Raw genomic sequence first — 57671 nt, forward strand, 5'->3', positions numbered from 1 at the left:
CAGAGGACTTGGGGAGGGGATTAGCAGATGTAGATTTTGATGCAGTTTATTCTAGTGATAGCGGACGAGCAGTCGAAACAGCAACCTTAGTATTGAAAAATAATGGACAAGAAAAGCTTTTAGATACATTACACACTGACAAACGATTACGTGAATTCAACTTTGGTACCTATGAAGGAATTCCCAATCCTGAAATGTGGAGCGAAATTGCCAAAGAACAAGGAAAAACGTTAGAAGAGTGGCAAAATGAAATGGGTGAAGAAGGATTCGTCAAAACAATCCAAGGTTTTGCAGACACTTTACATGAATTAGATGAAAAGAAACTTGAAGAATTAGGAAAAGAGCATGATGTCGCTGCTGATGAAGTGAGTTGGCGAGCAGAGGATTATCAAACAGTTATTGACCGTGTTTCGAGTGCAGTAGCTGACATTGTTAAAACAGCTGAGGAAAAAGGGCAAGATAAAATCTTAATCACTTCACACGGTATGACAATTGCTTCATTTGTCGCATCAATTGATGAATCGGCAGAAGTTCCGCCAACTGGCTTAAAAAATGCCAGTGTTTGTAAAATTATTTATCAAGATGGTAAGTATACAGTGGAATCAGTTAATGATTTATCTTACTTAGAAAAAGGTGCAAAAGATAAATAGTCTGCAGATGAAAAGTAACTTGCTCAAAAAAGTTGTGGCTCCAAGCGTTCTGCTTCGAAAAAATAATGAACAACTGACAAAAATAGCTTTCCATATTTTTGGACAGTTATGAATTATTTCGAGAAGTTGCTTGGGGAACACTGTGGATGAGGCTGTGGCTCCAAGCGGTCAGCTCCGGAAAACTAAAAAATAACTTTTGATTTTTCACAAGCAAATGGTATGACAGATAAATTCGTTCGTACTATTCTGGAACTGTGGGGGGAAGTTTATTTTTTATACAAGGAAGGAGATTTATCGTGAGTAAAAGAAAAGTTATCATCGTAGGTGCATCACATGGCGGACATCAATCTATTTTAGAATTATTATCTAGATATGGTGAAGATGTGGAGATTACGTTATTTGAGGCTGGAGATTATATTTCGTTTATGTCGTGTGGAATGGAACTTTATTTAGAGGACCAAGTAACGGATGTAAATGATGTCAGAAACTTTCGACCAGAAAACTTTCCAGAAGAAAATGTACACATTTTGAATAATCATTTAGTAAAAGCAATCAATGCAGATCAAAAGACAGTGACTGTCACCAATACACTGGAAGATCAGACTACTGATTATGTATATGATAAATTGATTTTAAGTTCTGGTGTCACACCAAATTCGCTTCCAGTTCCAGGTGCCGATTTAGAAAATGTTTATTTGATGCGTGGGTATAACTGGGCAACGAAAATCAAAGAAAAGCTCAATGATCCTGATGTTAAACATGTAGCAGTTATTGGTGCTGGATATATTGGTATTGAAGCAGCCGAAGCTTTTTGTAAAGCTGGGAAAGAAGTAATCCTTTTAGATATGATAGACCGTCCATTAGGCACTTATCTGGACCAAGAAATGACAGATATTTTAGCAGAGCATTTAACAGAAAAAGGAATCCAAGTCATGACCGGCGCAAAAATTGAAGCATTTTTAGGCAAAGGAAATGTTTCCGCTATTCAAGTAAACGGTGAAGAAATCCCAACTGATTTGATCATTCAAGCAGCAGGAGTAAAAGCCAATACTGAATGGTTAGAAGGAACCGTTGACTTAGATCAACGTGGTTGGATTGTAACGAATGAATACCTTCAAACCAATCTTCCAGATGTGTATGCCGTTGGTGATGCAACACTTGCTTATTCGATTCCGGCACGTGCCAAAATGCCAATTGCTTTGGCGACAGTTGCCAGAAGAGAAGCACGTTATGTTGTGCAACATTTATTTGAAAGCATTCCAAGCCAACCTTTTGGCGGAGTAGTTGGTTCATCCGCATTGAGTGTATTTGACTATCATTTTGCTGCAAGTGGTTTGAATAGTTTTACAGCGGGTAAAGCAGGAGTAACGATTGCCTCTGCTTACTTTGAAGATACTTTACGACCAAAATATGTACCAGAAAAATTTGGAAATACGAGAGTTTCTGTTCAACTATTTTTCGATCCAACGACCCATCAAATTTTGGGTGGAGCTGTGTTATCAACTTATGATATTACTGCTCAAGGAAATGTGTTAGCTTTAGCAATCCAACAAAAATTAACACTAGAAGATTTAGCTGAGGCAGACTTTTTCTTCCAACCAGGATTTGACCGTCAATGGAGTCTGTTGAACCTAGCAGCACAACATGCTTTAGCTGAAAAAGAATTTATTGAATAAGTTTCGTAAATTTATAGGATAAGTTCTATCTAGTTAATCAAAATAAAATGAATCACCTTCCAGAAGTTCGTTTAACTTTTGGAAGGTGATTTTTTTATATTTAAAAAAAAATAGGTGATGAGATAAAGGCATCATATATAGGCAAACAGTTCGTGCGTGAACTAAGCTGATCAAAAGTATCGGTATTCATGACCAAAATAGAGATGCTCATTTATTTTAACTGATTTGGATAACTTTAATACCAGTATTTCGAATGTCAGTCAAAACTTTTTCAGAGCAAAATTGATCGGTAATCAGATAATCAAATGCAGAAATATCCGCAATTTTGAATTTCGATGTCAGACCAATTTTCCGATGATCAGCAACTAGAATTTTACACTTGAAAGTCTGACGAATCATCATTTCGTTGATGGTTGATTCATTTAAAATTTTTGTAGTCACGCCATTATCGAGACTTACTCCGCTACATCCAATGATACAAACATCAGCGTTCATAGAAGAAATTGTATTTAAAGCGATATCACCAACTAATGCTTCCTTAGGAAAACGCATCTCACCGCCAGTTAAGATGTAATTGCAGTTTTCTTTATGAGAAGAGTAGTTGACCTTTACATTATTTGTCACAACTGTTAGATGGTTTGCACGAAGAAATTCAAGTGTTTTTAAGGCAGTTGAGCTTGAATTTATAAATACAGTATCATAATCATTGATATATTTACTTGCCTCGCGAGCGATTGCTTGCTTCAATCGTTCTGGTCCAGATTGATCGAAGTCAGTATTGTTCTTATAATTATAAGAACAATAACCATACGTTCGGATGATCTCATTTTTTTCCTCTAGTAAGTTTAAATCTCTCCGAATCGTACTGATTGAAACCTTTAGACTCTCGGACAACTCAAGAGTAGTCATTTGCTCTTGTTGCTGAAGTAAGTCCAAAATATTTTTTTGCCGTTCATCAATATTTGCCAGCGAATTTTTCATCCTTTAACCTCCCATATAACTTTCTTTTTAAAATAAATGATTTTTCACCTCTAAACAATCATATAAAGTTCTTTAACTGCATCTATCCTACTAAAAAAATCATTAAAGCTGTAAAGAACGTCATATAAAGTTCAAACAGTCATATAAAAGGGTTCTCATATCCTTTTTGACACATTATGATTTAAATGTAATTAAGAAAGGAGCACTGAAGATGAGCAAGCAGGTCACTGACGTAACAAAAGAAAGCTGGATTCTAGAGACATTTCCGGAATGGGGCACTTATTTAAATGAGGAGATTGAAAGAGAAGAAGTCAAACAAGGAACATTTGCAATGTGGTGGTTAGGCTGTACAGGTATTTGGCTAAAGAGTGATAAAGATACGAATATTTTATGTGATTTATGGTGTGGGACGGGAAAACGTAGTCATGGAAATGGCAAGATGAAAAAAGGACACCAAATGATGCGGATGAGTGGTGTGCAAAAAATGCAGCCCAACTTACGGACACAACCATTCGTAATTGATCCATTTGAAATCAAAAATGTAAACGCTTTAGTGGTTACGCATATCCATTCTGATCATTTGGATATCAATACGGCAGCAGCAGTCCATCAAAATTGTCCAACAGCAAAATTTATTGGACCTAAGGAAGTAGTAAACACTTGGTTGAAGTGGGGAATCCCTAAAGAAAAAACAATTATTGTTAAGCCTGGTGATGAAGTGAAAATCAAAGATATCACGATTGTTGCACTAGAGGCTTTCGATCGAACTGCATTAGTTACTTGTGAAAATCCAGAAGTAACATTAAAAGGAAAAATGCCACAAAATATGGATGAGATTGCAGTGAATTATCTATTTAAAACGTCTGGAGGCAATCTTTATCATGCAGGAGACTCGCATTATTCGAACTTGTTTGCCAAACATGGGAATGAACATAAAATTGATGTTTGTCTGGGTGCGTATGGAGAAAATCCACGTGGTATTACTGATAAAGTAACATCTGTTGATATGTTACGAATGGCGGAGTCTTTGAATGCAAAAGTAGTCATTCCTGTTCATTATGATATTTGGGCAAACTTTATGGCTGATCCAAAAGAAATTACTGAAATTTGGAAATTTAAAAAAGATCGTTTAAAGTATGCGTTCAAACCTTATATCTGGCAAGTTGGAGGCAAATTTACTTATCCAACAAATAAGGATGATTTGGAATTCAATTTTTACCGTGGCTTTGACGATGTATTTGTTGTAGAAAATGACACACCGTTTCCATCATTCCTATAGAAACGAGGTAAAATAACATGTTGAAGTATTTTTTCGATAACGGCTTGGTAAAGTATTCTGATAAAGAAATTACTTATTGGAAAGAAGCAATCACTGAAAGCTGCCAACTGTTATTAGATAAACAACTAATTGATCAAACCTATATTGATGAAATCATTCAGTGTGTCAAAGAGTATGGTCCTTATATCGTCGTTGTTCCGCAAGTAGCGATGCCTCATTCTTCTGAAAAAAGCCAAGGCGTTTTTGGTACAGCTATCTCATTTACAAAAATGCAGGAAGCTATTCAGTTTGAAAGTGACGGCGAAGAGAAATCAGCTATTTTATTTTTTACCTTAGCAGCTAAAAATCCTGAGGAGCACATGGAAAATATTCAACGTTTATCTGAATTGTTGATGACAGATGGTTTGATTGATCGTTTAGCGGCGACACATTCGCTTGAAGAATATCAAATGGTGATGCAAGAGTATCAGTTATAGGAGGAAAAGTAATGGCAGACTTTTTATTAAGTATTTGGACATATTTTGCAACAAACATCTTGACTCAGCCGGCTTATCTTATTGGTTTCATTGTTTTGCTAGGCTACCTCTTATTAAAACGCCCACTTTATGAGTGCCTTGCAGGTTTCCTAAAAGCCACAGTCGGCTACTTCATTTTGATGGTTGGTTCTGGTGGTTTAGTTAACAATTTTCGACCGATTTTAGTTGGTTTAAAAGAGCGATTCAACTTAGATGCGATGGTTACTGATCCATATTTTGGTCAAAATGCGGTAGATGCCGGTTTAATGGAAACTTTTGGTCGAACGTTTGGCGATGTGATGATCCTATTGTTAATTGCTTTTGTCATGAATATTTTACTTGTACGTTTTCAAAAATATACCAAGCTACGTTCAGTTTTTACCACGGGAAATGTCCAGATTCAACAATCTGCAACAGCATTCTGGATTTTACTATTCTGTTTTCCAGATTTAGGTAGAATCCAAGTTTTGATTTTTATGGGTTTAATTTTAGGTTGTTACTGGGCTGTTGCATCTAATTTGACCGTGGGAATTACGCAAGAGTTGACAGAAGGTGCTGGATTTGCGGTAGCGCATCAACAAATGTTTGGTATTTTTATCTTTGCAAAATTAGCTGAATGGATGAAAAAACAGGATAAGAAAAAAGATAAATCCAAAAAAGTCGATAAAAAAATTGAAGATATGGAATTGCCTGGATTCTTGTCAATTTTCAACGAAAACATGGTAGCAACCTCGTTATTAATGCTTTTCTTCTTTGGAATCATTTTATTGGTATTAGGACAAGATTATTTAATCCAAGCTGAGTTTATGCAAAAAGGTCAAAGTTTCTTATTCTATATTATGACAACTTCACTAAACTTTGCGGTTTATCTAGCTATTTTACAATTAGGTGTCCGGACATTCGTTGATGAGCTGACACAATCATTCCAAGGAATTTCAAATACAATTCTACCGGGAGCAGTACCGGGAATTGATGTTGCTGCTACATTTGGTTTCGGCTCCCCAAATGCTGTAACGATTGGATTTTTATTTGGCGCTTTAGGTCAATTTTTAATGATTGCTCTACTCATTTTGTTTCAGTCACCAACGATTGTAATTGCTGGATTTATCCCACTGTTCTTTGATAATGCTGTAATCGCCGTTTTTGCCAACAATCGTGGAGGCTTTAAAGCCGCTTGTCTTTTCCCATTCATTTCAGGGATTATTCAAGTTGGGGGATCTGCCATTTTTGCAACATGGATTGGTATGTCCAAATTTGGCGGGTATATTGGAATGTTTGATTGGGCTACGGCATGGCCGCTCTTCACCATTATTATGAAGGTGCTAGGATATGTTGGAATTGCCATAGTTGTTATTGGTTTGTTGATTATTCCGCAATTGCAATACCGTAAAAATCCAGATGGGTATTTTATGATTGTCGATGATTACGAACAATACGCAGAAAAATATCAAGAACAAAACTAAATAGATAAGAAAATAAAGAGAACATTTAGGAGGAGAACAAGATGAGAATTTTAGTATCTTGCGCAAATGGATCAGGAACAAGTTTGATGATGATGAGAAGTGTGGAAAAGGCGATGAAAGAACTAAGTATACCTATTACTAAAATTCATCATTGTTCTATTTCAGAAGGGAAAAGTTCTGCTACACAATATGACGTAGTTTTTACACCAGTCAATTTTTTGGCTATGTTTTCTCAAGCGGAGAAGAAGGGAATCACCGTTATCGGCATCAAAAATGTTATGTCAGCCAAAGAAATCAGTGGGAAATTTGCTGAATCAGAACTTTATCAAAAAAATAAGTAAAAGAGGACAATGAAATGAGTAGACCAAAATTACAAATTGCTTTAGATCACAATAATTTAGAACGTGCATTAGCAGATGTTATCAAAGTCGGAGAAATTGTCGATATCATTGAAGTTGGAACAATTTTATGCTTGCAAGAGGGCTGGAAAGCTATCAGCTGTATCCGTAGTATGTTTCCAGAAAAAATAATCGTTGCTGATACAAAATGTGCAGACGCAGGTGGAACCGTAGCTAGAAACGTTGCAAAAGCTGGTGCTGATTTCATGACCGTTATCTGTTGTGCCACAATTCCTACCATGGAGGCCGCCCAAAAAGAAGTTAAAGAACTGCAAGTGGAATTATATGGTGATTGGACCTATCAACAAGCAGCCGAGTGGCGACGGATTGGTATTAAACAAGCAATTTATCATCAAAGTCGTGATGCATTACTTTCGGGTGAAACTTGGGGTGAAAAAGATTTATCAAAAGTCAAGAAATTGATTGAAATGGGGTTTGAGGTATCTGTTACCGGTGGTTTAACCACTGATACACTTCAATTATTTGCAGGAATCGACATCTATAATTTTATTACTGGGAGAGGAATTTCTAGTGCAACTGATCCAGTTAAGGCTGCAAATGACTTCAAAAGAGAAATCATTCGTATTTGGGGGGAATAGTCGTGGCTCAAATTGGTATTTATGAAAAAGCTTTACCAAAAAATATCTCTTGGAAAGAGCGTTTTGAATTAGCAAAGGAAATGGGTTTTTCCTTTATTGAAATGTCGATTGACGAAACATATGCGCGCTTAGCTCGTCTAGATTGGTCAGCTGAAGTTACTGCTAAGCTACGTGAAGATATGTTGGAGACAAACGTCCGTATCCATTCGATTTGCTTAAGTGGTCATCGAAGATTTCCTTTTGGTTCTTCGAACAGAGTAAATCAAAAAAAAGCAAAAGAAATTATGCAAAAAGCAATCAAGCTTGCTCACGAATTAAATGTCAAGATTATTCAAGTAGCGGGGTATGATGTTTACTATGAAAAAAAATCAGTACAAACGCGGGAAGCTTTTCTTGAAGGGCTGAAGGAAAGCGTCAAAATGGCTTCGGAATATGGCGTAATTCTTTCCATTGAAATTATGGATGATCCATTTATGAATTCAATTACTAAATTTTTGGAAATCAAAAAACAAATTCGTTCACCTTATTTACAAGTATATCCTGATTTAGGGAATCTTTCCGCATGGCCAGAAAACAATCCGGGTGTTGAGTTGGAGCAAGGGGTTGACTACATTACCTCTATTCATTTAAAAGACACATACCCGGTAACTCATGATTCCAAAGGACAATTTAGAGATGTACCATTTGGGCAAGGGTGTGTGGACTTTTTAGGTTTATTAAAAACGCTCAAACGTTTAGAATATGATGGAACTTTTTTGATTGAAATGTGGAGTGAAACAAGTCCTGATTTTAAGAAGGAAATTGAAACGGCAAAAAATTATCTCTATCCAAAGTTAAAGGAGGCAGGTTATGCTATCGCGTGAGCAAATCATCAAAGAAATGAAACAACGTGTGTACGAAGCCAATTTGAAACTGCCTCAATACGGATTAGTGAAATTAACCTGGGGCAATGTGAGTGAGATTAATCGAGAACTTGGTATAATTGTGATTAAACCAAGTGGTGTAAACTATGAAAAAATGAAGGCGAATCAAATGGTTGTTACGGATTTGGCTGGAAATTTATTAGAGGAAGATAGCATGAAGCCATCTTCTGACCTACCAACGCATGTAATCTTATACGAAGCATTTGAACAAATCAATGCGATTGTTCATACTCACTCGACGAATTCCGTGATGTGGGCGCAAGCTGGTCGCGACTTACCCGCTTATGGAACGACCCATGCAGATGCTTTTTACGGAACGATTCCTTGTACGCGCCAATTAACGAAAGCAGAAGTCAAAGAGGCGTATGAGAAAAATACAGGACGTGTCATCGTTGAAACCTTCCATGAAAGAACTTTACAAGCAACTGAAATTCCTGGTGTGTTCGTCTATGGACACGGGCCGTTCACTTGGGGTGAGACACCTGCGAAAGCTGTAGAAAATAGTCTGATTTTAGATGAAATCTGTTTGATGGCAAAAGAAAATGAAAAAATCAATCCAGACATTCATGAAATTCCACAATATTTATTGGATAAACATTACTATCGTAAACACGGTACAAATGCTTATTATGGACAAAAATAGGAAAAGGGATCAATCAATTGATTGATCCCTTTTCTGGTTTCTTTTAGTTGTTAGGAAGTCTGATTTAATCTTAGGTGTATGCCTATGAACATGTGAGGAAAAAATACCCTAAAATCACAGGTTACAGCAAAACTGTCAAAATTATTCCATTTATAACATAGTTATCATCAATCAAAAAAAAGTTGCACTACCATACATAAACATAAAGGATAACAAAAACATGTTATCATTTTTATGCAGTCAGAGCAGTTATTCAAAAAAAGAGGAGGAATTGCATTGAAAAAAGAAATTAAGTTTGGACTAGGTCTTTTCTTAGTTATGGTATTTGGAATTGTAAGCGGTAATCCAACAGTGGCGGCGAGTGCAAATGATGCTGGAGCGAAATACGACGATAAAATCGTTACAATTCAGAGTTTATTAGATCCTTGGTGGGTTGTTGACTACGATACAGAAACATTTGAAGTCTCTACCCATTTGAATCAAGGAATTGATAGTCAAAAATGGCTCATGTCTTATAACGAGCAAGAAGATACTTACACAATTAGATGTCGACAAGATCGAATCATAATTGTTGGAGATGAGCAATTCAAAAATCCCTTATATTTAACTGTTTCTTCTGCGGAAGACGAGAAAGGAAATGAAGTTATCGGCGTAGAGCCTGAATACCCTAATGAACGAAGATTTTGGCGATTAGTTGAGGATGACGTACATATGGATGGGGAAGTTTATTACTTAGAAAACCTTTATAATGGTGACGTAATGGATGCACCAGGTTTGAATTTAGGCAAAGAACATCAATTGATCACATTCCCTAAAAATGGAGAGGATAATCAAAAATGGATTATCCAAGTAGAAGGAACTGTGGCTCAAAATTAAGTCAATTTTTTAGCACATAAAGATAATTTACTCAAATAACGAATGATGACTTGCATATAAAAAGAGTGCCGCTTCAGGAAACCCTTAGACCTTTGTTTGAGGGGATTCATTCATGAAACAGCGCTCTTTTTCTTAACGAATAGTACCTAGAAACATTTCAAAATTTTGCGTATCAGCTATTTTTTGTTGTAGTTTTCGGTCTTCTACAAGATCAGATAAATACTCAAAAAAAGCTTGGAGTTTGTCTTTGTCATCTTCAGCAACGGCAAGTAAAAAGATGATTTTTACGGTTGCATTCGGACGCCAAAAAATCGGTTCTTTTGAGATGTAAACAAAAATTTTTGTTTTCTGGATGGAGGCATCAATAGCATGAGGGATTGCGATCAACTCAGTGATATTTGTTGGTGCAATTTCTTCTCGATCAATCACTTTTTCAATAAAATCTTCAGCGACAATGTCTTGTTCTTGTAAAATAGTTCCGATTGACTGGATTAATTCGTCCCGTGTAAGTTGCTGATTGTTGACAACGAATAAGGCTGGATCAAACAAGCTCAAAAAATGACGTTTTTCTTCTTCAGCAGCTAAAAGTTTTTCAATTTTGCCCATCCCTTGTTTAATATCTAAAAAGTCGATTTGGATAACAGGAATCTGTTTATCTTCGAGAGGAACTGTTGAGATAAGAAAATCAACGTTTGTTAACTTTTTTGTTTGATAAGTTGCATAGGAAATAGTATCGATGATTTCTAATTGATCAGAAAAACGCTTCTTGAGCATCGCTTCAATCAACCGACTTGTCGAAACGCCTTGACCACAGACAACCAAAATTCGTTTTTTATCTGCTGTGTGCGCTTTTTTTCGCTCAATCGCTGCCGCAATGTGTAAAGCTAGGTAACCAATGTCATCTTCGGTAAACTCAAAGGTGCTTAGCCACTTACTATTGTTTGTTGCCAAAACAGCTAATTCAAAGGCATACGAAAAATTCTTTTTGATCTCCGATAATAGGGGATTTTTTTTATTTTTCATAATTTCCTTTAATGTCAGGTAACTAGAAAAATGGATAAAGAGATCTTTTCGTAAAATCTCATCTTGTTGCAGGTCTTCACCAATCATTTCATTAAGTTCCATCAACATCTGATCAATAAATTGATAGATCTTAGTTGTTTGGCTACTGGAATGTTGCGGCTGTTGTAAATCTAAAAAGAGATGGTTCTGTAACCAGATTTCGTCTTGAAGGTCAAAGCTGATTTGATTCTTTTTTTCGATAGCTGCCAAAAGTTCTCTGATTGAAGACTGAATCTTTTCATCAATAATAAAAAAACTCGAAACAGATTCAAGATGATGCTGATTTTTCACTCTAAGGATAGCAATGGCTAGGTGAATAACAAAATTTTTTCGATGATAGTCAGAAATTTTATACAGATTAGGTGGAAAGTAATCTGTTACTAACTGTGATAGTTCGACTAAGTTGATTTCGTGAAACAGTTCATACTCATTACGAGAAAACTGCGAGATATAGCTCTCAAAATTTTTTTCAATTAATTGATCTGAGATTACCTGCCGGATAGCTGATTCTTCCCCAACGATTTTATACCCAATGTTTACTTTTGAAGTGATTTTGATCTCATAAGAAGCAAGTAATAAGCGAAGCTGGCGAATATAACCTAAGATTGTCGTTCGCCCGACATATAATTGATTGCACAGTTCATCTAGTGATATTTCTTTCTCTGAAAATAAGAACAGAAGTAATAATTGCTTGATTCGATCTTCAGAAGTTTCTAGTTGATGGGATGGGGTGGTTGATTGTGAATGCAGCTCGGTAAATAGTTCTTGAACATTTTCTTTGTGTAACATTTCGTATCCAATACCTCTTTTGAGCACGACTGTGGCATCGTATTTCGCTAGAAAATCATTTAACTCCTTCAAATCATTTCTGATTGTTCGTTTAGAAACTGAAAAGTCCGAAGCCAGCTGCTCACTGGAACAATTTTTTTCGGTATAGAGACGTTGAAACAGCTGGTTTAATCTTTTATACGCAAACATAATTAGCTCCCCCCTTAATTGTTATCATATATAGGAATGAGCTGAATTACAATTGGCAGATTTTAATAAGAAATCCAAAAGAAAGAAAAGGCTTACAGTTTCAAGGCATGATGGATTCGTTTGAAGGTGGTCAAATGATTTCCATTTAATAACGGAAGTCATTGAACTAAAAAATTCAGCTCTTTCCACTTTGAAAAGGAAAGAGAAGTGGTATCGAATGTATGCGATTTCATTTATAGTATGGATAGCGAGGAGGTAATCGAGTGAAAGAAATCGAACAGCACTATTTATGTGAAAATCATCTAGCATTCAAATCAAAGGTTGCTAACTGGGAAGAGGCAGTGAAGTTAGCCGCAGAACCTTTACTACGAGAACGAATCATTGAAGAAAAGTATATTCAGGCAATGATCAAAAACGTTCGAGAAATGGGTACGTACATGGTATTAGTACCACGAGTTGCAATGCCTCACGCCCGACCAGAAGCGGGCGCATTAGGAACAGGATTTAGTATTTTGAAATTAGTTGAGCCGATTTCTTTTGGTGATGTAAAAGATGTGTACTTAATTATTTGTCTAGCAACGGATAATAATGATGCTCATCTGGCAATGCTTCAAAAAATTTCCGCACTAATTGATGAAGAGGAAAAAGTCAATGCATTATTAGAAACATCGACAAAAACAGCATTTATTAAACTAGCAGAAAAGTTTATCAAAGAAGAGGAGGAATTATAATGATCAAAATTATTACAGTGTGTGGGAATGGAATTGGTAGTAGTAATTTATTGGCAATGAAAATCAATCAGATTGCGAAAAAGAATGGGTTTGAAGTTGATGCGAAGTCCAGTGATTTTAATGCAGCGTTGGGAGAAGAACCCGATCTGTTTGTAACAGTCGATGAATTTGCCAAACAGTTTCCTGCAAACAAAAAAGTCGCTGTCGTTAGAAGCTACGCAGACAAGAAAAAAATTTCGGAAGACATTTTACCAGTATTGGAAGAATTAAGTAAAGGGTAATCATTTATCTTATATGGCCATATGAGAGGATTAAATAGATTCAATAAAACAGGAGGATTCATAATGGAATTTTTGGAATTTCTCAAGGATATGTTTAGTGAACCAGCAATTTTGATGGGGTTAGTTGCTCTGGTTGGCTTGGTTGCAATGAAAGCACCTGGACACAAAATCTTAACCGGAACATTGGGACCAATTCTTGGTTACTTGATGTTAGCCGCAGGTGCAGACGTTATTAGTGGAAACCTTGATCCACTTTCTCAGATGATTGAAAAAGGATTTCACATTACAGGAGTAGTGCCAAATAATGAAGCTGTAACTTCTGTCGCACAAAAAATTCTTGGTGTTGAAACAATGTCGATCTTAATCGTTGGACTGATTGTCAATTTGTTAGTCGCACGCTTTACCCGTTATAAATATGTCTTTTTAACTGGTCATCATTCATTCTTTATGGCGTGTTTATTATCGGCAGTATTAGGTGCAGTTGGCTTTTCTGGAACCTCTTTGATTTTAGTCGGCGGGTTTTTCTTAGGTGCATGGAGCGCAATTTCTCCAGCAATTGGTCAAAAATATACGCTTCGTGTCACTGATGGTGATGAAATAGCTATGGGACACTTTGGCTCGATTGGTTATTACTTATCCGCTTTTATTGGGAGCATCGTTGGAAAAGGTTCAAAGTCGACAGAAGATATTCAAGTGCCAGAAAAATTTGGGTTCTTACGAAATACGACAATTTCTACTGCATTAACGATGGTGATTTTTTACTTGATTTCCGCTATTGCGGCAGGACCTGAATTTGTTTCGACTTTATCAGACGGAAAATCACCCTATTTATTCGCGATTCTTTGTGGATTGAAATTCGCAGTAGGCGTTACAATTGTTTATTCTGGTGTCCGTATGATTCTTGCTGATTTATTACCTGCGTTTCAGGGAATTGCTGATAAAGTCATTCCAAATGCTGTGCCAGCTGTTGACTGTGCGGTATTTTTCCCATATGCACAAACAGCAGTTATCATTGGGTTTATTTCAAGTTTCGTTGGTGGCTTGATTGGTATGTTTATCCTTGGCGCTTTTGGTGGTGTATTGATTATCCCTGGATTGGTTCCGCACTTTTTCTGTGGTGCAACTGCCGGTGTTTACGGTAATGCAACTGGGGGACGACGTGGTGCAGTGGTTGGCTCATTCGTCAATGGCTTATTCTTAGCCTTTTTACCAGCACTTTTATTACCAGTTTTAGGCCAGCTAGGATTTTCAAATGCAACCTTTGGTGATTTTGACTTTGGATGGATTGGTATTTTATTAGGAAAAGTTGGTGGTCAATTTGGACAAACGGGAATCTATGTCATCATTGTGGCAGTTCTAGTCGCTTTGATTGCTCCAAGTATTATTCGACCATCTAAAACAGCAATTAATAATGAAGAAATGGAGCTTGATTAACATGAATTTTAACCTTGATATTTATTCAGATGGTGCAGTGATTGAAGAGATGTTGAAGATGAAAGCTGCTGGAATCGTTTCGGGATTTACAACTAACCCTAGTTTGATGAAACAGGCGGGAATTACGAATTATGTTGCTTTTGCAAAAGAAGTATTGGAAAAAGTCGAAGGATTACCTATCAGTTTTGAAGTTTTTGCCGATGATTTTGCAACGATGGAAAAAGAAGCTTTGAAACTCGCTGCATTGGGCGACAATGTTTACGTCAAAATTCCAATCATGAATACGAAAGGTGAGTCATCAACTGAATTAATCCAGCGATTATCAGAAAAAGGATTGAAACTTAACATCACAGCTATCATGACTTTAGAACAAGTAGAAGCCACAGTTGGTGCATTAGCGAATGGCACTGAAAACATCGTTTCTGTATTTGCTGGACGTGTTGCTGACACAGGAATCGATCCCTTACCATTGATGGAAAAATCTTTGAAAATTTGTGGCCGTAAAGAAGGAACTAAATTACTTTGGGCAAGTTCAAGAGAAGTTTACAACATCGTGCAAGCAGAACAGTTAGGTGTTGATATTATTACTGTGACGCCTGCAATCCTTTCTAAATTGTCAATGTATCACATGGACTTGAATGAACTTTCGTTGGAAACCGTCAAAATGTTCAATCGAGATATCCAAACTCTAGGATTTACTATTTTGGATGAAGAATAACTTAAGCAATAAAAAGAGAAGCTTGAAGCAATCGACTGATTGTTCCAAGCTTCTCTTTTTATAAGATTTATTGGACTAGTTAGTAGTAACAAGTTTATTATTTACTTTCTCGGGTAAGTCTTTTTGATCAATTGTATTGGGACCTTCGATAATCCGCTTTTTACTCATTTTTACTTTGACATATGAATTTGGAATCAATGGTTCCGCATTGTCATTAGAGATCTGAATCTCTCGTTTTTCAGTTGAGCCGTCTTCTTTAACAAAAGTAAGGTCGTAGTCGTAAGAAAACCAAGGACTATTGTCACCAATAGCACTTTCACTTTTATGTTTTACTTTAGCCGGGACTTCGTTTGGCACATGGGCATAGGCAACTTCACCAACATAAGTATCTTGATAATATTGATACCCTTTAAATCCACCAAATGCCAGTAATGCTAAAAATATTACGCCAATCACTTTTTTCATCTTATCACCTTTTTCTCCTAGAAATATGTTCTAGTATACCAAGGGTGATCCAAGATAGGGCTAACAGGGTGCTAACAGTTTTGCAAGATAAGCAAATGTAAAAATAAACTAGATCAACTAAATTTACGAAGAAGTGTTTATATCGTTTTCCTTATTTTTGCCTTCGGTTTAAAAGTAAAAATGAAGGTTGAAGTGGATAGAGGGTGTATATGAGATATAAAAAAAATCACTGAGAAAAAAAAGTGATTTTTTTTACAAACAAATTTAGTTTTAAAGCTAATTTTTTAATCTATTAAAAGTCAGACCAATCAGACTCATCATTTTCTACCGCGTTTGGTAGTGGCTCTGAAGAAGCTGTTTCTAACCCAGTAGAAGGAGAGAGACTTTCTAAGTTTTCAGCTTCATTTTTAGAATTGCGTTCAGCAGAATATTTATCTCTTAAATACTCTTTTAAAGTATCTCGATCCCACAATTCAACATTTCCCTCTAGTGCAAGCTGTTTTGCACTTGCAGAAAAATAGTTGTTTGAAATTACACTAACTTTATCAAGCTTGTAAAATGTTTTGCCCGCAAGTGCTTGTTGAACCACGCTGTTTCCAAGTACACTAGAGTGTTTTCTGCATTGAAAACCATAGGATGTTGTTCCCATTGTGGCAAGCAAATCCAGTCCTTGATTATCTGAATTAACAGTATTATTAATGTCACTGTAGCCGATTTTTTCTAAAAGTTTCTCACAATATCGACCAAATTCAACTTGAGTTAGTTGATCGATTTGTTGTAGTTCATATTCAAAACTCTTACGCTGTACACGATCCATCTCATGGACTATTTTCTTTTTTTGTTTGTTTAAGTCTTGAAGTTCATTTTTTATATGTTTTTTTTCAGCAGTTGAGTTCTCAATTTTTTGATTGATTTTATTTAGGTGATTCAATCTTGAATGATCAAATCCTACTTTCTCTAATAGCATTAATCGAAGAAATTTTGGCAGAATAAAGTAAGCAAATACAAGGCTAATCCCAAAACCACCAAGACGTTCACTTAATGGACTACTTGCATCAAATAAAAGAGCAAACCCCGAAATACCAAAAAGTGCTGCCATAATAATTCTAAAAGTTTTCATTTAATATGCCTCCAGTGTTTATTTTCTTTTTCATAGTAAGAACATAACTATCTAATCTTTTAAATAGGCATTCAGAATTATTTGTATTCCTAAGGTTCTTATTTTCTCATAAAGGAGAAGAAAGGGGCGCTAAATAAAGTGAATAATTCGTTTTCTTTCCTAAAAAATGGACTAGAATATTTAGTTATTAAAAAGCATCGTTCTTGTTATTTCTTTTTTTAATTATACACTAAAAAATTTTGTGTTTTAATAAAATAAAGATTTATGTAGCGATTAAAATTCAAAAAATATAACAGCTTACAAAAAAAAGCAGACCAACAAGTAGTCCACACTTAAAGTCCTAAAATCGTTCTTCTCTTATATCTTTATTATACCGCAAAAAAAATTGTAATTGTAGCCTTGTTTTTGAGTGGATGTGGCTGTAAACTGCTATTCCGTAGATAAAACATTTACGGATCATTTTTTAGTAATTTAATGAATAGGCAAAGGGCGTGTTTTCTTGAAGAATGTAGAGAAAAAAGAACAACAGCATTTAACGTCAGTTTATCAAGAGTTGAAAGCAGAAAAAAAACGATTGCTGCAGTTGGTTCAACAAAAAGATCAGCATGGGCGACAGCATATTGAAGAAATGACTGGTGATATTCGTTTAAACATGGACAATATCACTGATAATTTAGACACCTTTGCCAATATTGAAGCCTTGAATCGGCAAATTGACCAGTACAATATTCAACTGGATTCCGCTAGAAAGAATTTAGAAAAGGTTGAGCGATTACTAGCTTCGCCGTATTTTGGTAAAATTTCCGTGGATTTTTTGGAGGAAGAACCAGATGAAGATTTTTATATTGGAATCAATGGTTTTACCACTGAAAAAGGATCGGATTTAATCTACGACTGGCGTTCACCGATTGCTGAACTATTTTATAACAATGAACTAGGGAAGTCTCATTATCAAGTGAACAACCGAGAAATTGAAGTAGCAATTGAAAATCGCCGACAGTTAATTACTAAAGCAGACCAACTAATCAATTACTTCGATACTAAGACAACCATTCAAGATGATGTATTGCTTGACGTATTAGCGCAAAATACTTCGCGCACGATGCGAGATATTACGGCGACAATCCAACAAGAGCAAAATCGAATTATTCGTGATCAAGAAGCAAAAAATGTACTGGTCAATGGGGTAGCCGGCAGTGGTAAAACTTCAACAATTATGCAACGGATTGCGTATCTCCTTTATCAAAATCAACAAACGTATTCTGCAAAAGATATCTTGATTTTTTCACCTAACCAAGCATTTGGTCATTATATTGCAGATGTCTTGCCTAGTTTAGGAGAAGAAAATCCACCGACCTTAACTATTTTACAATTGGCAAGAGACTTTTCAGAAGCTGAAGTGGAAGATGAAACAACTTATTTTCAACGTATCAGTCGACAAGAGGCAATCAGACAAGAACGCGTCTTACGAAGTCAAGCATTTATCACATTTATTTTAGAGAATACTCGTTCACTACAGGTCACCTTCAACGAGGTGGACCAGAAGAAACAAGTCTTCTTTACACCTGAACAAATTGCTGAGTTGTTTAACTCTACACCAACAAACTATGACTTACGTGAACGAATTGCAGGCACTAAAGAGAAAATGCTTCAGCAGTGGGAACATCACTTGTTACAACAAAGCCAAAGTGCAAAGTTGAGAAATCAGTTATTAGAACTGACGGAAAAACAGCAACGAGAATATTTTGGTAAATTATTAACGGAACAATCAGAAACAGCGTTAGCAAAATACGCCGAAATCTTATTGAGGAAAAAATATCGGAGAGTAACAGAGCAAATCAACGAGCTAGATTGGTTGGATAGTACCAACTTGATTGTTCAATTGTATCAAGCATTTACAGGAGAAGAATATCTGTTACAAGAAATTTTGACCCTCGATGAAGCAATAATCCAATTGTTCATTCAGCATACATTAGTTGAAAAGCTTGACCTTTTGGATTACAAAGTTATCTTGATTGATGAAATTCAAGATTATACACCTGCGCAGCTTCAATTGATTCGTCATTTTTGGCCACGTGCTGATCTGACAATGGTGGGAGACGAAAATCAAGGGATTTTTAACAGTCAGATTTCTTTTGCTGAAATCAGTGAGCTGATAGGAGACTCCGTTGTTTATTATCAATTAACGACAAGTTATCGTTCAAGTGGCGCAATCACGAAACTATTTGCATCATTATTGGAAAATCCCGAAGAAATGCAAATTACACCTATTCGTCCAGACGGAGAAGCAATTCAGTGGCTCCCTTATGACCGACTGTCAGTGTTTATCCATCTGATTGAACAACTGGATTCTGAGAAAATTTATACAATCCTGACAAAAACATTAGCAGAAGCAGATGGTTTGCGAGCAGAACTTTCTGAGCATGTGACAAAAAAAGTACGGATTCTACCAATTGAATTAGCAAAAGGATTAGAGTTTGACCATGTCATCTTGTTTGATGTTTCCGACAAAAATTATCAGACAGAGCAAGATCAACGATTGCTTTATACAGCGATTTCTCGTGGAACGCAAGCGGTGTGGATTACGTATGAGGGAGAATTGACAAGATTTTTAACGGAGCAGTTGAAGAAAAATTGAATTGATTGAGGATTAAAAATTGAAGCGCGGTGCAAAACACGAGTCATTCTTGTGTTTTGTCCCGCGCTTCTTTAAAAAAATTAGAGGACGCAATCGTTTTTTTTACTTTCTGCAACCATTTTAGACAAGAGTTCCTTCGCACTTTCTAAGTCATTTTGCATGGCAGTTATTTCCTGAATCTTTTCTTCTGTAAAGGTAATTTGTTCTTCCTTTGTCAAATTTTGTGCGTCACTGGTCAAGTTTTGCAAATCAAAAATAGTAAATCCAGTAGAAGCTAGCATGCTTAATCTTTTTAAATAGGGAACGACCTCCTCCTACCGGGTGGGAGTTTTTTGCTTAAAAAATCCTTGTGACAGAGGTTATTAGCTTTAGTAAATAGAAATTTTTGTAAATTGCTTTTCAAATTTTGTGAGATTTCCACTTAATGTCATTGTCGAATAAATTGCTTTGGGAACACCGTGAATAAGGCTGTGAAAGAAGTGTCTAGCTCCAATAAATAAGAATAAATTTCCAGAAGCTGCTTCTCAAATTTTTGTGAAATTTATTTTTATTTTGAAGAAGTTACCTCTTGAACCCATTTATCTGGAAAAAGGGATGCAAGACAAGTATTCTCACATCTCCTTTTACTTTAGAGTTAAAGAGTACTCGTCTCGTGTTTATAAATTTCATTAATCAGTAAGAAGTTGATGACTTACTTATTAATCGAAGTAGATGAACATGTTGTGGTTAATAATAAAGAAATAGCAAAATGTTTTCTTGACTTAGAGTGCACTCCAGATGATTGAATGGAATTATCTTAAAAAAGGAGTGAAGAATAGTGAATAGCAAACTATTAAACAACGGAAAAAAAATGCCACAATTAGGTTTTGGTGTCTATCAAATCCCACTAGCAGACACTGCTGAAGCGGTCTATCAAGCAATCAAAATCGGGTATCGTTTAATCGATACAGCTATTTCATATGGAAATGAGGTTCAAACTGGTCAAGGAATCCAACGTGCAATTGCTGAAGGGCTTGTTCAACGAGAAGAACTCTTTATCACAACAAAACTTTTTATTCAACAAATGGGAGAAGAAAAGGCAACCCAACTATCCAACAATCACTCATCAATATGAATCTGGACTATCTGGATTTGTACTTGATTCATCAACCTTATGGCGACATTTATGGTGCATGGCGTGCCTTGGCAGCTGCACAAGAAAAAGGTTTGGTTAAATCAATTGGACTCTCCAACTTTGATTCGGCAAAGCTAATTGAATTTGTCAAAATGAATGAAGTAGCCCAACCACAAGTCAACCAAATTGAGGTTAATCCTTGGAACCAACAACAAGAAGCTGTCAGTTATCATAAAATGTGTGATGTTCAAATGGAAGCATGGGCACCTTTTGCGGAAGGACGGCATGAGCTGTTTACTAATGAAACGTTAGCCGGAATTGGTCGAAAGTATAACAAAACAGTTGGGCAGGTTGTTTTGCGCTGGTTGATGCAGCGAGGAATCATCGCCTTGGCAAAATCTGTGAATCCCGAACGAATGGCAGAAAATTTTGCTATTTTTGATTTTGAATTATCAGCGGAGGATTTGGCGTTGATTGCTCAATTAGATCAAAAAGAATCAGCATTTTTTGACCATCATGATCCAGAAAGAGTAAAATGGTTTATGGAAAGACTTTGATTTTTAATTAATGTAGCTGCAAAATGATCAATTGCCGGAGGGAAACAACATGAATATCAAAGAAGCAGCCAATCTAACAGGACTATCGAATGATACCATCCGTTATTATGAACGAATCGGAATCATTATGCCCGTACCAAGACAAGAAAACGGGCTACGTAATTTTTCAGAAAGAAGCATTAATCAGTTGAAATTCGCAAAGACGATGCGGAATGCAGGAATGGGTGTGGAAAGCTTACGCGAATATGTGGCGATGATTTATGAAAACGATGATTCAACGATCCCAGCTCGCAAAGCATTATTACTGGAGCAAGCTGAGTTGATGCAAGAAAAAATAACTAAAATGCAAGAAGCACATGATTATTTGCTGTTTAAAGTCGAAAACTACGAAGGGCACATGCGCGAGTCTGAACAAAAGTTACAATAAATAACGAAAAAAAGCCCACTTTACTGCACCTTTTGATACGGCAAAGTGGGCGAAACAATTCAAAATTATTTGTTGATTCGCGTTCGATTTGTCATACTGACATTTCCTAGATAGCGGTATAAGGGTAAGATATCCGTCTTTTTAGGAAATTCAAATTTATGTACGGCATGCACTTCGTTGTTTGAACGTTGATTAATATTTTTAAGATAAGTAATTGTAATCTCACTGTCATCTAATCCTGTTCCAGCAGTTTCCATATCGACTTCGACAATTGAATCAAGATGTATCGAGTGGAAGGCGGTTTTCTTACCAGTTGCTCCTTGCTTATCAACGAAAATCACTCGATGATTGGTAAAAATCAACGCATCCCTAACCAATTGATAGCCCATCGTAATTTCTTCATTATCAAAAAGATATGCTCCATATTCTTGAGTCAATTGTTCTGGCGTTTTTTCTGAGTAATTTCCTAAAGCTCCTTGTACAAGATTATTAAATAATGCCATATTGAGACCTCCTAAGTTGTTGTTTTTTGTGTCTAAACACTTAGTATGATTGACTGTTTAACTAATCATACCTTATTTTATCGTACCACGTCGCACATAATTATAGTATATATTTTTAGGTTATAAGTCTGATTTTTTTATTACTAGAAAGTGAACGAAATACTTAGTGGTGCTATAATAAACTTACGATAATTGAAATGAGGTCTGCAAAATGATGAATGAAACATTTTTAGAGGTAATGAGACATGAGGGAGCAGTAACAATAATTTCTTCGAGTGAAAATGCTCCGGGCTTTCATGCTGTGAATACTTGGAATAGCTATGTTCAAATCAGTGGCGATAAATTATATATTCCTGCAGCTGGGATGCACAGTGTTCAACAAGATATCGAAAAAAATAATCAAGTGATGTTAACCGTTGGAAGCAAAGAAGTCATTGGTACAGTAGGGCCTGGTGCAGGATTCCATTTGCACGGAACCGCTGAGTTTATCACAGAGGGACCAATTTTTAATGAAATGAAGGAAAAGTTTCCGTTCTTAAGCCGTGTGCTACAAATAACTGTCACTGAAATTGATCAAAAAATTTAACAAAAAAAGGACCAGCTCTCAATGGGCGGTCCTTTTTTATCATATATTTAGCCAGTCATTCAAAACAGCATAGCTCTAAAACTTAGAGGACACAAACAATCAAAATTTATTGGTTTTGGAAGCATTCAAAACAGCATAGCTCTAAAACCTATATTTCGGCTTTCAGGAGAGCTGTTCGGTTTTGGAAGCATTCAAAACAGCATAGCTCTAAAACGTGTCTGTTTCTCTATTTAAGTAACTACATGTTTTGGAAGCATTCAAAACAGCATAGCTCTAAAACTACATAGCATCATACATGCTAATGTAAGAAGTTTTGGAAGCATTCAAAACAGCATAGCTCTAAAACCTCGGATAAATTTTTTGAGGCTCCGTAATCGCACTATTCGCCCATAGCAAGGCTTCAGTTTGAATGCTTCTTTCTATTTATTTGGTAATATGTTGGCTATTTGAATGTCAACGAACAGTTTTCTTTAGTATAGCATAAACTGACTTTCTGTCATAACCAGTTTTTGGTTGCTGAATGAGTCTGAGCTACAGGGATATAATTGTTTAAAGAACTAACAAATCAATATCATAATTAAATCCATTTTCATCACTTAGTTTTTTATAAAATTCGCCACTTTTTTTGATTGTTCTTTTTTGAGTAGGTAGATCTAAGGAAACTAGTCCGTAACGATTTTTGTACGAATTGATCCATGACCAACAATCAATAAATGTCCATAAATGATAACCTTTGATGTTACAGCCGTCATCAATTGCTTTCCAAAGATAAGCTAAGTGGTCTCGAATAAATTCAATCCGATACTCATCAATTACTTGTCCATCTTCATCCATAAATCGTTCTTCGTTTGCAACACCCATGCCATTTTCAGAGATAAATGCTTCAATATTTCCATAGTTATTCTTGATATCCATACATAAATCATAGATTCCTTTTTCATAAATTTCCCAACCACGATATTCGTTCATACGACGTCCGGGCATTACATGATTTTCAAAGAACCATTCAGGTAGGAAGGGGCTTTCGGGATTGATTGCTGTTAGACGAGCTTTTACTCTGCGAGGTTCATAATAGTTCAATCCTAAAATTTGGGCGGTATTCGCTTGAATCGTTGCTAAATCCTCCTGAGTAAAGTCGAGTGGTAACTGATCATATTCGGTTAAAAGTTCAACCAGTTTGGGCGGGAAGTTTCCTTTCACCATTGGATCTAAAAAGCTTCGTGTATAAAATAAATCTGCAATCTCCGCGGCTTTGACGTCAGCGGAATTATTACTTCTTGGAAAAGTTGGGCTAAGATTTAAAATGACACCAATCTTGCTTGATAAATTATATGTTTTAAAGACTTCGATTGCTTTCGCATGAGCTAAGATCGTAAAAAATGCGGCTTGGCTTCCGCGTTTAAAGTCAACCAAATTGGGATAGTGGAAGTCTTCTAAATAAGAGCCTAAGATTGGGCCAAGTGGTTCGTTAAACGTAAACCAGTGAAAGACTAAATCGCCAAATTCTTCAAAACACGTTTTTGCAAAATGGACATAAGCCTCAACAACATCCCGTGACTCCCAACCACCTTGATCCTGTAACTTAGCAGGCATATCAAAATGATAAAGATTAGCAAAAACTTTTATTCCGTTTTTATTCATTTCAGTAAATAAATCACGATAGAAAGCAATCGCTTGTGGATTCACTTCTCCTACACCATCTTGCGGAAACATTCTTGCCCAAGAAATAGATACTCGAAAAGAATTATGTCCGGTTTGTTTCATCAATTGAATATCTTCTTTATAACGATGAATGTGATCGGTTGTGATTTCTGAGCTGATTCTTTGATAGAAGCGATTAGGTTGTTCTTTATACCAACGTTCCCACACCGTTTCAGCTTTTCCTGTTTCGCCACGACCTTCAGCTTGTTCAGCAGACCACGCAGATCCCCACCAAAAATTTTCTGGAAAGGATAATTTTTTGATTGTACTCATTGATAGACCTCCTTTAAATTCATACCAATCATAACACCGCTTTCAAATAAAATAAACATCTTTTTATAAAAATATATACTTTTACGACGGGAGCTTATTTTTTTTAGTTAAAAACAGCTGAAAGTATGGTAAAGTATATGAGAAGCTATTGTTTTAAGTGAAAGGAGGATAAGTATGAAACAGATTCCCAAATATATGGAGATTTATTTAGATGTTAAGCGAAAAATCATGGATGATAAATATCAGGTTGGAACAAAATTGCCGACTGGTGACCAATTGGCGGAAGAATACGGAACAAGTAAATTAACTGTAAAAAAAGGAATTGATTTATTAGTATCCGAGGGCGTGTTGCGAACACGTAGCGGATTTGGGACAGAAGTCTTACGTAAACCAATTGATAATTCAAAAGTTTTCGGTCCAAACGAAGGTTTATTGAGCGCGATGGGAGAAGAACATGTTGACTCTGAAATCCATACTTTTTCGATTGAACTTCCTTCAAAAGAAGTGGCGGAGATGTTGGAAATCAGCGAAAAAGATTATATTTACAATATTATTCGAAGTCGATTTATAGACCATCAACCTTATTCGATTGAACAAACATTTATGCCATTGGCTGTTATACCTGGATTGGAACCTAAGCATTTGAAAAAATCAGTTTATGCTTATATCACAGACGAATTAAATTTGGAAATAAAATCCTCTCATTTATGGATTAAGGGAGATATCGCCAATGAGTTTGATGCAAAAATTTTAAATATCGAGCCCGGTGAATTTATGATTGAAGTAGATAAAGTCGTTTCTTTGTCCTCAGGAACGCCGTTTGAGTATTCGTTATCCAGACATATTTATAAGGACTTCATTTTTGAGGCAATCTTTGTTGAAAAATAAAAATCGGATATACAATCAAAATAAACAGCAAGTTAAGCTTAACTTCTTGCTGTTTATTTTTTATTTTCAACAAAAGTATATATTTTTTAAAAAAGATATTTACTTTATCGGAAAGACGAGTTATTATCTAGGTGAAAGCAATCGCTTACAAATGAAGGGGGAGAGTTTTATGGGTAAAAATAAAAAAGAGATCATTCTTGAAAAGTTTGGGATGGTCGCAACAAAGTTAGGAAACCAGATTCACTTACGAACGTTGCGAGATGCATTTGCAACATTCATGCCTTTTATGATGCTGGCAGGATTTGTCACTTTGATTAACTATGTCATATTGGAGCCGACCGGTTTTCTAGGTCACTTTATTCGACCGGCTACTTTATCTACAATTCAAGAAATCGGAATTTCAATTAGCAATGGTACACTTAGCATTACGACATTGTTAGTCGTAGCAGCAGTTTCTTATCATATGTGCGTTAGCCGCAATTATCAAAATTCAATCGCTGCAGTGTTGGTTGCTATTTCTACTTTTATTGTCCTTACACCAATGGTTACGATGTTCACTCCAGAGAACAGTCAAAAAGCAATTGAAGTGAGTGGAGTGATTCCGATTGCTTACACTGGAGCTTCAGGCATGTTTGTCGGTATTTTTGTTGGTCTCGCAGCAACAGAATTGTTTATTAAGTTATCTAAAAATGAAAAACTTCAGATCAATTTATCTGGAAATATTCCACCAGCTGTTTTGAAATCATTTAATGTTTTGATTCCGATTATGTTGACGATCACAGTATTTGCGATTGGTTCATTTGCTATCAATCAGTTGTTCCATATGGATGCCAACACATTGATTACTACGATCATTACAAAGCCTTTAAGTAAAATCACTACTGGACTACCAGGATTCTTATTGTTAACATCTATTGCAAATCTATTTTTTGGTTTCGGAATTCATCAAGCTGTCATTTCAGGTTCATTATTAGATCCATTCTTGATTCAAAATATGCAAGAAAACATGGCTGCGTATGCAAATAAAGAAGAGATTCCTCATATCATCAATATGGCATTCAAAGATACTTTTGCTGTAATGGGCGGCTCTGGTAATACAATTGCTTTACTTATTGCGATTTTTATTTTTAGTCGTCGTAAGGACTACAAAGATTTTGCTAAGTTATCTGTTACACCAGCTATCTTCAATATTAGCGAGCCGATTATTTTTGGGTTACCAATCGTCTTTAACATTAGTTTGATTATTCCATTTGTTTTAGCACCAATTTTTTCGTTAACCGTCGCCTATTTTGCGACTGCAGTTGGATTGATCAATCACGTCGTTGTCCAAATTCCTTGGACGACACCACCAATCATTTCTGGTTTCTTAGCGACTGGAGGGGACTGGCGTGCTGCAGTTCTTCAAGTGATAATTATTGCAGCTAGCGTGTTCATCTACTTACCATTTTTACGTATTGATGAAAAAGTTACGTCTGATATGACAAAATAAAGTTCAGAAATCTTAAAAAAGCGAACAGTTCAATGGTTCGCTTTTTGATTTGCTTAAACAAAAAAATTCTTTTCACTTCTGACGAAAGAAAAAATATGTTATGCTAGTCGGGTAAGTAAAAAATAATAGAATCTACTCACAAAGGGGAGCCTTTCGAGGCTGAGAATGAGTTTACTCTAAACCCTCCGTACCTGTTTCGGTCATACGAACGTAGGAATTGTGACGAGTGGAAGTGTAGCTAACACTTCTCCTTTGTGAATTGTGGTGATTCTAAAGGAGGAGTTTTTTTATGCATTCAGAAACAAAAGTTTGGATTGAGGGGACAATTATCGCAGCATTAGCTATGGTGCTTTCATTGATTCCACTAGACATTGGAAGCAGTTTTACTTTGTCGATCGGGCAAATTCCAATAACTATTTATGCTTTACGTAGAGGTCTCAAGGCAGGGTTAGGTGCTGGCTTGATTTGGGGTCTATTACACTTTTTAATGGGGAAAGTTCAATTTTTAAGTATCCCACAAGTTTTAATTGAATACCCAATTGCATTTACCTTTGCTGGATTCGCTGGATTGTTTACTTTATCTTTGCATCGCGCAATGGTGAATGGAGAGACAACCAAAATTTATGGAATCCTAATTGTCTCATCGGTGGTTGGAACCTTTACTCGCTTTTTCTGGCATTTTGTGGCTGGCGGTATTTTTTGGGGAGATTACGCACCAGAAGGTATGAACCCTTGGCTTTTTTCATTTGTCATGAATGGCGCAAGTGGCCTGGCTACTGCAATCGCCGTAGCAATCGTTGTTGTTATATGTTATCGAGTTTCACCAAAATTATTTGATCCTTTGAAGTAAAAAGGAACTGAAAATAAAAAACTCTTAAAAGACTCGGAATGAACAAGTCTTTTAAGAGTTTTTTGTTATGCCAGTGATTTCTTTGCTAGTTGTGAAGGAGAGACGCCGTAATATTTTTTGAAGAGCTTACTAAAATGATACGCATCTTGATAACCAACAGCTTGAGAAATTTCTCGGATAGTTAGTTGCTCGTTTGCTAGTAGTTCCTTGGCATGTTTTAGCCGAACTTGGATAAGATAATTGATGGGGCTCATACCTGTAGACTCTTTAAAAACTTTTGATAAATACGTAGGACTAACATACAACGTATCAGCTAATTGCTCTAAAGTAATTTCTTGCGTGTGATGGTTTTCTAAATAGTAAATGGCATGATTGACTAAATACTGTTTTCGTTTGGCATTTTTTGAAAGGGCTAGAGTGACTGTATTATCTTGCACTTTTTCTAGGCTTCTTAAAATAAGTACTAACATTTCGATAATTAACGCTTTGACCATTAATTGAAACTCAGGTTGCTCTTCACTATATTCTTTAACTAGACGCCACGCTTTGTCGAGAAATTCCCATTGGTATTCCCCAAGATTAAGAATTGCTTTTTTAGTTGGTAAGTGATTTCTCTTTAGTCCGTCTAATGAAATATTCGTTAAACCAATATGAAGTTGATGTGAATAAGTTCCTGTTCTTTGTTCTTCACCGTGATGGGTGCCAGGGTTAAAAAGCATAATTTGACCAGCATTTAATTGAAATTCTTGTTCCTCGATGGTGTAGTTCGCTTGACCTTCTAAAACAATACTGATTTCTAGAAAATCATGGGTATGGATGTCACTTTTGTTTCCTTGCTCATTCCAAGGATCAAAAGCGTAAATAATTTCTGGGTTAAATATTTGGGCATTTGCATAACTCATAAATGAAAACCCTTTCTTGTGGATTTGATAATATTGTACATCAAAACAAGTAAGAATAACCATTTTCTTTCAAATTTATTAAAGATAAGCTAGTACTTGATTGAGAAAAGGCTTTCGCATAGGAGGGGAAATAAAATGAGCAATTATCAATGGATTTGGCAATATGTAAAGAAGTATGCAAATAAAGGATTTCTGGCAATTATTTTTTTAATAATCAATGCGCTTTTAATTGTAGTCAACCCATTAGTGGCTGGTGAGATTGTCGACAAAGTAATTGAAAAAGGTGAAGCTAATTTATTGATTCCTTTATTAGCATTAATGATTGGTATCACGATTTTTCGAACGATCATTCGATATACTTATCAAATTTTATTTGAACGTATTGGTCAGAACAGTTTGTTTGAATTACGACAAGAAATGTATCAAAAGTTACAAGAACTTGATTTTGATTTCTTTAATCACACTCGAGTTGGGGATATTATGGCTAGAATGACAGGGGATACAGACGCTATTCGTCATTTTGTTTCGTGGGTCGTTTATAACATCATTGAATGTATTTTATGGTTCAGTATTGCTGTCATCGTAATGGCGACAATTAATTGGCAATTGATGTTGGCGTTGGTTGCAATCACACCAATCATTTTCTTGCTTACCCAGAAGATGTCGAAACAAGCACGACCAATCTTTTTTGAGATTCGTGAAAGTTTTTCCCGTTTGAATTCGATGGTTGAGGAGAACATCGGGGGAAATCGAGTCGTCAAAGCTTTTGCTAGAGAAGACTTTGAAATTCAAAAATTCGTTGAGCACAACGAAGATTACAAAGTACAAAACATGAAATCAGCCGAGGTGTCTATGAAATACTTACCTTGGTTAGATGGACTAGCTGGAAGCTTGAACGTGATTACGTTAATTTTAGGCGGGTTATTTGTTATTCAAGGAAAGATGACCTTGGGTGATTTGATCGCATTCAATGGCTTTTTATGGATGCTGAATCAGCCGATGAGAATGAGCGGCTGGTTGATTAACGATGTTCAACGTTTTTCGGCAGCTTGTATCAAAATTCGTCAAATGTTAGGAACCAAACCACAAATTCCTGTATTGACTCATGATGAAGCAAAAAAAATCAAAGGGCATGTTGAATTTAGAGATGTTTCATTCCATTTTTCTGATGACCCAAATACATTAGTTTTGAAACACATCTCATTTAAGATTAGTCCAGGGCAAACGATTGGTATTTTAGGGGAAACAGGTTCTGGGAAAACAACGTTAGTTAACCTAGTTGGTCGTTTTTATGATCCAACTTCAGGTGAAGTCTTGATTGATGGAAAGAATGCAAAAGAGTACCCTGTTCGTCAATTACGTGAAAACATCTCGATGGTTATGCAAGATGTCTTTTTATTTTCTAACACGATTGAAGATAATATTGCTTTTGGTAATCCTTTAGCAAATGAAACGTACGTCCAACAAATGGCACAGATTGCTGATGCACATGAATTTATTTCACGGATGCCCGAAGGATACGAAACAATTGTAGGTGAGCGTGGTGTAGGACTTTCTGGCGGACAAAAACAACGCATTTCTTTAGCAAGAGCTTTAACGAAAGACCCATCAATTCTTATTTTGGACGATACGACTTCAGCTGTGGATATGGAAACAGAATTCAAGATCCAACGTGAGTTAACACAACTAACAACTGAAAAAACAACATTCATTATCGCTCATCGTATTTCTTCTGTTCGTGAAGCTGACTTGATTCTAATGATGGAAAAAGGACAAGTAATTGAGCAAGGAACACACAAAGAATTACTGGAACAAAGAGGGCGATACTATGAAGTTTACCAAAAACAATTAGGTATCCAAGAGAAGGAGGGGAACTAATGGCACGTAATAAATTTGATGTGGATGAAACACTGGAGCAAGAATTCAATTGGTCACATTACCGTCGCTTAGCCATTTATGTTAAACCCTATAAAAAAGCGATTTTCAAGGCTTTGTTCGTCATCATTCTTGCCAATACTGCCGGGATGTTGGGACCTTACTTTACCAAAATTGCCATTGATGATGTGATTCCAAAAGGAAATACCACATTATTGGTCCAAATAAGTGTGATCTTTTTAATTTCGCTAGTGGTCATTGGCTGGTGCATGCGTTATCGAATTTATGCAATTACCGAGATTGGTCAAGATATTTTAAAAGATATGCGTTATGCAATCTTTGAACATCTACAACACTTACCATTTTCCTATTTTGACAATCGACCTCATGGGAAAATTTTGATTCGTGTCGTTAACTATATCAATACGTTAAGCGACCTGCTAAGTAATGGTCTGATTAACTTGATTTCAGACATTTTCAATGTGCTAATTACTCTAATATTTATGCTTTTTATTGATGTCAAATTAACCTTGTATAGCTTAATTTTACTGCCAGTTTTATTTGTGATTGTTATGGTCATCAAAACGAAACAACGTAAAGCATATCAAGTGTTGAGTAATAAGCAATCAAATTTAAATGCGTATATTCATGAAAGTATATCCGGTATAAAAATCACACAATCTTTTGCTCGTGAACAGGAAAACTACGAGATTTTCAATGAAGTCAGTGATGAGTATCGTTCCTCCTGGATGAAAGCTGTCAAGGTTCAGTTCATGCTGTGGCCGGGAGTTCAAAATATTGCAGTAATGACAACTTGCTTGATTTATTTTGTAGGTATTCGTCAAATCGGGGTTAATGTTACAACAGGGACATTGATTGCGTTTATCGGTTATATCAACAATTTTTGGAATCCGGTAATCAATATTGGAAATTTTTATAACTCACTGATTACTGCAACAGCTTACTTGGAACGGATTTTTGAGACAATGGATGAAGTACCTGATATCCAAGATGAACCAAATGCACAGATTTTACCACCGATTAAAGGAAATGTTACATTCGACCACGTCACATTCCGTTATGAAGAAGGCAAGAATATCTTAAATGATGTTAACTTCCATATTAACGCAGGTGAGAGTATTGCGTTAGTTGGCCCGACAGGCGCGGGGAAAACAACTATTATTAATCTTTTGAGTCGCTTTTATGACGTTAATGAGGGAAGTGTCCAAGTGGATGGTCATGATGTTCGGTCAGTCACACTCGCTTCATTACGAACACAAATGGGCGTCATGCTACAAGATACGTTTGTTTTTTCTGGGACAATTATTGATAATATTCGTTACGGAAAGTTAGATGCAACAAAAGAAGAGATAATTGCAGCTGCTAAAATCGTTCGAGCGCATGATTTTATCAAAGAGCTAAAAGATGGCTACGATACCGTTGTCGAAGAAAGAGGTAGCACACTTTCTGCGGGACAACGCCAACTAATTTCTTTTGCCAGAGCGCTATTGGCAGATCCAAAAATTTTGATTTTGGACGAAGCCACTTCAAGTATTGATACTAAAACAGAAGAATTACTACAAGAAGGTCTGCAGCAGTTATTGAAAGGGCGCACTTCCTTTATTATTGCTCACCGATTATCGACAATTAAAAATAGTTCTCAAATTTTTTATGTCGCAGGTGGGAAAATTGCAGAAGCAGGGACACACGAAGAATTGATGGAGAAACAAGGTCTTTATCATCATTTGTATCAATCACAATATGATTTACTTCAAACAAATTGATAACGAAAAAACAGCAAGGAGCGTACGAGGCAGTTCGTATCTTCTTGCTGTTTTTCTTGTAAAATGAACGATAGCCCTCTCTGTTAAGAGAAGGCTATCTAACTAATCAATATTTATTATTCTAAAGTTGGTGGTGACTATTACTAACAATTAATTTTTCTCATTTAAACGATGTATTCCCTAACCTCTAATACATCCTTGTAACTCCAAGGTTACGCCAGTGTTGATTAAATTTCATCAAACAAATTAACAATTCGCGATAAAAATATTTTTCGTGTTAAGAACAATAATAGCAGGGAATATCCTTAATAGCAAGAAATCTAATTACAAATTAAAGAAAACTGAAGAAATAGCAGAACCAAAAAAGCACCTACTGTATTCATCCAGTAGGTGCTTTTAATGACTAGAACTGCAATCATTCATATGAGATATCTCTCCTATAGGGATTTTTTCAATTCTTGTACAGCTTGTTCAATCGTGACACCTGTAGCTACGTGGTTTGCATTGTCTTTATCAAAAACGATAAATAGATTCAAATCAGTATTTAAAGTAACACGATATTGTAAGTTTTTGTTATAGAATGTCATAATTCATTCTCCTTTCTTAAATCTTAACGAAAGGCAACTACTACGTTGATAACGAAATTCCACAAGTAATATAACATAAAAGAGAAAAAACAGCTAGTAAAGAGTTTCTTAAGATTAATCCGTGAGTATTCTTTTTTCAATCTTTCTTGTGTCAAGGAACCAATAATCATGATAATCGCCAATTAAAGCAGAGAAAGGAATAGGTGTTTTTCCTTGCTCAATTAATTTTTCGATTAAATAATTTTTTAGAATCCAAGGTTCTTCGATTGTAGCTGGTTGTAGTAGCAAAATGGCTTCTATTTTCTCCGGAGAAATTCTTAATTCATCAGCAATTTCTTGAGTCGATGAACCTAGTAAAGCAAAGTTTTCTTGAAATTCATTTAGTGTATTTATTTGTTGCTGTTTTGTTAAAGACATCAGACCATCTCCTTGATTTAATAGTAGAAATAATAGTCCTAATAAATAAAAAATACAAGTAAAACCTGTGATTAAACGTGATTCACTATTGGAAAGCTTAACAATATGCAGTAAAGTAAAATTAGCAAGGAAACGAGGAAGACAAGAACAAAAAAATTAAGAGGTGAACAATGAAATTAGTATTGGAAAACATAACGAAAAATTTTGATGAAAAAGTGATTTTTGATGATGCTAGCTTTACCTTTGAAAAGGGAAAAATCTACGGTTTGCTTGGACGAAATGGTTCTGGGAAAACAACCTTGTTCAATTGTATTTCAAAAAATCTATTACTTGATAATGGAACGATTGGCCTTGAAAAAAATGGCATTCTCAACACAGACTATGACAATACTGAAATCGGTTTTGTTTATACGATGCCACATTTACCAGCATTTATGACAGCATATGAGTTTGTGAAATTTTTTATTGATATCAATCAAGATCGGATTGAAGAAATCAAACGACCAGAAAATTATCTAGATTCAGTAGGGATCGAACGTCAAGACCAACACCGTTTGCTAAAAGATTTTTCTCACGGAATGCAAAACAAAGTACAGCTTTTGGTTTCACTTATGGTCCAACCACCTGTTTTATTATTAGATGAACCATTAACGTCTTTTGATGTTGTTGCCGCCCACGAGATGAAAGAGTTGATTTTAAAGATGAAAACGAACTCGGTTATTATTTTTTCGACTCATATTTTACAATTAGCACAAGATCTTTGTGACGAAATCGTGTTACTACACCACAAAAAATTGATTGGTATTGCATCAGATAAGATTCATGACCAAGATTTCGAAGAGGAAATCATTGATCTGTTGTCTGATAGAGAAGAACGGCCTACTTTTACAAAGGAAGAGGCGTAGTCTATGAATCGGATGTTTGATTATTTGCGCGACTATTGGCAATTAGAACAAGTTTCAGTCACTAAAAAGGTCAATGGACTTGTTTTTTATTCACGAAAAATACCTGTTATTGGAAAATTCATACCTACTCGTTTCTATCAAAGTTATGAATTGAAACAAATTTTAACCGTCATTGGTTTGATAATTGAAAATATCCGCAGTATTCTCGCCAAAGGTTTATGGTTGGCTCTTTACTATGGACTCGCGATACTATTGAGCGGAGCAGATTTATTTTCCGGTAAAGCATTTACTCACCACACTGGCAATCTTGGTTTATTTTTGTGGTTCATGGTAGTGGTTGTTTTGTTTAATTTTTATGATGGGTTCGTTATCTCAGGAGAGAAGAGAATTGTTGACTTTATTGAACATTTCCAACGTCCTAAGCAGAGGATCATCCGTGGATATAAACTAACTGACAGCTTTATACATGGCCTAAGATATCTTCCTGCTGCCATCATTTATGGTTTTGCTATCGGTGAACCGATTAAAGTAACTTGTTTTATTTTTTTAACGTATGTTGGTTCTCGCTGTTTTTATCTTTATTTAGGTAGAATTATTTTCACTTGGCACTTATCAAAGCGCCAACGGGTGATTTTTGGTAGTGTAGTGACTATTGTTGTTATTAGTAGCACGGTGATTCTTGTCTGGGTAAAATTAGCAGTAGCTGTGTTAACATTTTTCCTTTCTTGGGTTGGAATCACGCTATCCATCGTTTTTCTCATCTTCAGTTGGTATGCTTTACTCCACTTTAAAAGGGAACTGGACTATGTCTTTTATTGGAGTGAGATGACTACTTTGTCGAATGTTGCCAGTCAAGAACTTGCTTCTGGTAAAAGTTATCTTAGTGATGGATTAGCCATGCAGAAAAAATTAGTGATGAACCAGGAGGAACGATTCGCTCATTTAGATGGTAACCAATATCTGAATGCTTTATTATTTAGTCGGTATCGTAAAATACTGAACCGTGCTTTTCGATTACGTGTGTATACGATAGTTGCTGCATTAATTGTTGTTGTTATTCTTAGTTTCTTTGATGTTAGAGAAGCTTTGACTGAAAAAGAGATGACAAGAACCTTAAGTCTGCTATTTTTTATCATGTATGTCATGAGTTTTGGAAAGAAAGTCGTTCAAATGGTCTTTGTTAACTGTGATGTAGCGATGCTCTATTATCCATTTTATCGTGAAGCAGGAACAATCATTCATGGATTCAATTACCGTTTCAAGCAGACTTTTTTCTACAATGGTTTATTATCAATCGGAATTTTTAGTGTCTATCTTCTTTTATCGGTGCTTAATGGGTTCTTTTTATCTTGGACATTTTTTGGTGTTTTAGCCTTATTATTACTGGCATTATCTGCCTTATTTTCATTTCATGAATTATTTATCTATTACTTGATTCAACCATTCACTAGTGAGATGGAAGTGATCAGTCCGCTGTATAAAATCATTGCCATACTTTTTTATTGGATAGCGTATGGGAATCTACAATTAAAAGTATCAGGATTCTTTTATGCAATCATCGTGTCGGTGGCTTGCTTACTCTATGTCGGGATTGGTTTCGTGATTATTTATAAAAAAGCACCTAAAACATTTAGAATCAAAGATTAATTCCAAAGAAAAATAAACTTATTAGCAAAAAGGTTGCTTTCAGCCAGTGCCCATGGTATAGTAAACAAGTAATTTATTTTGAAACGTAATTTGAGCTGTATGGCACATTATACAAAACTCCTTTTGCTTATCAACAATTAATTGCAACAAAAAGCGTACTTGATACGTAATTAGGAGGAACTATAATATGAATAACGGTACAGTAAAATGGTTTAACGCAGACAAAGGTTTTGGATTTATCACTGGTGAAGATGGAAATGACTTATTTGCACATTTCTCAGCTATCCAAGGTGAAGGTTTCAAGACTTTAGAAGAAGGTCAATCTGTGACTTTTGATATCGAAGAAGGTCAACGTGGACCTCAAGCAACTAACATTGTAAAAGCTTAAATTATTACATTGACTGTTAACCGTCTCGTCTGAGGCGGTTTTTTTGTGTCTTTATTTGGGTCGAATATTTTTCTATATCTACTAAAAAAAGCAAGACATTACAGTGTATTATTTATGTAATATTTACATTTCTGAACGATCCATAATTAATTGTGCTTTTTTTATAATAACTTGCGTTTTTTTGATATAATAGATATGGCTCAAAATAGTTAGCTATAATCAAAAGAAATGTAAACAAAACGGTTGTAGTTAGGGAAATAGGGGGAGAATATTTTGGGAATACCTAGTTTCATCATTTTGGCTATGATCGTTGGACAGTTAGCAAGTATGTTATTTGTCCTAGGCTATTTCAACGATGAATTAACAAATAAAAAATATCTATTGTTTTGTGTTGGGATCATGATAGTCTATGTGCTAACGTATATGAAATTAGATGTGGTTTCAACCGGAATGTTATGGCTCTACATGTGTGGTATTCTATTGTACTTTCGACGTGGTTATTACTGGTCTTTCTTTTCGTCATCCTTGTCGATTTTATTGTATATCTTTGCTGATAATTTATTCGCTACTGGTTTGTACATGGCGGGACTTGATTATGATAATCAAGTAAATCAAGTTCTTCGTTTAGCAATTAACACACTTATCTACTTTTTGTTCGCTTGGATATTCAAAAAAATTATTATCAAAAAATATTTCGGTAATGACTTAATCTTGAAAGTTAGTACAACCATCGTCACATTGACATTTATGATGTACTTTGCTCTAATCGTAATTGATCGCTATCCCTCACTAAATGAATATTTTGGACACGCAAATGCATTTTTTATTGTTCTATACGGAATGTTATCTGCCTTGATTTGTTTTTCAATCATCTTCGTCAAACAGGCGGAATACGAAGCAAAAGAGCAAAGAAACCGAATGAATTATTTGATTGATTACAGTGAACAAATCGAGAAAAACTATTCAGAACTCAGAAAATTTAAACATGATTATAAAAACATTCTGATTTCTTTAGAAGATTACATCGAAAATGATGATGTAACTGGTCTGAAAAACTATTTTTACTCCAGTATCAAAGGAACTGGGACAATCTTTGATCAAGAAATCTTAAAAATGGCATCCGTTAGTCATTTAGAAATTAGAGAAATCAAAAGTATTATCATCAGTAAACTGTATAGTGCATATGAACAAGGAATTCGCGTTAATATCCATGTGCCAAAAACAATTGACAAAATTTCAGTTCCATCGCTGATTCTAGTTCGGATGCTGGGGATTATTTTAGATAATGCGATTGAAGAATCACAAAATGTTGACAATCCCGAAATCGAATTAACCGTAACCATTCATAATCAGGCGTGTTTGTTTATCATTAGTAATCGCTGTCGGGAGAAAATTCCTAAACTACATGTTTTAAAACAAGCGAATTTTTCAACTAAATCTCAGAATCGTGGAATTGGTTTAACAAACTTAGACGAATTGGTCCAAGCCCAACCAAATGTGTATTTAGAAACAAAAATTGACAACAATCAATTTATTCAAATCATTACGATTTTTGACAAATTGAATTAAGCGAATCAAAAGTGCGCACTTTTTCTTAAAAAAGGCGCACTTTTGATTGTTTAAGGTCTATATCACTTTTCTTATTATAATTTTTATAGAGTAGTAGCAAAACACGCTATTATTTTACTATTGAATTAGGGGTGGAGAAGACATGAAAAAATTTTCAAATGTTAAGATTCAAATGTTAAGCATGGTATCAGCTGTTGCGTTGGTTGCCTATGAACTAGTTTCTACAACTAGTATTTGTTTATTAGCTACTTACGAACCAAAAATGCCAGAAGCGTTAAAAAATGAAATGGAAAAATAATTACCTTTAAGAGCTTTTGCCAATAAGGTGAATGCTTTTAATCGTAGTTGTTTTATCGACATAGCATTGTCAGCCGACAGTGTTATGTCTTTTTTTATGAGCTTTTGATTGGTATTCGGTAAGCCTTTTTTTGTGATGGGTTGCCTTTTTCAGAATAGCGTTTACTATGAAGATAGACCTATTGAATTACTTGAGAAGTATTTCACAAAATAAAACAAAACTATGATACAATAATTTACCCAAGCGGTAAAAATGAGAGATGAAGTGGGGCGATAGCTGTGTTGAAAATCTTTGTTTGTGATGATGAAACAGTTCATAGAAATCGAATTACCAAAATTGTAAAAAACTATCTAATGATGATGGATTATGATATAGAATTTGCCATGGAGACTCCTGATCCTAATGATGTTTTGAACTTTATTCGTAAGGAACGAACAGAAGGACTCTATTTTTTAGACATTGACCTCAATGCCGAAATGAATGGAATCATGTTAGGTGCAAAAATCCGCGAGTATGATCCGACTGCTAAAATTGTCTTTATAACTTCTTATAGTGATATGTCTTATTTAACTTTTGTTTACAAAGTAGAAGCTATGGATTACTTAGTAAAAGACGACTTTGAAGAATTACAGAAAAAAGTGATTAGCTGCATTGACACTGCGATGCAACGTTATATGAACACAGAGCTTCCTAGTCGTGAACAGATTCGAATCAAAAGTGGTGTGCTGGACATTAAATTATTCGTAGACGAGATTTTATTTTTCGAATCGAGCCAAACACCGCATAAGCTGATTATTCATTTGGATAACAGAATGGTCGAATATACTGGAAAAATCAAGGATGTGGAGAAATTCAGTCAGTCGTTTTATCGCTGTCACCAATCTTATGTAGTGAATGTCAACAATATCAGTCGGATTGACAAAAAGGAACGCGTAATCACAATGGTCAATGACGAGGAGTGTCTAGTGTCTACTCGTCACTTGAAAAAACTAGTGGATCGTTTTAATCAAAAATAAACTTAACACTTTTGCTGAAATAACTAACACTTATGAGTTTGCTTTCTCTCACTTTCAACTCCTTATATAATCAAATTTAGGGGAGATGAAAATATGACAAATGAATATGTTTCACTAGAGGAGAAAATAGCAAAGAACTTAAGTCAAAAGCTTGGCTCAAATTTAAACCTTTCTGAACTTGAAACTGCAAAAATCGAGTATGGTCTTTCGACATTACTTGTTGAATTAATTAAACTTGTCTTTATTTATGCTGTTGCAGCATTCTTACAAATTGTTCCAGCTGTGATTGTTACCCACGTGACGTTTTTCGCCATTCGCCGAAATTCTTATGGCTATCACGCTAGCAAGAGTTGGTTATGTACAATCCAAAGTATTTTTTTATTAGTGATTGTGCCATTTGGTGCCATCTTTTTTGATATTACCATTGGTAGACTTGCTTTTTTAGGCGCTGCAGCACTTTTGACAGTGATTATCGGATTCAAAGGACCAGCAATCGATCCTAAGCGTTTAAAAGCAGGAGTTGAGAAAACACGAATGAAAGCAATCGTTGTCAGTATAGTAATTTTATTCATTGGCGTAGCGATTCCTAGTGATTTTTATCGAATGTGCATCCTGTTAGGAATGACAAGTGCAACAATTCTCTTATTCATCAAAGTTAAAGAGTAGTAAGTTAAAAAGTTACCTTTCACAATGGGAGGTAGCTTTTTTCTTTTCTAAAATTCTAGTTGTGTTTAACTTTAAGACAAATAAATTGCAATTTAAATTCATTCCGGCTATTATTATCTCGAATTAGAGATAATTATTTTTAAGTAGATGGAGGTGGGAAAATGGAACAAACAACTCAGGCTTTAAATGCGTTCATTGGTTTATTGCGCGTAAGTGGAAAACTGGAAGCTGTGGTGAAAAAAGACGTTAAAAATTATGGTTTGAATATCACCGAATTTTCTGTACTTGAGTTTCTTTACCATAAAGGCAAGCAAACACCTCAAACCATCCAAGAGAGAATTTTGATTGCTAGTAGCAGTACCACCTACGTGATTGATAAGCTGGTAGCAAAAGGTTTAGCCGAACGCAAAACGAATCAGGCAGATCGTCGTGAAACGTATGTTGCGATTACCGATCCGGGTTGTCAACTAATGGCTGAAATTTTTCCGCAACACGCAGCAACAATTGGTCGATGTTTCGCTGATTTTGAATTAGATGAACTATTGCAACTAGAAAAACTATTAAAAAAAGTAAAAGATAACTGACAATAAATATAACTATGAAGAAACGAGGAAATTGAAATGAATATACAAGATAACCCCTTAGGAATTCACCACGTAACTGCCATGACAAGTGACATTAAGAAAAATTATCAGTTCTTTACAGATATTTTGGGTATGCGTCTGGTGAAAAAAACAGTAAACCAAGATGATATCCAAACATACCACACGTATTATGCTGATGATTATGGTACACCCGGAACAACCATGACATTTTTCGACTTCCCTAATAATCCAAAAGGTGAAAAGGGCACCAATTCAATTTCAAGAATTGGTTTTCGTGTTCCCACTGATGCAGCACTAGAATATTATCTGCGCCGTTTTGATGAATTTGCTGTGAAACATGAAGAAATTTCTGAACTTTTCGGTAAGAAGATTTTACGTTTTTGGGATGAAGATGAGCAAGCTTACCAATTGATTTCCGATGAAACGAACGTGGGTGTTCGTCCAGGTACACCTTGGAAAAATGGACCAGTTCCAACTGAGTTTGCTATTTACGGTTTAGGTCCTGTGGAAATCACAATTTCTTACTTTGATGATTTTCGTGCACTTTTCGAAAATGTTTTAACCTTTAAAGAAATCGCTGTTGACGGTAACCGTCATTTGTTGGAAATCGGTGAAGGTGGAAATGGGGCACAAGTTATTTTAGTAGAAGATACAACTAGTCCTCAGGGGCAACAAGGCTTTGGTGAAGTTCATCATGTTGCATTCCGTTTAGCTGATCGTAGTTCTTTAGAAGTTTGGCAAAAGATTTTTGACGATCTTGGATTACCAAATTCAGGTTATGTCAACCGCTACTATTTTGAATCACTTTATGTTCGATTGGGACATATTTTAGTTGAATTTGCAACGGACGAACCAGGATTTATGGAGGACGAACCTTACGAAACGTTAGGCGAAATCTTATCATTACCACCATTTTTAGAAAATCAACGTGCATCAATCGAAAGCGCGATTAAACCTTTTGATACAAAACGTTAACAAAGGAGAATAGTATGCGTCCATTAAATAAAATTCATCATTTTTCTGCAACCGTTGCTGATTTAGATCAAACACTTCATTTTTATCGTGACATTTTAGGGTTACGCTTAGTGAAACAAACTGTTAATTTTGATGATCCAGATAGTTATCATCTTTATTTTGGGAATCATGATGCAGAGGTCGGTACCATCATCACTTTCTTTTCTTGGAAATATGAAACGAAAGGCAGAGTTGGAAGTGGGCAAGTTGGAACGATGGCTTTTCAAATACCGTTAGGAAGTACGCGTTATTGGCTTAGTCGTTTAGAAGAATTTTCAATTACTACGCAACAAACGGATTTATTTGGAAAACCAACAATTGAATTCGCTGATCCAGATGGATTGACGATTGCTTTAGTTGAAAATCAGAAAACTTCGGAGACCCCGGCGATTCTTAGTTTATTTGGCGGCGTATTACTTTCTGCAGATCCCCAAGCAACGGTTCAGCTATTAACGGAAGGATTGGGTATGACTTTGGTACGTAACTCAGCTTTCGGCTACCATCTTGTTTTCGGTGAGGAAGAGGAGCAACAATTGATTGTTCCTAAAGAAACTTTAACTCCTGGTAGATTCGGGCCAGGAACAGTTCACCATGTCGCATTCTTGGTTGAAGATGATTCGTTACCAGATTGGAAAGCGAGATTACAAGAAGACAAATACGTTGTGACAAAAATCAAAAATCGTAAATATTTCCAATCCATCTATTTGCAAGAACATGGGAATGTTTGGTTGGAATTAGCAACGGGGACGCCTGGATTTACTGTTGACGAACCTTTAGAAACACTTGGTGAGGAATTTATGTTACCAGATAAATTTTTACCACAAAAGTCAGCAATTTTAAAAAGACTTCCCAAATTGAATACGTTATAGAAGGAGAAAAAAATGATCCAAAAATCACCTTCAGATTTAACTGAAAGAGAAAATTATAAATTATTGATTGGCTCAATCGTTCCCAGACCAGTAGCGTTAGTAACTACTCGTTCTGAAAATGGAATTGTGAATATTGCGCCGTTCAGCTATTTTTCGATTGTTAGCTCGAACCCGCCAATCATTTCGCTAGCAATTCAACGTAAAATGCACGAATTGAAAGATACAGCTGCCAATCTTTTAACCACAAAAGAAGCTGTTATCCATATTTTAGATGAAGATAACGTTGCTGATGGAAACCAAACTGCGGCAACATTGCCAAGAGAAGAGAGCGAATTAACACGAACGACTTTTTCGACGGAGGACGCTCAGATAGTTAAAGTACCTGTTCTCAGAGAATCGAAAATTCGTTTTGAAACAGAACTCTACCAACACATTGAAATCAAAGAAAATGAGCAAATTACTGCGGACTTGCTTTTATTAAAAATCAAGCACTATCAAGTGGATGAATCCATCTATGATGACGGGCGCATCTTAATTGAGAAATTAAAGCCTGTCAGCCGTTTAGCTGGCAATAATTATGCTAAAATAGGAGATATCTTTACCTTGGTTCGCCCTGATTAATGTCGAGTGAGAAAAGAGAAGAATCAATTATACAGATTAGAGGGGTTTATGATGTTAAAAATTACTTACAAAACTGCGGCAGATGCCAATGAAATGACGAAAGAATATGCTGAACCAGCAGCTTTCCTGCATGATCAATATTTAGAGGTCCCACCTTTACAAGATTACTATCATGTTGTAGAAGCAACTCTGGATGGTCAAGCAATCGAACTAAAGGATCAAACGATTGGTGGATTATTTAATCAATTGAATCAAAAATAAGAAAGCAAAGAGGCTGGGATATTTCATCCTAGCCTCTTTTTTACTGTGTTCCTAAAATGGTCTCTTCACCAATAAGCGAAAGTTGTTCAAAACTTAGAAAGCAATTCCTGGTAATTTCTATTTCTTGAAGTTAAATGCTTCTTTCACAGTCTAGTCACAGTCTAGCTTTTTTAATTTTATAACTCACTAAAATCATGGTTGATTGCCTCTAAAAATTGAAATTCCTTATCTGAATAAGAAAAGACAAGAATACAACAATTTGAAAATTGGACTTTTTTTACTTCAGGGAAAGACAGCCATTTTTGAAGAAACAGATACAAAGAGCCGCCGTGGCTAACGGCTAACACTTCTTGATGGTCAGGTCTTTCCATAATTTCTGTCAATGTATTGACCATTCTCTCCTGTAACTCTTGACTACTTTCTCCACCAAAAGGTACAAAAAAATCACCATATGAAGTTTCTCCCGGTGCATGAGGAGGGTTGAGCGACTCGCTTTCACCTTCAAAGACACCAAAATTCCATTCTTTTAACCCTTTTACTCGCTGATAAGGAAGCGTAGTGACTTGTTCCAACGTATCACAGGCTCTTTCTGAAGTAGAAGCATAAGCGTGATCTAGGGTGATTTGATTGGCAGAAAAATAATTACCAGCTATTTTTGCTTGCGCAATACCTTTTTCTGTTAGTGGTGAATCGCTCCAACCTTGAATTCTTTTTAGTTGGTTGAATAACGTTTCTCCGTGTCGCATAAGGTATAATTTTTTTGTCATTTTCATTCCTTCTTTACGTAAGATTTTGCTATTTGTAGCGTTTACTTTTAGTCTCTAAATAAATCATACAGGCTTGAGTGCACTCTAAGTCAAGCGTTTATTTGAAAATTTCTGACCTTTGCCCGATTTTCCGTTATAATAAATTTAGACAGCTTGAAGAAGTTGGTGGGTGAATGACCCCACTCAGTTGTCAACTTCCTATTTTTAATTGAACATAGACGAAAAGGAGTTAAAAAAATGAAAAAAATTGCTTATTTGAGCATTGCTATCGGCACACTTGGACTATTGGCAGGGTGTCAAAGCAATGAGAAGCAGGATCAAAGCCAAAATCAATCGAACACACAGACGAGCCAAACACAAGCAATGAAAGACAATCACAGTTCAACTACTGCTTCTTCCGTGGCAGGAAAATCAGTTGAAGGTGACTTACGCGTCTCAGTTGAAGAAGCAATCAAAACCTATCAAGCTACTTATCCTGATAGTGATATCACTTCTCTTGAATTAGATACCTCATTTGGTGCTTATTATTACAAGATTGAAGGAGTCAATGACACAACTGAATTTGAAATCAGGGTAGATGGTGTCACGAAAAAGGTGGAGAAAGAGCGAGAAGAACAACTTGATAGAGATGAGCAAAATGGTGTAAAACGAAGAGAAGATAAAATTGACATCCAAAATTTATTGAGTATAGAAAAGGCTGCTGAGATTGCTGTCCAGCAAGTTGGCGGCGGAACAGCAACGGATTGGGATTTAGATAAGGATCTTGGTATTACTTTCTGGGAAGTTACTGTTGAAAACAACCAACAAGAAACAACTGTTAAAATGAATGCTCAGACAGGTGAGATTTTAGAAACCGAAGTTGATGACTAAAATAGCTCTTCGAAAAAAACGCTCTCAAAATAATTGAAATTCTTGTCCATAAGATATAGTATATACCGTGAAGTATATACTATATCTTTTTTTGTAAAAAATCAGCCAAATTTAAAGGAGCTCAGACTATTTTTATGGTGGAAAAAGAAACTAGAAATAAATTTACGCAAGTCGCTTCAAAAATTGAACAGCGAATTGAAGAAGGAACCTATGTCAGTTCGCAAAAATTACCTTCAGAATATGATTTAGCAAAAGAGTTTCAATGCAGTCGTTTAACAATTCGAAAAGCAATTGATCTGTTAATTCAAAAAAACGTGTTAGTAAAACGACCAGGAAAAGGCAGTTATGTGATGTCTCAACAGAAGATTCAAAGTGGGCGCGCAGGTCTCCAAGGGTTTACTGAAGCAGCTAAAGCATATGGTAAGACGAGTAAAACAGAAGTTATTTCTTTTCGAAGATTACTCACAGACAATGAAAAAATTCGTAGCGCACTACAGCTGAATCCGGACACAGCCATTTACGAATTAATTCGAAGACGTTTACTTGATGGTGAGCCAATGACCGTTGAGAAAATCTACTTAGCAGAAAACTTTATTGCAGGTTTTACGATTGAGGATTTTAATGGTTCGTTGTTTGAACTATTGGAAAAACAAGTTGAAATCGCCTATTCTCATCAAGAAGTCGAAGCGATTTTAGTTGAGGAGGAGATGGCAGATTTATTAGATGTTTCCTTAGGCAATCCTTTATTAAGAGTGCAGTCTGTCACGTATGCCATTGATGCAGAACCTATTTTTTATGACATTTCATATTATCGAGCTGACCGTTATACATTTAAAAATACACTAACTCGTTACAGCCAATAGGAGGTCACTATGAACATTCACCAGTTAATCGAAGAGAACAAAGAACAGTTTTATCAAGATTTGAATGAAGTAATAAAGATCAAAAGTGTGAAAGGGACACCCGAAAAAGCAGCGCCATTTGGTCGAGGGCCAAAAGAGGTACTTGAAAAAGCCCTTTCTTTGTCTAAAAGCTATGGATTTGAAACTTCTAGTGTGCAAGATGCAGTTGGGTACGCACAATGGGGAAAAGATTCTGAGTATATTGGAATTGTTGGACATTTGGATGTTGTCCCCGAAGGTACAGGCTGGTCATTTCCACCCTATCAGTTAACAAAAAAGGCTGGACGTTTTTATGCACGTGGAATCTTAGATAACAAAGGTCCTATTATGGCGTGTCTGTATGGTATGAAGTTATTAAAAGAAGCTGGATTCGTCCCTAAAAAAACGATTCGAATCCTTTTTGGAACAGATGAAGAAAGTGGTAGTTCTGACATTCCGATGTATTTGAGCCAAGAAAAGCCACCGATATTCGGTTTTACGCCTGATTGCAAATATCCCGTCGTGTACGGAGAGCGTGGAATTGTCAACTATCAAATTTTGACTGCTTTTGATACGCAAGAATTAAATCAACTCAGTAATATTAATGGCGATCAAGCAAAAGATCATGTTCCTGACCAATTAGCTGTCACAGTCAATCAGGAAGAAATCATGGTAACTGGGAAACGAGCCCCCTCTAATGCACCTGAGTTAGGCGAAAATGCCATTACCTTATTAGCTGAAAAAATCAAGACCAACCAATTATTAACGGGAGAATTACAGGACTATTTTTCTTGGATAGTAGATTCGCTCGCGAATCAACACAACGGGGAAGGATTAGCTTTGAATTTTGAAGACGAAGACAGTGGAAAACTGATTTTGACCCCCTATGAATTGTTGAAAACAGAAACCGGTTTGTCCTTATCTATTGCCATCCGTTATCCTGTTTCCGTAACTGAAGAAGAAGTAACCGAAACGCTTCTTGGACAGTTACCAAAAAATAGCGCGATGGAAATTGTTCGTCGAATCAAAAGTAGTTCGTTTCCTAAAGAAAATCCACTTGTCCAAAAATTGAGTGCAGTTTATGAAGAGGTAACGAAAGAAGATGGTTCACCCGTAACGACTACCGGTGCAACTTATGCTCGGTTTATGCCAAACATTGTCGCATTTGGTCCTTCATTTCCAGGGCAAAAAGGGATCGCACATAATCAAGATGAGTACATGGATGAACGTGACTTACTGCTGAATTTGGAAATTTATATGCGGGCAATCATTGCTTTGACTGAATAAGAACCAAAAAAAGATCTAGGATAAAAATTTTCCCAAATAGATAGACCGCCTAAAATCCGTTTTTAAAAGCGTTGATTTTAGGCGGTTTTAAAATTGAAAACATGCTAAGAGGGACTAGATTTTTCATTTTTTCCGACTTTTTCGAATAAACGGTACTCAAGAAGTAACTTTTCCACATAGCTTTCAGCCATCTTCAAACATAAGCTACGGCTTTGAGCGACAGCTTGCCATCTTGTTTGGAGCTGAACGTTTTACATCGCAGCCTCTATCCACGGCGTTCAAGAAGCAACTCCTTCCAAATAAGTCTAAATTTCACAAAAATTTTAGAAGCAATTTCTGAAAATTTATTCTGATTTATTGGAGCCAAGCACTTCTTTCACAACCTTACTCACGGTGTTCCCAAAACAACTCTTCCATATAGTTTGCATCCACCTCAAAATATGAAAAGCTATTTTGAGTGTTTGCTCACTATCTTGTCGGAGCTAAGCGTTTTGTGCACAACCTTTTTACAGAAATGAGAGCTTGATTGTTTTTTTATGAGAAAGTCAACTTTTTAATTCTTTCAGTATATACAAAACAGTATATACTGATTATAATATTTTTATGAAAGCGCATTAGTTAAAATGAAATAGAAAGGGTGAATAGAATGCAAGGTGCAATTGCTACTTGGCGAATGGCACATGATGGTGTCGTTGAAGCACTACGACTTTTAGAAAAAAATGAACGAGCTGGAGATGCTGTAGAAGCACTGATTAAAACTGTGGAGGACTATCCGTATTATAAATCAGTGGGTTATGGTGGATTGCCAAATGCTCAAGGCATTTTAGAAATGGATGCCGCTTTTATGGATGGCGACTCTTTTAAAATTGGCGCAGTTGCTGGAATTACGGATGTTAAAAATCCTATTTCAGTGGCTAGAAGTTTAAGTGAAGAAAAATTTAACAGTTTTTTAGTTGGAACTGGTGCAACACAATATTCGATGCTGCATGATTTTGAACGAAAAAATATGTTAACACCTCGTGCCCATAAAATTTGGGAAAAGCGATTAAAAGAAATCCAAGAAAAACAGTTGGATCCTTATGATGGTCATGATACGGTTGGTGCTATCACCTTAGATACCTATGGGTCGATGGCAGCAGGAACTTCCAGCTCAGGTTTGTTTATGAAAAAGCCTGGACGTGTCGGTGATTCACCACTTTCTGGTTCAGGCTTTTATGTCGATAGTACGATTGGTGGAGCAGCTGCAACTGGGCTAGGCGAAGATTTGATGAAGGGCTGTTTATCTTACGAGATTGTTCGACTAATGGGCAGCGGAGCTAGTCCACAAGAAGCTTGTGATCAAGCAGTTTATTCTTTTGAAACAAAACTTAAAGAGCGCTATGGGAAAGCTGGCGCATTCTCACTCATTGCAATGAATAAGGCAGGCGAGTGGGGCGTGGCAACCAATGTTGAATTCACCTTTAGTGTCGGTACACAAACACAAGCACCACAAATTTTTCTTGCTAATCCAGGGAAAAATCAGACAACGTTGATTGAACCAATCACGCAGGAATGGTTAGAAGCCTATGAGAAAAGAATCAAAGCACCAATTGATTAAAAATAAAAAACATTTAAGGAGTGAATTATATGAAGAAAAAAATTTATTTGTTTTGTGATGCAGGTATGTCTACAAGTATTATGGTCAATAAAATGATGGAAGTCGTTCAAGCACACCAGATGCCATTAGAAATTACTGCCTTTCCAGTTGCTAGAGCACAAGAAGTTGTTGAGCAGGAAAAACCGATTGCCATTTTATTGGGGCCTCAAGTGCGCTTCTTGCTCGAAAAAGTTCGGACGCAGTTTTCACCACAAAATATTCCGGTTGCTGCAATCTCTCCAGAAATCTATGGCATGATGGACGGTGAAGGTGCGTTAAAAGAAGCACTTAAATTAATCAAGAAAAATAAACAATAACGTGGAGGTCGACCATGCAAAAATTTTTGAATTGGCTGGAAAAAGTACTAACTCCTTTAGCCAAAGTCATCGGTGAAAATAAATATTTAGTTGCTATTCGTGATGGATTCCTATTGTCAACACCACTATTGATCGTCGGCTCAGTTTTTCTTTTAATTGCTAATTTTCCTCTTCCTCAGTGGAATGAATGGATGTCTGCCTTGCTTGGTGACAACTGGGAGGCAATGATGTCTGTACCTGCTAGTGCGAGTTTCGATGTCATGACCATTTTGGCCGTAGTCGGAATTGCGTACAGTTTAGGGAAACAATTTCATGTTGATGCAATGCAGTCTGGGATTATCGCACTGGTTTCCTTCTTTATTTTAACTCCGTATCAGACATTATTTACACCAGAAGGAAGCACGACTGTTTATGAAGTAACTAGCTTGCCTTTGAAGTGGATGGGGTCTAGTGGGTTGTTTCTTGGAATGATTGTTGCGTTGATCTCTACTCGTTTATTCGTTGCAATGGTACGTAAAGGTTGGACGATCAAGATGCCGGATGGTGTTCCACCTACTGTAGTCAAATCATTTGAAGCACTTATTCCAAGTTTTGTAGTAGTAACAATGATGTTTTTAGTAAATTGGCTTGTTTCCTTGACTTCTTATGGCAATCTGCAAGATGTTATCTTCACCTTCTTACAAACGCCGTTATTAAGCTTAGGAAATACGTTAGGCGCTATGATTATCGCATATCTTTTCTTGCATTTCTTTTGGTTTTTTGGAATCAACGGAAGCAGTGTCGTTGGTGCTGTGTTCAATCCAGTTCTTCGAGCTTTATCCGTCGAAAATCTGCAAGCATTCAAAGACGGACATGAAATTCCGAACATCATTACCGGTCAATTTCAAGATATGTTCGCGACTTTTGGTGGTGCAGGTTCAACCTTGTCGTTAATTGTGGTAATGGTTCTATTCTGTAAAAGTCAACGAATCAAAAAGCTTTCACAATTATCGTTAATTCCGGGTATTTTTGGAATTAACGAACCAGTTATTTTTGGGTTACCGATTGTTTTGAATCCTATTTTGTTGGTTCCTTTTGCTTTAGTTCCAACAATCAATATCATTATTGCGTATTTTTCAATGAATATCGGATTGGTTCCTTACACAAATGGAATTCAGTTACCATGGACAACACCACCAATCATTTCCGGCTTTTTAGTGAGTGGATGGCAAGGTGCTGTGTTACAAGGACTTTTATTTGTTTTGGGGATGGCAATCTATTATCCATTTATCAAAGTAATGGATGTCCAGTATCTTCGTGAAGAGGTTAAGACTAGGGAAGAAGAACTAGATGAAATCAACTTCGATGATTTTGATTTCGATGATATTTAATTTTTTAACTTAAAAGAACCAACAAGACAATGGTGATTCTTGTCTTGTTGGTTTTTATTTATTAGAAAAGACGTAGTACATAAAACAAAAAAATAACAAATTTAAAAAAATTTAAGATAGCAACCTAGATGATAGTTAGATATAATAGAAGTGTTTTTAACGACCAACGATGGTTGAAGCAAAAATTGGGAGGATACAGATGAAAAGAAGCGAACAGAAAAAAACAAAAAGCTCTGTCCCATATATTTTAGGCGCTGTAGCACTCATTGCAATAGCTGGTGGGGGATTTTTCTATTATCAACATGATCAAGAAAACAAAACTGTCGATGAAGCGAAAACAACGATTAAACAATTTGTAAAGGCACTTGATAAAGGCGATTATCAAAAAGCAACGACCTTTTTAACAACAGCTACAAAAAAATCGAAATGGACGACTCAAGACATTTTGGAGAAGTACCAGAATATCTATGATGCTGTTGATATAAAAGGATATACCGTGTCAGATTTAACTGTCGAAAAAAAGAAAAAAGATACCTATACTTTTTCTTACACAGCTAAAATGAGCACTGCTTTGGGTGAGCTAAAAAATCTGACTTTTGAAGGGACACTGACTCGCGAAAAAACAGGCCCCAAAATCAATTGGCAACCTAATTTGGTTTTCCCTACTATGGAAAATGGGGACAAAGTCAGCTTGAACACACAAGAGGCAACGCGTGGTGAAATCCTGGATCGAAACGGGGAAGGATTAGCAACCAATGGCCAGTTGAAGCAACTCGGTGTTGTTCCAAGTAAGTTAGGCGAAGGTGCAGAAAAAGAGGCTAATATCAAAACTCTTGCTGAGAGGACACAACTAACAGAAGATGCAATCAACCAAGCTATCTCACAAAGTTGGGTTCAACCAGATTACTTCGTTCCACTCAAAATCATTGATGGGGAAACACCAGAATTACCTGCGGGTGCAACTATTCAAGAAGTAACTGGACGATATTATCCATTAAGTGAAGCTGCCGCACAGTTAATTGGTTATGTAGGTGACATTACTGCCGAAGATATCGAAAAGAATCCAAAATTAAGTAGTGTAGGAAAAATTGGACGCTCTGGTTTGGAAATGGCTTACGATAAAGAATTACGGGGAACCAACGGTGGGAAGTTAGTTATCACAGATGAAAATGGGAATGAAAAAAACGTACTTCAAGAACAAGAAGTGAAGAATGGCAAATCAATTAAATTAACGATTGATGCAAAGGCTCAAAAGACTGCCTACGATGAATTAGGTGGAGAAGCTGGCTCGACTGTAGCTACCACACCAAAAACAGGCGATCTACTCGTTTTAGCAAGTTCACCAAGTTATGATCCGAATAAAATGACCAATGGTATCTCTGAAAAGGACTACCAAGTGTATGCCGATGACAAAAACCAACCATTTATCAGCCGTTTTGCTACTGGTTATGCGCCGGGTTCGACATTTAAAATGATTACTGCCGCAATTGGTTTGGACAATGGCACACTAAATCCTGAAGAGAGCTTAAACATTGATGGATTAAAATGGCAAAAAGATTCTTCTTGGGGGTCGTATGAAGTGACGCGGGTAAGCGATGTGGCACAAGTTAATTTACGAAATGCGTTGGTTTACTCTGATAATATTTATATGGCACAACAAACATTGAAAATGGGAGAAAAAGCTTTCCGAGCGGGCTTAGATAAGTTTATTTTTGGTGAAGATTTAGACCTACCAATCAGTATGAATCCTGCACAGATTTCTAATGAAGATAGCTTCAAATCAGAAATTTTATTAGCAGATACTGGTTATGGTCAAGGAGAATTATTGATTACACCTATCCAGCAAGCAACGATGTATTCCGTTTTTGCTAACAATGGAAATCTTATCTATCCTAAATTAGTTTTAGATGCAAAAACGAAAACGAAAGACAGTGTGGTTAGTAACTCCGCTGTTCAAAAAATCTTGCCAGACTTGGAAGCTGTTGTGACTGATCCTAATGGGACAGCACATTCACTCGCTAGCTTAGGAATTCCTTTAGCAGCAAAAACAGGTACAGCAGAAATCAAGGAAAAACAAGATGAAAAAGGGCAAGAAAATAGTTTCTTATTTGCTACAAATCCAACTAACCAAGGCTATCTCATGATTAGTATGCTAGAGGATAAAAAAGAAGGGGACTCTGCAACACAACGAGCACCAGAATTAGTAAACTATCTAAATGAAACTTATCAATAAAGGTTGTGGCGCAAAACGTTTAACTCCGAAAAAATAATGAATAACTGACAAAAATAGTTTTTCATATTTTTGGACAGGTATGAGTTATTTCGAGGAGTTGTTTGAGGAACACCGTGGATAAGGTTGTGGCACAAGGTGTTTAGCTTCAAGCAATAAGAATTTCTTTCTAAAAACAGTTCCTCATGTTTTTATGAAAGAAGGAATTATTGCCGAAGGAGCTGACTTGGGAACACCGTGGATAAAGGTTGTGGTACAAAGCGTTTAACTACGACAAGATAGCAAGAAGTTGCTTGGTGAACACCATCTATCCAGAAAAAGTAGGTATGACAAAAGTCTTGTCATACCTACTTTTTTATTGTTCTAGGGTAGTTAATTGGTACAACTGAAGACATCAAAAGCTCTCAAAAAAATAATTTATAAAAAGTAGTTGACAAATAGTTCGGTGCCGAACTATAATAACTAACGAAATAAAGTTCGGTACCGAACTAAAAGAAAGGAATTTTGAAGATGAGTGAATTATCTGAACGTTTGATGAAGCAACTACGTTTTATTAGTGAAGCAAGCAATGCTTTTATGAGTCAAAAAAAGCAAAAATTTACTGGGCAACAACGAGTTTTGGCAATTTTACGACTAGAAGACGGATTAGTCCAAAGCTACCTTGCTGAAGTTTTAGATTTACGACCAAGCTCGTTAGCAGAACTAATGAAAAAAATGGAAAAAAGTGGGGATGTTACCCGTGAGGAAGATGAAAATGATAAACGAACAAAACGCGTTTATCTAACGGAACAAGGAAGAACAAAAGCGGAAAAGAATGCATCCTTCAAACAAGAAAATCAAAGCGAAATCTTTTTTGCTGGTTTAACTGAAGAGGAGCAAACAACTTTTAGCGACTTATTAGAAAAAATCTCTAGTGGATGGAGCGGTGAATTTCATCGTCAATCAGAAAAGTTTATTGATCCATTAGATCGTTTCCAAGCAATGCAAGAAATGCGGGAAGCTTTATTTGAAGAATACGGTGGAGATTGGCAAAACTTACCACCTGAAGATTTACGAAAAATGCGTCGCGAAATGAAACGAATGATGCGAAAATCGCCATTTGGTGAACGTGGTGGTCGTCCAGACTTTTCACAAGATTTTCCAAATCGATTTGGTCGTGATTTTCGACGTGAGTTTTGGAGAGGCAGTCCAAATGAAAGACAGCATCCATTCAACAAAGATGATTCGCAAAGAAACAATGATGATGAGTGGGAAGATTTTTAACGATTAAAAATTTTAGAACAAGTTTTTAGGTATTAGGAGGAAAAGAACATGGCACGAGGCGGCGACGGACAACCCGCAAGATTTGCTGAAGAACTACCAGCATCTACTGGAACATTTAAATTCAAAGATTTTATGAAATTGATTAACAGTGTAAGCTCCAAGAAAGGTTTGTTTTTATTTGGGATCTTACTCAGTCTAGTCACAAGTGGAGCAAGTTTGGTCGTCCCACAGTTAACAAAGGGGCTGGTTGATACCAGTGAATTATCAAAAATTGACGGGAAAATGGTCGCAGTGCTACTTGTTGCATTTGCCGTTTATCTTGGTTTTGGAACGATTGGTGGTTTTTTACTTCGTTATGTTGGTGAACATTCTGTTAAATCCCTAAGAGAAAAATTATGGGCACATTTACTTCATTTACCTGTAGGTTATTATGATGAACATAAATCAGGTGAGAGCAGTTCTCGTTTAGTAAATGACACAACGGTGATCAAAGATTTAGTGACGACTCAATTTCCAAACTTTATCACTGGTGCAATCCAACTAGTTGGCTCAGTTATTATTTTGATCATTATGGATTGGAAGATGGCGACGCTGATGTTTGTTGCAATACCAGTCGTCATGATTATCATGATCCCAATTGGTAAGATGATGTCTAAGATTGGTCGTCAACTACAAGGTGCGACAGCTGATTTTAATGCCGATGCTACAGAAAAACTTGCTGAGATTCGTTTGATCAAATCAAGTAATGGCGAGGAAGCAGAAAAAAATAGTGGTCGTACGTTTATCGAAAAGATTTTTGTTTTAGGTGTCAAAGATGCCAAAATAGAAGCTGTTTTACAACCAATCATGATGACAGCAATGCTTGGATTGTTTGTTGGAATCCTTGGCTATGGTGCCGTACGCGTTCAAGCAGGTACGTTAACAAGTGGCGAATTAGTTGCATTCCTTTTGTATCTGTTTAATATCATCACGCCCGTGACAAGCTTTGCGATGTTTTTCTCTCAAGCGCAAAAAGCAATGGGGGCAACGGAACGTATCCAACAAATTTTGGAAACAACGGTTGAAAAGAACGGTGAAGTAGCTGTCGATGTTGCAGGAAAAACGATTCAAGCAGAAAATATTTCTTTCAGCTATGAAGAAAATCATCCAATTCTAAAGGATATTTCGTTCTATGCAAAACCCAATACAGTGGTCGCTTTTGCTGGACCAAGTGGTGGCGGGAAGTCAACGATTTTCTCTTTACTTGAACGATTTTACCAACCAACAGCTGGTAAAATTACAGCTGGCAATCAAGACATTCAATCGTTTAATTTGAGCGAATGGCGTTCACAAATTGGCTACGTGTCACAAGATAGTGCTGTTTTCGCTGGAAGTATTCGAGATAATTTACAATATGGTTTGGGTAGAACTTTGACTGATGACGAACTTTGGCACGGCTTAAGTTTAGCGTATGCCGATCAGTTTGTTCGTGATTTCCCTGAACAATTGGAGACTGAAATCGGGGAACGTGGTGTGAAATTATCAGGTGGCCAAAAACAACGAATTGCGATTGCCCGTGCGTTTTTACGAAACCCACAAATTTTGATGTTAGATGAAGCAACTGCAAGTTTGGATTCACAATCAGAAGAAAAAGTCCAACGTGCATTAGATCATTTGATGAAAGGACGAACAACCTTAGTCATTGCCCATCGTTTATCAACAATTGTTGGTGCGGATCAAATTTACTTCATTGAAAAAGGAACAGTTACTGGACATGGAACTCACAGCGAGTTGATTCATTCCCACAACTTATATGCTGAGTACGTCAATGAACAAATCGTTAATTAAATTTGTTAGTAAATAGGAAAGAAAAAGGTAAAACAAAACGGACTATCGTTTTGTTTTACCTTTTTTATTTTGATCTCAATTTGCTTTAACAGTATAAATCTTTCTCGTAAAATGTTTTAAAATCAATGGAGAAACTAAAGTCGTTAGTAAAATGATGATTACTAATGGTGAATAATACCGTGCTTCAATCAACTTACTTTGTTGTCCAATTTGTAAAATAATCAGAGCCATTTCGCCACGTGAAATCATTCCCGCACCAACCATCAAGGAACTATTTCCAGAAAAGCCAGCAACTTTTGCGCCGAAATAACCACCGACCAGCTTCGTCAAGATTGCAACAATCGTAAAGGCAAGAATGAAGAAAAGTTGACTTCCGAAATTGGCGAAATCTACTTCTAGTCCTACACTGACAAAGAAAACAGGAATAAAGACGGAATAACCTAAAGCCTCTACATTTCGATAAACTTCCTGTTTGACTTTTGTCTGACTAACAGCAATTCCTGCAAAAAACGCTCCGATTACTGAACTAAGACCAACTAGATCTGCGACAAAAGACATCCCCAAACAGATGACTAGGGAAACAATGATCACAGCAGAATTTGCATAAATTTTTTCTGCGAAAGACATCAATAGGGGAGCAATCCATTTAACCAACAAGAAAATAAATACGAAATAAATCACTTGTTCCAATAAAATCAGTGGAAGAGATGTTTGGTTAGCTGTGTCACCAGTCAAGAACGAAAGACTCAAACTTAGCACTAAGACAACTAAAATATCATCTACTACAGAAGCTCCAAGGATGGTTGAGCCTTCTTTAGTATTGACCACATTTAATTCCTTCAATACCTCAACTGAAATACTTACTGAAGTTGCTGCAAGGATAATTCCAAAAAACAGTGCTTCATTTAGCGGCACATGAAAAGCTTCACCTGTGAGCCAACCAAATACTACTGGAAATAGAATTCCTAACAAAGCAACGAACATACCGGGCTTAAAATACTTTTTGAGTAAAGATAGATCGCTTTCCAAACCCGCAAGAAACATTAATAAAATCACACCGATTTCAGAAAAATCATGTACTAAAATGTTGGGATGCACCCAATTTAAACCTGCTTGTCCTAAAATCACGCCGACTAACAACTGCCCGATTACAGCAGGAATCCCAATACGACGTGAAAGATGTGAACCAAGCGTTGTCGCAATCAAAATTAGACACAAGGTTCCAATAAATTCCATTTGATCATTTCCTTTCATTTGAATAAAAAAGAAACAGCACACCTGCTACACAAAAATCAGGCGAACCATTTCTCTTGATACAATTAACACTTAGCTTAGTTGATCGTCATTTTTTTTAATTTGAAAAAGCTGATTGCTTCTGACACGCCCATGACAATGAGCATTACCCCAAAGATTTGGAATAAAACTAACAAACTAGCAAATGGGTTGAACAACAAAACGATTCCGCCAATCAATAACAGCACACTGTAGATAAGCCATGGTGTCGATTTCATATTCAATCCCATAATCAATTGGAAAATGCCGTTACAAATAATTGCTAAGCCTAACAAAATCGGTAAAATCGAAGCAATTGCTGGTGCAAAAAACAACACGACCAATGCCAAAATCAGAAAGATGATTCCGCTAAACAGACCAAAGCCCCAGCTTCCGACTTGTTTTTTACGTTTATAATCTTCAAATAAATTGAAAATACCTAACAAACAGAAATAAGCAGTAATCAGATAACCAATCAGATTAAAAACAGCTCTTGGATTAATAACGATCAATACGCCTAAAACGATATAAATAATAGCTCTGACTAAAGCATAAGTTTTAAAGTTTCTTTTTAATCCCTCAATCATACGAAAACCTCCTTTTCTTTCATTCTATAACATAAACTGCTAGTTTGCCAAGAAAACCGATTAGCATTCACCACTAAAAATGCAAGATAACTTATTTTAGAAATAACGCAGTAATCAAAAAT

The 57671-nt window shown here is 36.1% G+C and carries 57 protein-coding genes, 1 pseudogene, 1 CRISPR repeat array and 1 riboswitch (2 of these 60 running past the window's edge); of the genes and pseudogenes, 44 read left to right on the forward strand and 14 right to left on the reverse strand.

Features of this window, described 5'->3' with window-relative positions:
- A protein-coding gene (locus IGJ76_RS06295) for a histidine phosphatase family protein (protein WP_067481901.1) crosses the window boundary here: on the forward strand, positions 1-650 show its 3' portion. It extends 220 nt beyond the left edge of the window; the window shows 650 of its 870 coding nt (coding positions 221-870); its start codon lies beyond the left edge, outside the window; it ends in the stop codon at positions 648-650.
- Positions 651-946: 296 nt separating this feature from the next.
- Complete coding sequence (locus IGJ76_RS06300) at positions 947-2326, forward strand: FAD-dependent oxidoreductase (RefSeq protein WP_430596838.1); 1380 nt, start codon at positions 947-949, stop codon at positions 2324-2326.
- A gap of 216 nt (positions 2327-2542) precedes the next feature.
- On the opposite strand, the gene IGJ76_RS06305 is transcribed toward IGJ76_RS06300, so the two are convergent.
- Entirely contained in the window at positions 2543-3307 is a 765-nt protein-coding gene (locus tag IGJ76_RS06305; protein WP_270607696.1) for a DeoR/GlpR family DNA-binding transcription regulator, read from the reverse strand.
- Between the two features lie 211 nt (positions 3308-3518).
- Between IGJ76_RS06305 and ulaG the strand changes: the two genes are divergently transcribed.
- The 8 genes from ulaG (at position 3519) to IGJ76_RS06345 (ending at position 10003) form a co-directional block, all read left to right on the forward strand.
- Entirely contained in the window at positions 3519-4586 is a 1068-nt protein-coding gene (gene ulaG / locus IGJ76_RS06310; protein ID WP_270492565.1) for an L-ascorbate 6-phosphate lactonase, read from the forward strand.
- Between the two features lie 17 nt (positions 4587-4603).
- Positions 4604-5062, forward strand: a complete 459-nt coding sequence (locus tag IGJ76_RS06315) for a PTS sugar transporter subunit IIA (protein WP_086270950.1) — start codon at positions 4604-4606, stop codon at positions 5060-5062.
- A gap of 11 nt (positions 5063-5073) precedes the next feature.
- Positions 5074-6564: a PTS ascorbate transporter subunit IIC gene (locus tag IGJ76_RS06320; RefSeq protein ID WP_270492568.1), complete on the forward strand. Its 1491-nt coding sequence runs from the start codon at positions 5074-5076 to the stop codon at positions 6562-6564.
- 41 nt (positions 6565-6605) lie between these two features.
- On the forward strand, positions 6606-6905 hold the full coding sequence (locus IGJ76_RS06325; protein WP_075491502.1) for a PTS sugar transporter subunit IIB: 300 nt from the start codon (positions 6606-6608) through the stop codon (positions 6903-6905).
- A 14-nt stretch (positions 6906-6919) separates the two neighbouring features.
- Positions 6920-7561 carry a 3-keto-L-gulonate-6-phosphate decarboxylase UlaD gene (locus tag IGJ76_RS06330; protein ID WP_270607691.1) on the forward strand — a complete coding sequence of 214 codons (642 nt, stop codon included), beginning with the start codon at positions 6920-6922 and terminating at the stop codon, positions 7559-7561.
- A gap of 2 nt (positions 7562-7563) precedes the next feature.
- Positions 7564-8424, forward strand: a complete 861-nt coding sequence (locus IGJ76_RS06335; protein ID WP_430596839.1) for an L-ribulose-5-phosphate 3-epimerase — start codon at positions 7564-7566, stop codon at positions 8422-8424.
- Positions 8411-9127: an L-ribulose-5-phosphate 4-epimerase gene (locus IGJ76_RS06340; RefSeq protein ID WP_075491505.1), complete on the forward strand. Its 717-nt coding sequence runs from the start codon at positions 8411-8413 to the stop codon at positions 9125-9127. The genes IGJ76_RS06335 and IGJ76_RS06340 overlap by 14 nt, the downstream gene beginning before the upstream one ends.
- Before the next feature lie 276 nt (positions 9128-9403).
- On the forward strand, positions 9404-10003 hold the full coding sequence (locus IGJ76_RS06345; protein WP_413127098.1) for a hypothetical protein: 600 nt from the start codon (positions 9404-9406) through the stop codon (positions 10001-10003).
- Between the two features lie 132 nt (positions 10004-10135).
- On the opposite strand, the gene IGJ76_RS06350 is transcribed toward IGJ76_RS06345, so the two are convergent.
- Positions 10136-12043, reverse strand: coding sequence for a BglG family transcription antiterminator (locus IGJ76_RS06350; protein ID WP_075491507.1), 1908 nt, complete (start codon positions 12041-12043; stop codon positions 10136-10138).
- Positions 12044-12306: 263 nt separating this feature from the next.
- On the opposite strand from IGJ76_RS06350, the gene IGJ76_RS06355 reads away from it, so the two are divergent.
- The 4 genes from IGJ76_RS06355 (at position 12307) to IGJ76_RS06370 (ending at position 15207) form a co-directional block, all read left to right on the forward strand.
- Entirely contained in the window at positions 12307-12774 is a 468-nt protein-coding gene (locus tag IGJ76_RS06355; protein ID WP_311797865.1) for a PTS sugar transporter subunit IIA, read from the forward strand.
- Positions 12774-13055 (forward strand): PTS sugar transporter subunit IIB, encoded by a 282-nt coding sequence (locus tag IGJ76_RS06360; RefSeq protein ID WP_067481906.1) that lies wholly within the window; start codon positions 12774-12776, stop codon positions 13053-13055. Before IGJ76_RS06355 ends, IGJ76_RS06360 begins: the two co-directional genes overlap by 1 nt.
- 63 nt (positions 13056-13118) lie before the next feature.
- Positions 13119-14489: a PTS ascorbate transporter subunit IIC gene (locus tag IGJ76_RS06365; protein WP_067481908.1), complete on the forward strand. Its 1371-nt coding sequence runs from the start codon at positions 13119-13121 to the stop codon at positions 14487-14489.
- A 1-nt stretch (position 14490) separates the two neighbouring features.
- On the forward strand, positions 14491-15207 hold the full coding sequence (locus IGJ76_RS06370) for a transaldolase (protein ID WP_067481910.1): 717 nt from the start codon (positions 14491-14493) through the stop codon (positions 15205-15207).
- A 75-nt stretch (positions 15208-15282) separates the two neighbouring features.
- Here the strand turns inward: IGJ76_RS06370 and IGJ76_RS06375 are convergent, their stop codons facing one another.
- Together IGJ76_RS06375 and IGJ76_RS06380 are read right to left on the reverse strand one after the other, a co-directional pair.
- Positions 15283-15672, reverse strand: a complete 390-nt coding sequence (locus IGJ76_RS06375; RefSeq protein WP_067481912.1) for a YxeA family protein — start codon at positions 15670-15672, stop codon at positions 15283-15285.
- Between the two features lie 292 nt (positions 15673-15964).
- Positions 15965-16792, reverse strand: coding sequence for a restriction endonuclease (locus IGJ76_RS06380; protein ID WP_075491508.1), 828 nt, complete (start codon positions 16790-16792; stop codon positions 15965-15967).
- Positions 16793-17291: 499 nt separating this feature from the next.
- Between IGJ76_RS06380 and IGJ76_RS06385 the strand changes: the two genes are divergently transcribed.
- Positions 17292-19430, forward strand: a complete 2139-nt coding sequence (locus IGJ76_RS06385; RefSeq protein WP_430596840.1) for a HelD family protein — start codon at positions 17292-17294, stop codon at positions 19428-19430.
- An 80-nt stretch (positions 19431-19510) separates the two neighbouring features.
- On the opposite strand, the gene IGJ76_RS06390 is transcribed toward IGJ76_RS06385, so the two are convergent.
- On the reverse strand, positions 19511-19711 hold the full coding sequence (locus IGJ76_RS06390) for a hypothetical protein (protein WP_067481918.1): 201 nt from the start codon (positions 19709-19711) through the stop codon (positions 19511-19513).
- Between the two features lie 569 nt (positions 19712-20280).
- Here IGJ76_RS06390 and IGJ76_RS06395 point away from each other — a divergent pair.
- Together IGJ76_RS06395 and IGJ76_RS06400 are read left to right on the forward strand one after the other, a co-directional pair.
- A pseudogene (locus IGJ76_RS06395) lies at positions 20281-21101 on the forward strand (aldo/keto reductase).
- A gap of 49 nt (positions 21102-21150) precedes the next feature.
- Entirely contained in the window at positions 21151-21528 is a 378-nt protein-coding gene (locus tag IGJ76_RS06400) for a MerR family transcriptional regulator (RefSeq protein WP_270492581.1), read from the forward strand.
- Positions 21529-21593: 65 nt separating this feature from the next.
- Here IGJ76_RS06400 and IGJ76_RS06405 read toward each other — a convergent pair whose 3' ends face one another.
- On the reverse strand, positions 21594-22031 hold the full coding sequence (locus IGJ76_RS06405; protein ID WP_067481922.1) for a PH domain-containing protein: 438 nt from the start codon (positions 22029-22031) through the stop codon (positions 21594-21596).
- A 214-nt stretch (positions 22032-22245) separates the two neighbouring features.
- On the opposite strand from IGJ76_RS06405, the gene IGJ76_RS06410 reads away from it, so the two are divergent.
- Positions 22246-22617, forward strand: coding sequence for a pyridoxamine 5'-phosphate oxidase family protein (locus IGJ76_RS06410; RefSeq protein WP_218658259.1), 372 nt, complete (start codon positions 22246-22248; stop codon positions 22615-22617).
- Between the two features lie 46 nt (positions 22618-22663).
- Positions 22664-22963: direct repeats of the CRISPR family, unit length 36 nt; unit sequence GTTTTGGAAGCATTCAAAACAGCATAGCTCTAAAAC.
- A 203-nt stretch (positions 22964-23166) separates the two neighbouring features.
- On the opposite strand, the gene IGJ76_RS06415 is transcribed toward IGJ76_RS06410, so the two are convergent.
- The gene (locus IGJ76_RS06415; protein WP_067481924.1) at positions 23167-24591 is read right to left on the reverse strand and encodes a glycoside hydrolase family 1 protein; all 1425 of its coding nucleotides are present in this window, start codon (positions 24589-24591) and stop codon (positions 23167-23169) included.
- 174 nt (positions 24592-24765) lie between these two features.
- On the opposite strand from IGJ76_RS06415, the gene IGJ76_RS06420 reads away from it, so the two are divergent.
- The 3 genes from IGJ76_RS06420 (at position 24766) to thiT (ending at position 27818) form a co-directional block, all read left to right on the forward strand.
- Positions 24766-25479: a GntR family transcriptional regulator gene (locus IGJ76_RS06420; protein ID WP_067481926.1), complete on the forward strand. Its 714-nt coding sequence runs from the start codon at positions 24766-24768 to the stop codon at positions 25477-25479.
- 169 nt (positions 25480-25648) lie between these two features.
- Positions 25649-26968, forward strand: coding sequence for a PTS sugar transporter subunit IIC (locus tag IGJ76_RS06425; RefSeq protein WP_071868338.1), 1320 nt, complete (start codon positions 25649-25651; stop codon positions 26966-26968).
- 132 nt (positions 26969-27100) lie between these two features.
- A riboswitch (TPP riboswitch) is annotated at positions 27101-27202 on the forward strand.
- A gap of 55 nt (positions 27203-27257) precedes the next feature.
- Positions 27258-27818, forward strand: coding sequence for an energy-coupled thiamine transporter ThiT (thiT, locus tag IGJ76_RS06430; protein WP_067481930.1), 561 nt, complete (start codon positions 27258-27260; stop codon positions 27816-27818).
- A 65-nt stretch (positions 27819-27883) separates the two neighbouring features.
- Here thiT and IGJ76_RS06435 read toward each other — a convergent pair whose 3' ends face one another.
- Entirely contained in the window at positions 27884-28720 is an 837-nt protein-coding gene (locus tag IGJ76_RS06435; RefSeq protein ID WP_067481932.1) for an AraC family transcriptional regulator, read from the reverse strand.
- Between the two features lie 135 nt (positions 28721-28855).
- Between IGJ76_RS06435 and IGJ76_RS06440 the strand changes: the two genes are divergently transcribed.
- Positions 28856-30598, forward strand: coding sequence for an ABC transporter ATP-binding protein (locus tag IGJ76_RS06440; protein ID WP_071868341.1), 1743 nt, complete (start codon positions 28856-28858; stop codon positions 30596-30598).
- On the forward strand, positions 30598-32379 hold the full coding sequence (locus tag IGJ76_RS06445) for an ABC transporter ATP-binding protein (protein WP_075491512.1): 1782 nt from the start codon (positions 30598-30600) through the stop codon (positions 32377-32379). The genes IGJ76_RS06440 and IGJ76_RS06445 overlap by 1 nt, the downstream gene beginning before the upstream one ends.
- A 437-nt stretch (positions 32380-32816) precedes the next feature.
- On the opposite strand, the gene IGJ76_RS06450 is transcribed toward IGJ76_RS06445, so the two are convergent.
- Both IGJ76_RS06450 and IGJ76_RS06455 read right to left on the reverse strand, forming a co-directional pair.
- Complete coding sequence (locus IGJ76_RS06450) at positions 32817-32966, reverse strand: hypothetical protein (protein WP_169819312.1); 150 nt, start codon at positions 32964-32966, stop codon at positions 32817-32819.
- Positions 32967-33080: 114 nt separating this feature from the next.
- Positions 33081-33383, reverse strand: a complete 303-nt coding sequence (locus IGJ76_RS06455) for a DUF2316 family protein (RefSeq protein WP_071868343.1) — start codon at positions 33381-33383, stop codon at positions 33081-33083.
- Positions 33384-33553: 170 nt separating this feature from the next.
- Between IGJ76_RS06455 and IGJ76_RS06460 the strand changes: the two genes are divergently transcribed.
- The 12 genes from IGJ76_RS06460 (at position 33554) to IGJ76_RS06515 (ending at position 43242) form a co-directional block, all read left to right on the forward strand.
- Positions 33554-34288 carry an ATP-binding cassette domain-containing protein gene (locus IGJ76_RS06460; RefSeq protein WP_067481941.1) on the forward strand — a complete coding sequence of 245 codons (735 nt, stop codon included), beginning with the start codon at positions 33554-33556 and terminating at the stop codon, positions 34286-34288.
- Between the two features lie 3 nt (positions 34289-34291).
- Positions 34292-35935 carry a hypothetical protein gene (locus IGJ76_RS06465; protein WP_413126807.1) on the forward strand — a complete coding sequence of 548 codons (1644 nt, stop codon included), beginning with the start codon at positions 34292-34294 and terminating at the stop codon, positions 35933-35935.
- Positions 35936-36122: 187 nt separating this feature from the next.
- Positions 36123-36323: a cold-shock protein gene (locus tag IGJ76_RS06470; protein ID WP_067481945.1), complete on the forward strand. Its 201-nt coding sequence runs from the start codon at positions 36123-36125 to the stop codon at positions 36321-36323.
- Between the two features lie 273 nt (positions 36324-36596).
- Entirely contained in the window at positions 36597-37892 is a 1296-nt protein-coding gene (locus IGJ76_RS06475) for a sensor histidine kinase (protein ID WP_140444158.1), read from the forward strand.
- A gap of 142 nt (positions 37893-38034) precedes the next feature.
- Positions 38035-38190 carry an AgrD family cyclic lactone autoinducer peptide gene (locus IGJ76_RS06480; protein ID WP_082294043.1) on the forward strand — a complete coding sequence of 52 codons (156 nt, stop codon included), beginning with the start codon at positions 38035-38037 and terminating at the stop codon, positions 38188-38190.
- A 278-nt stretch (positions 38191-38468) separates the two neighbouring features.
- On the forward strand, positions 38469-39206 hold the full coding sequence (locus IGJ76_RS06485) for a LytR/AlgR family response regulator transcription factor (protein WP_071868345.1): 738 nt from the start codon (positions 38469-38471) through the stop codon (positions 39204-39206).
- Between the two features lie 93 nt (positions 39207-39299).
- Positions 39300-39872, forward strand: a complete 573-nt coding sequence (locus tag IGJ76_RS06490; protein ID WP_071868346.1) for an accessory gene regulator B family protein — start codon at positions 39300-39302, stop codon at positions 39870-39872.
- Between the two features lie 161 nt (positions 39873-40033).
- Complete coding sequence (locus tag IGJ76_RS06495; protein WP_067481951.1) at positions 40034-40456, forward strand: MarR family winged helix-turn-helix transcriptional regulator; 423 nt, start codon at positions 40034-40036, stop codon at positions 40454-40456.
- A 36-nt stretch (positions 40457-40492) separates the two neighbouring features.
- Complete coding sequence (locus IGJ76_RS06500; protein ID WP_095803627.1) at positions 40493-41452, forward strand: ring-cleaving dioxygenase; 960 nt, start codon at positions 40493-40495, stop codon at positions 41450-41452.
- A gap of 14 nt (positions 41453-41466) precedes the next feature.
- Complete coding sequence (locus IGJ76_RS06505) at positions 41467-42360, forward strand: VOC family protein (protein WP_095803628.1); 894 nt, start codon at positions 41467-41469, stop codon at positions 42358-42360.
- A gap of 12 nt (positions 42361-42372) precedes the next feature.
- Positions 42373-42981, forward strand: a complete 609-nt coding sequence (locus IGJ76_RS06510; RefSeq protein WP_067481957.1) for a flavin reductase family protein — start codon at positions 42373-42375, stop codon at positions 42979-42981.
- 51 nt (positions 42982-43032) lie between these two features.
- Positions 43033-43242, forward strand: coding sequence for a hypothetical protein (locus IGJ76_RS06515; protein ID WP_067481959.1), 210 nt, complete (start codon positions 43033-43035; stop codon positions 43240-43242).
- 176 nt (positions 43243-43418) lie between these two features.
- On the opposite strand, the gene IGJ76_RS06520 is transcribed toward IGJ76_RS06515, so the two are convergent.
- Positions 43419-44009, reverse strand: coding sequence for a histidine phosphatase family protein (locus IGJ76_RS06520; protein WP_067481961.1), 591 nt, complete (start codon positions 44007-44009; stop codon positions 43419-43421).
- Between the two features lie 237 nt (positions 44010-44246).
- Here IGJ76_RS06520 and IGJ76_RS06525 point away from each other — a divergent pair, with 237 nt between their 5' ends.
- The 9 genes from IGJ76_RS06525 (at position 44247) to IGJ76_RS06565 (ending at position 55690) form a co-directional block, all read left to right on the forward strand.
- Positions 44247-44879, forward strand: coding sequence for a PepSY domain-containing protein (locus IGJ76_RS06525; RefSeq protein WP_067481963.1), 633 nt, complete (start codon positions 44247-44249; stop codon positions 44877-44879).
- A 134-nt stretch (positions 44880-45013) separates the two neighbouring features.
- Complete coding sequence (locus IGJ76_RS06530; protein ID WP_067481965.1) at positions 45014-45742, forward strand: GntR family transcriptional regulator, LSA1692 subfamily; 729 nt, start codon at positions 45014-45016, stop codon at positions 45740-45742.
- Between the two features lie 9 nt (positions 45743-45751).
- Positions 45752-47047 carry a Sapep family Mn(2+)-dependent dipeptidase gene (locus IGJ76_RS06535; protein ID WP_218658246.1) on the forward strand — a complete coding sequence of 432 codons (1296 nt, stop codon included), beginning with the start codon at positions 45752-45754 and terminating at the stop codon, positions 47045-47047.
- A 646-nt stretch (positions 47048-47693) separates the two neighbouring features.
- The gene (locus tag IGJ76_RS06540) at positions 47694-48644 is read left to right on the forward strand and encodes a N(4)-(beta-N-acetylglucosaminyl)-L-asparaginase (RefSeq protein ID WP_075491516.1); all 951 of its coding nucleotides are present in this window, start codon (positions 47694-47696) and stop codon (positions 48642-48644) included.
- Positions 48645-48673: 29 nt separating this feature from the next.
- The gene (locus IGJ76_RS06545; RefSeq protein ID WP_067481971.1) at positions 48674-49000 is read left to right on the forward strand and encodes a PTS sugar transporter subunit IIB; all 327 of its coding nucleotides are present in this window, start codon (positions 48674-48676) and stop codon (positions 48998-49000) included.
- A gap of 14 nt (positions 49001-49014) precedes the next feature.
- Positions 49015-50370 (forward strand): PTS cellobiose transporter subunit IIC, encoded by a 1356-nt coding sequence (gene celB, locus IGJ76_RS06550; RefSeq protein WP_086270944.1) that lies wholly within the window; start codon positions 49015-49017, stop codon positions 50368-50370.
- Between the two features lie 199 nt (positions 50371-50569).
- Positions 50570-52603 (forward strand): penicillin-binding transpeptidase domain-containing protein, encoded by a 2034-nt coding sequence (locus IGJ76_RS06555; RefSeq protein ID WP_430596489.1) that lies wholly within the window; start codon positions 50570-50572, stop codon positions 52601-52603.
- Between the two features lie 507 nt (positions 52604-53110).
- Positions 53111-53863 (forward strand): MarR family winged helix-turn-helix transcriptional regulator, encoded by a 753-nt coding sequence (locus IGJ76_RS06560; RefSeq protein WP_075491518.1) that lies wholly within the window; start codon positions 53111-53113, stop codon positions 53861-53863.
- A 132-nt stretch (positions 53864-53995) separates the two neighbouring features.
- Positions 53996-55690, forward strand: a complete 1695-nt coding sequence (locus IGJ76_RS06565; protein ID WP_249024339.1) for an ABC transporter ATP-binding protein — start codon at positions 53996-53998, stop codon at positions 55688-55690.
- 75 nt (positions 55691-55765) lie between these two features.
- On the opposite strand, the gene IGJ76_RS06570 is transcribed toward IGJ76_RS06565, so the two are convergent.
- The 3 genes from IGJ76_RS06570 to IGJ76_RS06580 all read right to left on the reverse strand — a co-directional run.
- A complete protein-coding gene (locus IGJ76_RS06570) occupies positions 55766-56926 on the reverse strand; it encodes a cation:proton antiporter (protein ID WP_071868355.1) in 1161 nt (386 codons plus the stop codon).
- A 95-nt stretch (positions 56927-57021) separates the two neighbouring features.
- Entirely contained in the window at positions 57022-57549 is a 528-nt protein-coding gene (locus IGJ76_RS06575) for an HdeD family acid-resistance protein (protein WP_271014916.1), read from the reverse strand.
- A 114-nt stretch (positions 57550-57663) separates the two neighbouring features.
- A protein-coding gene (locus IGJ76_RS06580; RefSeq protein ID WP_095803635.1) for a helix-turn-helix domain-containing protein crosses the window boundary here: on the reverse strand, positions 57664-57671 show its 3' end. 1417 nt of this gene lie beyond the right edge of the window; only the last 8 of its 1425 coding nucleotides appear in the window; its start codon lies beyond the right edge, outside the window; it ends in the stop codon at positions 57664-57666.

Origin of the sequence: Enterococcus sp. DIV0175 (assembly GCF_050529075.1) — a bacterium.
Classification (GTDB): domain Bacteria; phylum Bacillota; class Bacilli; order Lactobacillales; family Enterococcaceae; genus Enterococcus_B; species Enterococcus_B thailandicus.

Coding starts and splice junctions, on each gene's coding strand:
- IGJ76_RS06570 (WP_071868355.1), bottom strand. CDS start 56,926: ATGGAATTTATTGGAACCTTGTGTCTAATTTTGATTGCGACAACGCTT.
- IGJ76_RS06365 (WP_067481908.1), top strand. CDS start 13,119: ATGGAATTTTTGGAATTTCTCAAGGATATGTTTAGTGAACCAGCAATT.
- IGJ76_RS06425 (WP_071868338.1), top strand. CDS start 25,649: ATGGGTAAAAATAAAAAAGAGATCATTCTTGAAAAGTTTGGGATGGTC.
- IGJ76_RS06370 (WP_067481910.1), top strand. CDS start 14,491: ATGAATTTTAACCTTGATATTTATTCAGATGGTGCAGTGATTGAAGAG.
- IGJ76_RS06470 (WP_067481945.1), top strand. CDS start 36,123: ATGAATAACGGTACAGTAAAATGGTTTAACGCAGACAAAGGTTTTGGA.
- IGJ76_RS06500 (WP_095803627.1), top strand. CDS start 40,493: ATGAATATACAAGATAACCCCTTAGGAATTCACCACGTAACTGCCATG.
- IGJ76_RS06420 (WP_067481926.1), top strand. CDS start 24,766: ATGAAACAGATTCCCAAATATATGGAGATTTATTTAGATGTTAAGCGA.
- IGJ76_RS06400 (WP_270492581.1), top strand. CDS start 21,151: ATGAATATCAAAGAAGCAGCCAATCTAACAGGACTATCGAATGATACC.
- IGJ76_RS06545 (WP_067481971.1), top strand. CDS start 48,674: ATGAAGAAAAAAATTTATTTGTTTTGTGATGCAGGTATGTCTACAAGT.
- IGJ76_RS06325 (WP_075491502.1), top strand. CDS start 6,606: ATGAGAATTTTAGTATCTTGCGCAAATGGATCAGGAACAAGTTTGATG.
- IGJ76_RS06405 (WP_067481922.1), bottom strand. CDS start 22,031: ATGGCATTATTTAATAATCTTGTACAAGGAGCTTTAGGAAATTACTCA.
- IGJ76_RS06380 (WP_075491508.1), bottom strand. CDS start 16,792: ATGAAAACTTTTAGAATTATTATGGCAGCACTTTTTGGTATTTCGGGG.
- IGJ76_RS06410 (WP_218658259.1), top strand. CDS start 22,246: ATGAATGAAACATTTTTAGAGGTAATGAGACATGAGGGAGCAGTAACA.
- IGJ76_RS06535 (WP_218658246.1), top strand. CDS start 45,752: ATGAACATTCACCAGTTAATCGAAGAGAACAAAGAACAGTTTTATCAA.
- IGJ76_RS06450 (WP_169819312.1), bottom strand. CDS start 32,966: ATGACATTCTATAACAAAAACTTACAATATCGTGTTACTTTAAATACT.
- IGJ76_RS06495 (WP_067481951.1), top strand. CDS start 40,034: ATGGAACAAACAACTCAGGCTTTAAATGCGTTCATTGGTTTATTGCGC.
- celB (WP_086270944.1), top strand. CDS start 49,015: ATGCAAAAATTTTTGAATTGGCTGGAAAAAGTACTAACTCCTTTAGCC.
- IGJ76_RS06360 (WP_067481906.1), top strand. CDS start 12,774: ATGATCAAAATTATTACAGTGTGTGGGAATGGAATTGGTAGTAGTAAT.
- IGJ76_RS06525 (WP_067481963.1), top strand. CDS start 44,247: ATGAAAAAAATTGCTTATTTGAGCATTGCTATCGGCACACTTGGACTA.
- IGJ76_RS06415 (WP_067481924.1), bottom strand. CDS start 24,591: ATGAGTACAATCAAAAAATTATCCTTTCCAGAAAATTTTTGGTGGGGA.
- IGJ76_RS06560 (WP_075491518.1), top strand. CDS start 53,111: ATGAGTGAATTATCTGAACGTTTGATGAAGCAACTACGTTTTATTAGT.
- IGJ76_RS06490 (WP_071868346.1), top strand. CDS start 39,300: ATGACAAATGAATATGTTTCACTAGAGGAGAAAATAGCAAAGAACTTA.
- IGJ76_RS06350 (WP_075491507.1), bottom strand. CDS start 12,043: ATGTTTGCGTATAAAAGATTAAACCAGCTGTTTCAACGTCTCTATACC.
- IGJ76_RS06330 (WP_270607691.1), top strand. CDS start 6,920: ATGAGTAGACCAAAATTACAAATTGCTTTAGATCACAATAATTTAGAA.
- ulaG (WP_270492565.1), top strand. CDS start 3,519: ATGAGCAAGCAGGTCACTGACGTAACAAAAGAAAGCTGGATTCTAGAG.
- thiT (WP_067481930.1), top strand. CDS start 27,258: ATGCATTCAGAAACAAAAGTTTGGATTGAGGGGACAATTATCGCAGCA.
- IGJ76_RS06375 (WP_067481912.1), bottom strand. CDS start 15,672: ATGAAAAAAGTGATTGGCGTAATATTTTTAGCATTACTGGCATTTGGT.
- IGJ76_RS06520 (WP_067481961.1), bottom strand. CDS start 44,009: ATGACAAAAAAATTATACCTTATGCGACACGGAGAAACGTTATTCAAC.
- IGJ76_RS06530 (WP_067481965.1), top strand. CDS start 45,014: ATGGTGGAAAAAGAAACTAGAAATAAATTTACGCAAGTCGCTTCAAAA.
- IGJ76_RS06315 (WP_086270950.1), top strand. CDS start 4,604: ATGTTGAAGTATTTTTTCGATAACGGCTTGGTAAAGTATTCTGATAAA.
- IGJ76_RS06480 (WP_082294043.1), top strand. CDS start 38,035: ATGAAAAAATTTTCAAATGTTAAGATTCAAATGTTAAGCATGGTATCA.
- IGJ76_RS06565 (WP_249024339.1), top strand. CDS start 53,996: ATGAAATTGATTAACAGTGTAAGCTCCAAGAAAGGTTTGTTTTTATTT.
- IGJ76_RS06320 (WP_270492568.1), top strand. CDS start 5,074: ATGGCAGACTTTTTATTAAGTATTTGGACATATTTTGCAACAAACATC.
- IGJ76_RS06305 (WP_270607696.1), bottom strand. CDS start 3,307: ATGAAAAATTCGCTGGCAAATATTGATGAACGGCAAAAAAATATTTTG.
- IGJ76_RS06440 (WP_071868341.1), top strand. CDS start 28,856: ATGAGCAATTATCAATGGATTTGGCAATATGTAAAGAAGTATGCAAAT.
- IGJ76_RS06445 (WP_075491512.1), top strand. CDS start 30,598: ATGGCACGTAATAAATTTGATGTGGATGAAACACTGGAGCAAGAATTC.
- IGJ76_RS06555 (WP_430596489.1), top strand. CDS start 50,570: ATGAAAAGAAGCGAACAGAAAAAAACAAAAAGCTCTGTCCCATATATT.
- IGJ76_RS06505 (WP_095803628.1), top strand. CDS start 41,467: ATGCGTCCATTAAATAAAATTCATCATTTTTCTGCAACCGTTGCTGAT.
- IGJ76_RS06510 (WP_067481957.1), top strand. CDS start 42,373: ATGATCCAAAAATCACCTTCAGATTTAACTGAAAGAGAAAATTATAAA.
- IGJ76_RS06515 (WP_067481959.1), top strand. CDS start 43,033: ATGTTAAAAATTACTTACAAAACTGCGGCAGATGCCAATGAAATGACG.
- IGJ76_RS06340 (WP_075491505.1), top strand. CDS start 8,411: ATGCTATCGCGTGAGCAAATCATCAAAGAAATGAAACAACGTGTGTAC.
- IGJ76_RS06540 (WP_075491516.1), top strand. CDS start 47,694: ATGCAAGGTGCAATTGCTACTTGGCGAATGGCACATGATGGTGTCGTT.
- IGJ76_RS06465 (WP_413126807.1), top strand. CDS start 34,292: ATGAATCGGATGTTTGATTATTTGCGCGACTATTGGCAATTAGAACAA.
- IGJ76_RS06455 (WP_071868343.1), bottom strand. CDS start 33,383: ATGTCTTTAACAAAACAGCAACAAATAAATACACTAAATGAATTTCAA.
- IGJ76_RS06435 (WP_067481932.1), bottom strand. CDS start 28,720: ATGAGTTATGCAAATGCCCAAATATTTAACCCAGAAATTATTTACGCT.
- IGJ76_RS06575 (WP_271014916.1), bottom strand. CDS start 57,549: ATGATTGAGGGATTAAAAAGAAACTTTAAAACTTATGCTTTAGTCAGA.
- IGJ76_RS06390 (WP_067481918.1), bottom strand. CDS start 19,711: ATGCTAGCTTCTACTGGATTTACTATTTTTGATTTGCAAAACTTGACC.
- IGJ76_RS06460 (WP_067481941.1), top strand. CDS start 33,554: ATGAAATTAGTATTGGAAAACATAACGAAAAATTTTGATGAAAAAGTG.